Origin of the sequence: Thiohalobacter sp. (assembly GCF_027000115.1) — a bacterium.
In the GTDB taxonomy this organism is placed as follows: domain Bacteria; phylum Pseudomonadota; class Gammaproteobacteria; order Thiohalobacterales; family Thiohalobacteraceae; genus JALTON01.
This window is the reverse complement of the sequence record NZ_JALTON010000053.1, coordinates 1-54,859: the sequence shown is the minus strand read 5'-3', so window position 1 is coordinate 54,859 and position 54,859 is coordinate 1. Positions and strand designations below refer to the sequence as shown.

57 protein-coding genes (1 of these 57 cut by a window edge) are annotated in these 54,859 nt (G+C 66.5%); 41 read left to right on the top strand and 16 right to left on the bottom strand.

The features are described from left to right. Positions 1-934, bottom strand: the 5' end (the start) of a protein-coding gene (locus MVF76_RS10215; protein ID WP_297528765.1) for a molybdopterin oxidoreductase family protein. 1,985 nt of this gene lie to the left of the window's left edge; the window shows 934 of its 2,919 coding nt (coding positions 1-934); it begins with the start codon at positions 932-934; its stop codon lies beyond the left edge, outside the window. A 305-nt stretch (positions 935-1,239) separates the two neighbouring features. On the opposite strand from MVF76_RS10215, the gene MVF76_RS10210 reads away from it, so the two are divergent. Continuing rightward, on the top strand, positions 1,240-1,854 hold the full coding sequence (locus MVF76_RS10210) for a class I SAM-dependent methyltransferase (protein WP_297528763.1): 615 nt from the start codon (positions 1,240-1,242) through the stop codon (positions 1,852-1,854). 156 nt (positions 1,855-2,010) lie between these two features. Here MVF76_RS10210 and MVF76_RS10205 read toward each other — a convergent pair whose 3' ends face one another. Further along, positions 2,011-3,132: a 5-(carboxyamino)imidazole ribonucleotide synthase gene (locus MVF76_RS10205; protein ID WP_297528883.1), complete on the bottom strand. Its 1,122-nt coding sequence runs from the start codon at positions 3,130-3,132 to the stop codon at positions 2,011-2,013. Then, positions 3,132-3,626, bottom strand: coding sequence for a 5-(carboxyamino)imidazole ribonucleotide mutase (gene purE, locus MVF76_RS10200; protein WP_297528761.1), 495 nt, complete (start codon positions 3,624-3,626; stop codon positions 3,132-3,134). The genes MVF76_RS10205 and purE overlap by 1 nt, the downstream gene beginning before the upstream one ends. Before the next feature lie 373 nt (positions 3,627-3,999). Between purE and MVF76_RS10195 the strand changes: the two genes are divergently transcribed. From MVF76_RS10195 to MVF76_RS10045, 31 genes are all read left to right on the top strand, one after another. Further along, on the top strand, positions 4,000-4,890 hold the full coding sequence (locus MVF76_RS10195) for a phosphoribosylaminoimidazolesuccinocarboxamide synthase (protein ID WP_297528759.1): 891 nt from the start codon (positions 4,000-4,002) through the stop codon (positions 4,888-4,890). A 111-nt stretch (positions 4,891-5,001) separates the two neighbouring features. Next, positions 5,002-5,415 carry a hypothetical protein gene (locus MVF76_RS10190; protein ID WP_297528757.1) on the top strand — a complete coding sequence of 138 codons (414 nt, stop codon included), beginning with the start codon at positions 5,002-5,004 and terminating at the stop codon, positions 5,413-5,415. Between the two features lie 55 nt (positions 5,416-5,470). Next, positions 5,471-6,736, top strand: a complete 1,266-nt coding sequence (locus MVF76_RS10185) for a TolC family protein (protein WP_297528755.1) — start codon at positions 5,471-5,473, stop codon at positions 6,734-6,736. Then, positions 6,733-8,439, top strand: a complete 1,707-nt coding sequence (locus MVF76_RS10180; protein WP_297528753.1) for an efflux RND transporter periplasmic adaptor subunit — start codon at positions 6,733-6,735, stop codon at positions 8,437-8,439. Before MVF76_RS10185 ends, MVF76_RS10180 begins: the two co-directional genes overlap by 4 nt. Positions 8,440-8,450: 11 nt before the next feature. Continuing rightward, positions 8,451-11,609 carry an efflux RND transporter permease subunit gene (locus MVF76_RS10175; RefSeq protein WP_297528751.1) on the top strand — a complete coding sequence of 1,053 codons (3,159 nt, stop codon included), beginning with the start codon at positions 8,451-8,453 and terminating at the stop codon, positions 11,607-11,609. Beyond that, positions 11,606-12,073, top strand: a complete 468-nt coding sequence (locus MVF76_RS10170; RefSeq protein ID WP_297528749.1) for a c-type cytochrome — start codon at positions 11,606-11,608, stop codon at positions 12,071-12,073. The genes MVF76_RS10175 and MVF76_RS10170 overlap by 4 nt, the downstream gene beginning before the upstream one ends. A gap of 41 nt (positions 12,074-12,114) precedes the next feature. Then, a complete protein-coding gene (locus MVF76_RS10165; protein WP_297528747.1) occupies positions 12,115-12,414 on the top strand; it encodes an HvfA family oxazolone/thioamide-modified RiPP metallophore in 300 nt (99 codons plus the stop codon). Between the two features lie 172 nt (positions 12,415-12,586). Continuing rightward, a complete protein-coding gene (locus tag MVF76_RS10160) occupies positions 12,587-12,982 on the top strand; it encodes a hypothetical protein (protein ID WP_297528745.1) in 396 nt (131 codons plus the stop codon). Positions 12,983-13,138: 156 nt separating this feature from the next. Next, complete coding sequence (locus MVF76_RS10155) at positions 13,139-14,386, top strand: porin (RefSeq protein ID WP_297528743.1); 1,248 nt, start codon at positions 13,139-13,141, stop codon at positions 14,384-14,386. 11 nt (positions 14,387-14,397) lie between these two features. Continuing rightward, positions 14,398-14,685, top strand: a complete 288-nt coding sequence (locus tag MVF76_RS10150) for a c-type cytochrome (protein ID WP_297528741.1) — start codon at positions 14,398-14,400, stop codon at positions 14,683-14,685. A 24-nt stretch (positions 14,686-14,709) separates the two neighbouring features. Next, on the top strand, positions 14,710-14,949 hold the full coding sequence (locus MVF76_RS10145; RefSeq protein ID WP_297528739.1) for a glutaredoxin family protein: 240 nt from the start codon (positions 14,710-14,712) through the stop codon (positions 14,947-14,949). A 29-nt stretch (positions 14,950-14,978) separates the two neighbouring features. Beyond that, positions 14,979-15,404 (top strand): hypothetical protein, encoded by a 426-nt coding sequence (locus tag MVF76_RS10140; RefSeq protein WP_297528737.1) that lies wholly within the window; start codon positions 14,979-14,981, stop codon positions 15,402-15,404. A 179-nt stretch (positions 15,405-15,583) separates the two neighbouring features. After that, positions 15,584-16,246, top strand: coding sequence for a DsbA family oxidoreductase (locus tag MVF76_RS10135; protein ID WP_297528735.1), 663 nt, complete (start codon positions 15,584-15,586; stop codon positions 16,244-16,246). Between the two features lie 26 nt (positions 16,247-16,272). After that, a complete protein-coding gene (locus MVF76_RS10130) occupies positions 16,273-16,599 on the top strand; it encodes a P-II family nitrogen regulator (protein WP_297528734.1) in 327 nt (108 codons plus the stop codon). A 36-nt stretch (positions 16,600-16,635) separates the two neighbouring features. Further along, the gene (locus MVF76_RS10125; protein WP_297528732.1) at positions 16,636-19,260 is read left to right on the top strand and encodes a heavy metal translocating P-type ATPase; all 2,625 of its coding nucleotides are present in this window, start codon (positions 16,636-16,638) and stop codon (positions 19,258-19,260) included. A 37-nt stretch (positions 19,261-19,297) separates the two neighbouring features. Next, complete coding sequence (locus tag MVF76_RS10120; protein WP_297528730.1) at positions 19,298-19,747, top strand: MerR family transcriptional regulator; 450 nt, start codon at positions 19,298-19,300, stop codon at positions 19,745-19,747. Positions 19,748-19,823: 76 nt separating this feature from the next. Next, a complete protein-coding gene (locus tag MVF76_RS10115; RefSeq protein ID WP_297528728.1) occupies positions 19,824-21,131 on the top strand; it encodes an SAM-dependent methyltransferase in 1,308 nt (435 codons plus the stop codon). A 22-nt stretch (positions 21,132-21,153) separates the two neighbouring features. Continuing rightward, positions 21,154-21,426, top strand: coding sequence for a YHS domain-containing protein (locus MVF76_RS10110; protein WP_297528726.1), 273 nt, complete (start codon positions 21,154-21,156; stop codon positions 21,424-21,426). After that, positions 21,423-21,686 (top strand): DUF5676 family membrane protein, encoded by a 264-nt coding sequence (locus tag MVF76_RS10105; RefSeq protein ID WP_297528724.1) that lies wholly within the window; start codon positions 21,423-21,425, stop codon positions 21,684-21,686. The genes MVF76_RS10110 and MVF76_RS10105 overlap by 4 nt, the downstream gene beginning before the upstream one ends. A 37-nt stretch (positions 21,687-21,723) precedes the next feature. Further along, a complete protein-coding gene (gene petA, locus MVF76_RS10100; protein WP_297528723.1) occupies positions 21,724-22,314 on the top strand; it encodes a ubiquinol-cytochrome c reductase iron-sulfur subunit in 591 nt (196 codons plus the stop codon). After that, positions 22,307-24,025, top strand: a complete 1,719-nt coding sequence (glgP, locus tag MVF76_RS10095; protein WP_297528721.1) for an alpha-glucan family phosphorylase — start codon at positions 22,307-22,309, stop codon at positions 24,023-24,025. The genes petA and glgP overlap by 8 nt, the downstream gene beginning before the upstream one ends. 15 nt (positions 24,026-24,040) lie before the next feature. Continuing rightward, positions 24,041-24,643, top strand: coding sequence for a hypothetical protein (locus MVF76_RS10090; protein WP_297528719.1), 603 nt, complete (start codon positions 24,041-24,043; stop codon positions 24,641-24,643). Between the two features lie 35 nt (positions 24,644-24,678). After that, a complete protein-coding gene (locus MVF76_RS10085; RefSeq protein WP_297528717.1) occupies positions 24,679-25,437 on the top strand; it encodes a YHS domain-containing protein in 759 nt (252 codons plus the stop codon). Between the two features lie 71 nt (positions 25,438-25,508). After that, positions 25,509-26,639: an ABC transporter permease gene (locus tag MVF76_RS10080; RefSeq protein ID WP_297528714.1), complete on the top strand. Its 1,131-nt coding sequence runs from the start codon at positions 25,509-25,511 to the stop codon at positions 26,637-26,639. A gap of 1 nt (position 26,640) precedes the next feature. Beyond that, on the top strand, positions 26,641-27,750 hold the full coding sequence (locus MVF76_RS10075; protein ID WP_297528713.1) for an ABC transporter permease: 1,110 nt from the start codon (positions 26,641-26,643) through the stop codon (positions 27,748-27,750). Next, positions 27,747-28,619, top strand: coding sequence for an ATP-binding cassette domain-containing protein (locus MVF76_RS10070; protein WP_297528711.1), 873 nt, complete (start codon positions 27,747-27,749; stop codon positions 28,617-28,619). The genes MVF76_RS10075 and MVF76_RS10070 overlap by 4 nt, the downstream gene beginning before the upstream one ends. Further along, the gene (locus tag MVF76_RS10065; RefSeq protein ID WP_297528709.1) at positions 28,612-29,751 is read left to right on the top strand and encodes an NAD(P)-binding protein; all 1,140 of its coding nucleotides are present in this window, start codon (positions 28,612-28,614) and stop codon (positions 29,749-29,751) included. The genes MVF76_RS10070 and MVF76_RS10065 overlap by 8 nt, the downstream gene beginning before the upstream one ends. Positions 29,752-29,896: 145 nt before the next feature. Then, the gene (locus MVF76_RS10060) at positions 29,897-30,103 is read left to right on the top strand and encodes a hypothetical protein (protein WP_297528707.1); all 207 of its coding nucleotides are present in this window, start codon (positions 29,897-29,899) and stop codon (positions 30,101-30,103) included. 48 nt (positions 30,104-30,151) lie between these two features. Further along, positions 30,152-31,966 (top strand): copper resistance system multicopper oxidase, encoded by a 1,815-nt coding sequence (locus MVF76_RS10055; protein ID WP_297528705.1) that lies wholly within the window; start codon positions 30,152-30,154, stop codon positions 31,964-31,966. A gap of 27 nt (positions 31,967-31,993) precedes the next feature. Then, a complete protein-coding gene (locus MVF76_RS10050; protein ID WP_297528703.1) occupies positions 31,994-32,815 on the top strand; it encodes a copper resistance protein B in 822 nt (273 codons plus the stop codon). A 28-nt stretch (positions 32,816-32,843) separates the two neighbouring features. After that, entirely contained in the window at positions 32,844-33,341 is a 498-nt protein-coding gene (locus MVF76_RS10045; RefSeq protein ID WP_297528702.1) for a YHS domain-containing protein, read from the top strand. Between the two features lie 21 nt (positions 33,342-33,362). Here MVF76_RS10045 and MVF76_RS10040 read toward each other — a convergent pair whose 3' ends face one another. Next, a complete protein-coding gene (locus MVF76_RS10040; protein ID WP_297528700.1) occupies positions 33,363-34,934 on the bottom strand; it encodes a GGDEF domain-containing protein in 1,572 nt (523 codons plus the stop codon). Positions 34,935-34,943: 9 nt separating this feature from the next. Beyond that, positions 34,944-35,780, bottom strand: coding sequence for a substrate-binding domain-containing protein (locus MVF76_RS10035; protein ID WP_297528698.1), 837 nt, complete (start codon positions 35,778-35,780; stop codon positions 34,944-34,946). 417 nt (positions 35,781-36,197) lie between these two features. Here MVF76_RS10035 and MVF76_RS10030 point away from each other — a divergent pair, with 417 nt between their 5' ends. Then, entirely contained in the window at positions 36,198-36,416 is a 219-nt protein-coding gene (locus MVF76_RS10030) for a YgaP family membrane protein (protein WP_297528696.1), read from the top strand. Between the two features lie 8 nt (positions 36,417-36,424). Continuing rightward, positions 36,425-38,362 (top strand): putative bifunctional diguanylate cyclase/phosphodiesterase, encoded by a 1,938-nt coding sequence (locus MVF76_RS10025; protein ID WP_297528694.1) that lies wholly within the window; start codon positions 36,425-36,427, stop codon positions 38,360-38,362. A gap of 52 nt (positions 38,363-38,414) precedes the next feature. Here MVF76_RS10025 and MVF76_RS10020 read toward each other — a convergent pair whose 3' ends face one another. Genes MVF76_RS10020 through MVF76_RS10010 form a run of 3 tightly spaced genes read right to left on the bottom strand, consistent with a single transcriptional unit; the run spans position 38,415 to position 40,137 of the window. Then, entirely contained in the window at positions 38,415-38,954 is a 540-nt protein-coding gene (locus MVF76_RS10020) for a peroxiredoxin family protein (protein WP_297528692.1), read from the bottom strand. Continuing rightward, positions 38,951-39,547 (bottom strand): hypothetical protein, encoded by a 597-nt coding sequence (locus MVF76_RS10015; RefSeq protein ID WP_297528690.1) that lies wholly within the window; start codon positions 39,545-39,547, stop codon positions 38,951-38,953. The genes MVF76_RS10020 and MVF76_RS10015 overlap by 4 nt, the downstream gene beginning before the upstream one ends. Further along, positions 39,547-40,137: a TetR/AcrR family transcriptional regulator gene (locus MVF76_RS10010; RefSeq protein WP_297528688.1), complete on the bottom strand. Its 591-nt coding sequence runs from the start codon at positions 40,135-40,137 to the stop codon at positions 39,547-39,549. Before MVF76_RS10010 ends, MVF76_RS10015 begins: the two co-directional genes overlap by 1 nt. A 241-nt stretch (positions 40,138-40,378) precedes the next feature. Here MVF76_RS10010 and MVF76_RS10005 point away from each other — a divergent pair, with 241 nt between their 5' ends. From MVF76_RS10005 to MVF76_RS09995, 3 genes are all read left to right on the top strand, one after another. Continuing rightward, complete coding sequence (locus MVF76_RS10005) at positions 40,379-41,674, top strand: SAM-dependent methyltransferase (RefSeq protein ID WP_297528686.1); 1,296 nt, start codon at positions 40,379-40,381, stop codon at positions 41,672-41,674. Between the two features lie 148 nt (positions 41,675-41,822). Next, positions 41,823-42,212 (top strand): DUF302 domain-containing protein, encoded by a 390-nt coding sequence (locus MVF76_RS10000; RefSeq protein WP_297528684.1) that lies wholly within the window; start codon positions 41,823-41,825, stop codon positions 42,210-42,212. Between the two features lie 91 nt (positions 42,213-42,303). Next, the gene (locus MVF76_RS09995; protein ID WP_297528682.1) at positions 42,304-42,639 is read left to right on the top strand and encodes a hypothetical protein; all 336 of its coding nucleotides are present in this window, start codon (positions 42,304-42,306) and stop codon (positions 42,637-42,639) included. A gap of 485 nt (positions 42,640-43,124) precedes the next feature. Here the strand turns inward: MVF76_RS09995 and MVF76_RS09990 are convergent, their stop codons facing one another. From MVF76_RS09990 to MVF76_RS09980, 3 genes are read right to left on the bottom strand one after another with little or no spacing between them, the layout of a single operon-like run. Continuing rightward, positions 43,125-43,814 (bottom strand): Crp/Fnr family transcriptional regulator, encoded by a 690-nt coding sequence (locus MVF76_RS09990; RefSeq protein WP_297528681.1) that lies wholly within the window; start codon positions 43,812-43,814, stop codon positions 43,125-43,127. Positions 43,815-43,823: 9 nt separating this feature from the next. Further along, entirely contained in the window at positions 43,824-44,543 is a 720-nt protein-coding gene (locus tag MVF76_RS09985; RefSeq protein WP_297528679.1) for a type 1 glutamine amidotransferase, read from the bottom strand. Positions 44,544-44,576: 33 nt separating this feature from the next. Then, a complete protein-coding gene (locus MVF76_RS09980; RefSeq protein ID WP_297528677.1) occupies positions 44,577-45,269 on the bottom strand; it encodes an MOSC domain-containing protein in 693 nt (230 codons plus the stop codon). A gap of 67 nt (positions 45,270-45,336) precedes the next feature. On the opposite strand from MVF76_RS09980, the gene MVF76_RS09975 reads away from it, so the two are divergent. After that, on the top strand, positions 45,337-47,565 hold the full coding sequence (locus MVF76_RS09975) for a heavy metal translocating P-type ATPase (protein WP_297528675.1): 2,229 nt from the start codon (positions 45,337-45,339) through the stop codon (positions 47,563-47,565). Between the two features lie 89 nt (positions 47,566-47,654). On the opposite strand, the gene MVF76_RS09970 is transcribed toward MVF76_RS09975, so the two are convergent. Together MVF76_RS09970 and MVF76_RS09965 are read right to left on the bottom strand one after the other, a co-directional pair. Next, complete coding sequence (locus MVF76_RS09970; RefSeq protein ID WP_297528673.1) at positions 47,655-48,524, bottom strand: HDOD domain-containing protein; 870 nt, start codon at positions 48,522-48,524, stop codon at positions 47,655-47,657. Beyond that, positions 48,499-48,843: a hypothetical protein gene (locus tag MVF76_RS09965; protein ID WP_297528671.1), complete on the bottom strand. Its 345-nt coding sequence runs from the start codon at positions 48,841-48,843 to the stop codon at positions 48,499-48,501. Before MVF76_RS09965 ends, MVF76_RS09970 begins: the two co-directional genes overlap by 26 nt. 233 nt (positions 48,844-49,076) lie before the next feature. Here MVF76_RS09965 and MVF76_RS09960 point away from each other — a divergent pair, with 233 nt between their 5' ends. Beyond that, positions 49,077-49,379 (top strand): c-type cytochrome, encoded by a 303-nt coding sequence (locus tag MVF76_RS09960; RefSeq protein ID WP_297528669.1) that lies wholly within the window; start codon positions 49,077-49,079, stop codon positions 49,377-49,379. 103 nt (positions 49,380-49,482) lie between these two features. Then, positions 49,483-50,934 carry an ArnT family glycosyltransferase gene (locus MVF76_RS09955; RefSeq protein ID WP_297528667.1) on the top strand — a complete coding sequence of 484 codons (1,452 nt, stop codon included), beginning with the start codon at positions 49,483-49,485 and terminating at the stop codon, positions 50,932-50,934. Here the strand turns inward: MVF76_RS09955 and MVF76_RS09950 are convergent. After that, a complete protein-coding gene (locus MVF76_RS09950) occupies positions 50,919-51,971 on the bottom strand; it encodes a COX15/CtaA family protein (RefSeq protein ID WP_297528665.1) in 1,053 nt (350 codons plus the stop codon). The two genes, MVF76_RS09955 and MVF76_RS09950, sit on opposite strands and share 16 nt — an antisense overlap. Positions 51,972-52,017: 46 nt before the next feature. Between MVF76_RS09950 and MVF76_RS09945 the strand changes: the two genes are divergently transcribed. Further along, positions 52,018-52,467 carry a DsrE family protein gene (locus MVF76_RS09945; protein ID WP_297528663.1) on the top strand — a complete coding sequence of 150 codons (450 nt, stop codon included), beginning with the start codon at positions 52,018-52,020 and terminating at the stop codon, positions 52,465-52,467. Positions 52,468-52,566: 99 nt separating this feature from the next. Here the strand turns inward: MVF76_RS09945 and MVF76_RS09940 are convergent, their stop codons facing one another. Both MVF76_RS09940 and MVF76_RS09935 read right to left on the bottom strand, forming a co-directional pair. Further along, positions 52,567-53,607 carry an NADP(H)-dependent aldo-keto reductase gene (locus MVF76_RS09940; RefSeq protein WP_297528882.1) on the bottom strand — a complete coding sequence of 347 codons (1,041 nt, stop codon included), beginning with the start codon at positions 53,605-53,607 and terminating at the stop codon, positions 52,567-52,569. Positions 53,608-53,628: 21 nt separating this feature from the next. Further along, complete coding sequence (locus MVF76_RS09935) at positions 53,629-54,789, bottom strand: FIST signal transduction protein (protein WP_297528661.1); 1,161 nt, start codon at positions 54,787-54,789, stop codon at positions 53,629-53,631. Positions 54,790-54,859: the final 70 nt, after the last annotated feature.

The following is a 54,859-nucleotide window of genomic DNA, read 5'->3' as shown; positions in this document are numbered from 1 at the left end:
TGGAGATGGGGCGATTCAGTTCCCGATCCCACCACAGCTTGTTCTGCGGGTCGAAGCAGCCTTCCTCCGGCGGTACCTCGAAGCGCACGAACATGCCGTATTCGGTGCTGTTCTCGTCCATGTTCACCAGCTCTGCGGCGTTGGTGTACTGCACCAGGAAGTCGCGGTCATAGAGACCCTGGTTGATGATCTCGTGGATCAGCGCCAGGAACAGCGCGCCGTCGGTGCCGGGCTTGATCGGGATCCATTCGTCGGCGATGGCCGAATAGCCGGTGCGCACGGGATTTATCGAAATGAACTTGCCGCCGCGGCGCTTGAACTTCGACAGCTCGATCTTCATCGGGTTGGAGTGATGGTCCTCGGCGGTGCCGATCATCACGAACAGCTTGGATCGTTCCAGATCGGGGCCGCCGAATTCCCAGAAAGAGCCGCCGATGGTGTAGATCATGCCGGCGGCCATGTTGACCGAGCAGAAGCCGCCGTGCGCGGCATAGTTGGGGGTACCGTAGTTCTTGGCGAACAGGCCGGTGAGCGCCTGCATCTGGTCGCGGCCGGTGAACAGCGCGAACTTCTTCGGGTCGGTGGCGCGGATCTTCTTCAGTCGCTCCTCCATGATGGCGAAGGCCTCGTCCCAGGAGATCTCCTCGAATTCGCCGTCGCCGCGGTCGGCGCCTTCCTTGCGCCTGAGCGGCTTGGTCAGCCGCGCCGGCGAATACTGTTTCATGATGCCGGATGCGCCCTTGGCGCAGATCACGCCCTTGTTCAGCGGATGCTCGGGGTTGCCCTGGATGTAGCGGACCTCGCCGTCACGCAGGGTGACGCGGATGCCGCAGCGGCAGGCACACATGTAGCAGGTCGTGTTCTTGACCTCGATGCGGGCCGATTCGTCCGCGGCCTTGGACAGCGGGTCGTGCAGGGGTCTGGATTCGCGCATGAAGGTTCCCGGTTGTGTTGCCAGTGGAGGAGGACGCAGCAATCTATAAAAATAGACTGCCGGGAGCCAATTAGCATTCTTGAAACGCAGATAAAATATTATAATATTCTAATATTTAATCCGATGATTCCTGTTGGAAAACAACCTGTTGATATGGTCTGCCGGACAGCAGCCACAAACCACAGTGTCCTGGAGGCATTCTGGCACCAACGCCGGACAAGGTGCACCATTGGAACCGGGCAACGGGGGAGGACATTCATGTCGGTCGAGACGGAAATGGTGGCGGGGGCTGCGGAGTCGGCAGGGTGAGTGACGGGGGCGGCTGCGGCGGGCTGTCCGAGCCGGCCATCGCGCGGCTGCGCGAGGACCGGGTGTTCAGCGAAACCCTGCGCGGGCAGCGGCTGGAATTCCATGCCACCTGGGGCCTGTTCTCGCCCCGTGAAATTGATGCCGGAACCCGCCTGCTGCTCGACCACCTGGAGGTCGACCCCTCGGACCGCTGCCTGGATCTCGGCTGCGGCTATGGCGCGCTGGGCCTGACCCTGGCGCGGCTGGCGCCGCGTGGCGAGGTGCTGATGGTGGACAAGGATTTCGTCGCCGTCGACTATGCCAACGCCAATGCCGAACGCAACGGTATCCGCAATGCCCGCGCAATGCTGAGCAACGGCTTCGACCAGGTGCCCGAGGCGCCGCTCGATCTGGTGGTTTCCAATGTGCCGGCCAAGGTGGGCCGGGAGCTGTTGACCCTGATGCTGCATGACGCCTGCCGGCGCATGGTGCCCGGCGGTCGCATCTGGCTGGTCTCCATCACCGGCCTGCGGCGGCTGTTCGAGCGCGAGCTGAAGAACATCTTCGGCAACTACGACAAGGTCAAGCAGGGCCGCCAGTACACGGTGGCCATGGCGCGCAAGGAGGGATGAAGGCCGTGCCCGTCAACCGGACCGGCGGGGCAGGACGCCGACTACAGGGAGCATGGCGTTGCAAGGCGCACGCCCCAAATCCCCCGCTGCCCTCTGCGCCTCGCTATTCTCCGCGTTTGGTGCCGCGCTGTCGTAAAGGACAGCGCGGGACGTATTTCACAACTCGGCGCGAATCCGTTCCGCGATTCCGATGGCCTGGTCGAGGTCGGGTGCAAGCACGTTGAAGTGCCCCATCTTGCGGCCCGGCCGGGCGTGGCGCTTGCCGTACAGGTGCAGCTTGGCCTGCGGCTGGCGGAACAGCCGTTCCCAGCGCGGCGCGCGATCTGCCCAGAGGTCGCCGAGCAGATTCACCATCACCACCGGTGACAGCAGCAGGCTGTCGCCCGGCGGCAGCCCGCACAGGCAGCGTACCTGCTGTTCGAACTGGGAGGTGAGACTCGCATCCAGCGTGTAGTGACCGCTGTTGTGCGGGCGCGGGGCGATCTCGTTGATCAGCAGCGCACCCTGCGCAGTGATGAAGAATTCCACCGCCATCACGCCGCAGTAGCCGAGGCCGTCGGCCAGGCGGGCGGCCATGTCCACGGCCTCGTCCGCCGTCTCCTGGCGAATGCGCGCCGGGACCAGGGTGGTGTCCAGGATGCCGCCGACATGGTGGTTCTCGCCCACCGGGTAGACGGCCGTCTCGCCATCCAGGCCCCGGGCCAGGATCACCGACACCTCGGCGGCCAGCTCGACCCGTTCCTCGAGCACGCAGGGCGGGTTGCCGAACTGCCCGAAGGCCGCCAGCGCCTCGTCCAGGGTATTGACCTCCATCTGGCCCTTGCCGTCGTAGCCCAGTCGCGCGGTCTTGAGCAGCATGGGCGGTTCGAGTTCGGAGAAGCCCTGCTCGATGTCGCCGGCCTCGTACACGGCCACGAAGGGTGCGGTGGCCAGGTCGTGGTCGCGGACGAAACTCTTTTCGGCGATCCGGTCCTGGGCGATGCGCACCGCCTCGGCACCGGGGCGTACCGGACAGTGCCGGGCGAGGAAATCCAGGCTCTCGGCGGGCACGTTCTCGAACTCTGTGGTGACGGCCGCGCATTCGTCGCCCAGCATCTGCAGCGCGGCGTGATCGCGGTAGTCGGCGGCGATGTGCTGGTCTGCCAGCATGCCGGCCGGGCTGTGGGGGTCCGGGTCGAGCACGGCGACACGATAGCCCATGGCGTGGGCGGCCAGGGTGAACATGCGGCCGAGCTGGCCGCCGCCGAGCACACCCAGGGTCGCGTCGGGCAGGATCATCATGCCGGCGGCAGGGTCATGTCATGGACCATCTGTTCGAGTTCGGCACGGTAGGCCGCCAGCCGCTCGGCCAGCGCTGCATCCTCGACCGCCAGCAGGCTGGCCGCGAACAGGCCGGCATTGGCCGCTCCGGCCTCGCCGATGGCGAAGGTCGCGACCGGGATACCCTTCGGCATCTGTACGATGGACAGCAGCGAGTCGGTGCCCTTGAGGTAGCGCGAGGGCACCGGCACGCCCAGCACCGGCAGCGTGGTCTTGGCGGCCAGCATGCCGGGCAGATGGGCGGCGCCGCCGGCGCCGGCGATGATGCAGGCCAGGCCGCGTTCGCGGGCGCTGGCCGCGTACTCGAACAGCAGATCGGGGGTGCGGTGGGCGGAGACCACGCGGGCCTCGTGCGGGATGTCGAAGCGTTCCAGCATCTGCACGGCCTGTTCCATCACCGGCCAGTCGCTGTTGCTGCCCATCACCACGCCGACCCTGGGCGTCTTGTTCATCGTTTCAACCCGTTGTTCCGAAAACGGAAACGCTGAATGATACCATGGCGCGGTGTCCGGGGTAATCGGCCCCTCCTCCGCAGGGCCGGAATCCGGGGCAACGCCAGGAGGCAGCGGGCGTAGGATGGGCAAAGCCGCGCAGCGGCGTGCCCATCATGCATGCAGAGCGGCCCGATGATGGGCACGGCCTTGCAGGCCTTTGCCCATCCTACGGTTCTGAGCAGAATATATTTCAAGGTTCTGCGGCCTCTGCGCCTCGGTGCGCTCCGCGTTCGGACACCGTGGCCCGGGAAGTTCCGCCGATGCCCGCTTCCGCCCCGGTGGAAGATGCGGGTTAGAATACGCATCCCCTTCCGCCCGGTGAGTGAGAGCCATGCTGGATGTCCTGTACGAAACCCGGATCGACAGCCTGCCGCTGCTGGCGCGCGGCAAGGTTCGGGATATATATAAGGTAGGCGAGGACCACCTGCTGATGGTCACCACCGACCGGCTGTCGGCCTTCGACGTGGTGCTGCCGGACCCGATACCGGGCAAGGGCGCGGTGCTCACGGCCATCTCCCGCTTCTGGTTCGAGCGGCTGCGGGACAGAGTGCCCAATCATCTCGCCGCGCTGACGCTGGAGGAAGTCCTTCCCGACCCGGAGGCGCGCGCCCAGGTCGAGGGCCGCGCCATGATCGTGCGCCGTCTCAAGGCATTGCCGGTGGAGGCCATCGTGCGCGGTTACCTGATCGGTTCGGGCTGGAAGGACTATCAGGCCACAGGCTCGGTGTGCGGCATCCGGCTGCCCCCCGGCCTGCGGCAGGCCGATCGCCTGCCGGAACCCCTGTTCACGCCCTCGACCAAGGCCGCGGTCGGCGACCACGATATCAACATCGACTACGCCGAGACCGAGCGCCTGCTCGGGTCGGAGCTGGCCGCCCAGGTGCGGGAGGTCAGCCTTGCCATCTACGCCGATGCCGCCGAGTATGCCCGCGAGCGCGGCATCATCATTGCCGACACCAAGTTCGAGTTCGGCCTCGACGAGGACGGCCGCCTGGTGCTGATCGACGAGGTGCTCACGCCCGACTCCTCCCGCTTCTGGCCTGCCGACCAGTACCGGCCCGGCATCAGTCCGCCCAGCTTCGACAAGCAGTTCGTGCGCGACTACCTGGAGACGCTGGACTGGGACAAGACGCCGCCGGGGCCGCGGCTGCCGCCCGAGATCATCCGGCGCACCGCCGAGAAGTATCGCGAGGCGCAGCGGCGCCTGACCGGGCAGGGCTGAGCAGTGCCTTGCCCTCTGGTGCATATGCGGGCTGGCCCTCGGGATTCTAATGCGGACAGGATGGGCGTACACTGGAGGGAACTTTCCGTTCCTGGACGGGACAAAACTGCTATGCATCGTCTTCGGCAACATCGGCACTGGCTCGCGCGCAGTCTGTTCGGCGTGCTGCTGCTCGGCTGGCTGTCAGCCGTCGCCGGCGTATGCCAGGCCATGTCGGTATCGGAAACCGATGCGCGTGGCGGTCATGTGATGGAACACCGCCATGATGCCCCCGCGATGCAGCATGGCTGTTGCGAGGAATCTGCCGACCCCTGTCTGCACGCCGGCTGCGTGCTCAAGCCGGCCGCGTCGACGGCCGAGCCGCAGCTGCTGGCGGCGGCCAACCTTCTGACGATCGTGCCACGGCAGTTCGAACCTGCCGTCACCGCGCCGCACCCGGTCGTGCGAGGCGCCCCGGTCTGTGCCGACCGGTCTCCGCCCTCCCGTCCTCCCCTGCATTTGCAATACTGCGTCTTCCTGGATTAGACCGGACTCCTGATCGGCCCCGTACCTTCTGCGGTTTGCTCGAAAGGAGAAAGGCATGTCCATTCCACGGGGGCTGCGCGCCCCGACCCTGATCGTCTGCATGGCACTGGCCGCTTCGCTGCGTGCGGAGGTGCCGGTGCTCGAACTGGCCGAGGCCGAGCGCCTGGCGCTGGAACATGACGTCAGCGCCGCCGGCCTCGAGGCCCGCGCGCGCGCCTTGCGCGAGGCGGCGGTAGCCGCCGGCCAGTTGCCCGATCCTCGGGTGAAACTGGGCCTCATGAATCTGCCCACCGACAGTTTCAGTCGCAGCCAGGAGGCCATGACCCAGTTGCAGGTTGGTGTGCAGCAGGCCTTCCCGCCGGGCCGCACCCTGGCGTTGCGCGAGGCCCGTACCCGGGTTCTGTCCGAGGCCAGCGCCGCGCGCGCTGCGGACCAGCGCCTGCGCGTGCAACGTGACCTGCGACTGGCCTGGCTGGATGTCTGGTACCAGGTGGCCGCGGGCCGGATCGTGGACGAAAGCCGGGAACTCTTCCGACAACTGTTGGAGGTCACCCGTGCCCACTATGCTGCCGGGCGACGCAACCAGCAGGACGTGTTGCGCGCCAGTGTCGAGCTGGGCCTGCTCGATGATCGCCGCACCCGCATTCGCACCGCGGAGGAAACGGCGCGCGCGGCGCTGGCCCGGTTGATCGGTCCGCAGGCCGCGCGCGACCTGCCGGCCATGTTGCCGGTGTTCTCGCCGCCGCCACCGCTCGCGGAGCTGCGCGCGCGGCTCGACGAGCATCCGCTGCTGATCGCTGCCGGGCGCCGGGTCGAGGCCGGGGAACTGGATACCGACATCGCCCGCCAGAAGTACAAGCCGGGCTGGATGGTCGATGTCACCTATGGCGACCGCGTCGGCAACAATCCCAACGGCTCGGATCGCGCCGATTTCCTCTCTGCCATGGTGTCGCTGGACGTGCCGCTGTTCACCGGCAAGCGCCAGGACCGTGTGCTGGCCGCGCGCCGCGAGGCGCTGGCAGCGGAGCGCCTGTCGCGCGAGGATCTGCTGCGCGATCTGACCCGTCGTCTGGAGGCGGTCTGGGCGGAATGGCAGCGCCTGGACGAACGCGTGCAACTGTATGACCGGAAGGTGGTGCCCGAGGCGATCCAGAATGCCGAGGCCTCGTTGACTGCCTACCAGAACGATGTCACCGATTTCACCGGGCTGATGCGTGCCCGGCTCACCGAACTCGACAGCCGCCTGATGGCCCTCAAGCTGCGTGTGGACCGCGCCCGTGCCGCCGTCCGGCTGCTCTATCTCAAGGGGGAAAGATCATGAAGGTCAGCAACTGGATGGGCGCCGCGGTCCTGTTGGCGGCCGGAGTCGGCATCGGCATGTATCTGCAGCCGGCGGGCGGCCCCGACGGTGGCGGCGAGTCCGCTGAAGGCAACGCCGCGGCCGAAGGCGAGCGCGAGATCCTCTACTGGGTCGCGCCCATGGACCCCAACTACCGCCGCGACAAGCCCGGCAAGTCGCCCATGGGCATGGATCTGGTGCCCGTGTACGCGGACGAGGCGGGCGCGGGCGATGTCGTCAAGATCGACCCCGCAGTGGTACAGAACCTCGGCGTGCGCACCACAAAGGTGGAACGCGGGCGGCTGTGGCGGATGATCAAGACCGTCGGTTACGTCGACTACGACGAACGACGGATCAGTCATGTGCATCTGCGGACCGACGGCTGGATCGATCGCCTGTATGTCAAGTCCGACGGCGAGCGGGTGAAAAAGGGACAGGTGCTGTTCGAGGTCTATTCCCGCGACCTGGTCAACGCCCAGGAGGAATACCTCCAGGCCCACCGCGCCAACAGCGAATACCTGGTCCGCGCCTCGCGCGAGCGCCTGATCGCGCTGGGCATGGCGCCCGACCAGATCCGCGAGATCGCGCGAACAGGGCGCGCCGCGCAACTGGTGCGGGTGCGTGCCAGCCAGGATGGCATCGTTGCCAATCTGCGCGTGCGCGAGGGCATGTATGTGACGCCGAAGACGGAGGTGATGACGCTCGCGGACCTCTCCAGCGTCTGGTTGCTGGTCGACGTGTTCGAGCGCCAGGCCAATTGGGTGGCGGCCGGCCAGCCGGCCGAGGTAAGCCTGCCCTATCTGCCGGGAAGGGTCTGGGAGGGCGAGGTCGAGTTTGTCTACCCCACCGTCGACCCCAAGAGTCGTACCCTGCGCGCACGCCTGCGCTTCGACAACCCCGACGAGGCGCTCAAGCCGCAGATGTACGCCAATGCGCGCGTCTATGCCGGTCCGAAGGACGATGTGCTGATGATCCCGCGCGAGGCACTGATCCGCACCGGCGACATGGAGCGGGTTATCATCGCGCTCGGCGAAGGCAAGTTTACCGCCCGCGAGGTACGGGCCGGCATGGAGTCGGGCGACTGGGTGGAGATCCTCGCCGGCCTCGATGAAGGCGAGACGGTGGTGACCTCCGGCCAGTTCCTGATCGATTCCGAGGCCAGCATCAAGGGCAGCATCCAGCGCTTGCAAGGTGGGGACGCGCGGGCGGCACAGGACGGCCCGGTCACCGGACAGGGCCGGGTCGAGGCAGTGGACGCCGCCAGTGGCAAGCTGAACCTGACTCACGAGCCCATCGAGGCGCTGGGCTGGCCGGCGATGACCATGGACTTCCTGGTGGCCGAGGGCGTGGACATCACCGGGCTCGAAGCCGGCGAGGAAATCCACTTCACCCTCGAGCAACAGGACTCGGGCTGGGTCATCACCCAGATCCATCGCATGGGCGAGCCGCAACCGGTTACCGGTATGGGCGCCGTCGAGGCCGTGATGGCCGAGGCGCGCAAGCTCACCCTGGCGCACGAGCCCATCGAGGCGCTGGGCTGGCCGGCGATGACCATGGACTTCGCGCTGACGGACACGGCGAGCCTGGAGGGCCTGCAAGCGGGTCAGCGCGTCTATTTCACGCTGGTACCGGGCGATGACGGGGTTTATCGCATCGACAGCATCCAGGTGCTTGGCGGCGAGTAGCGGGGGCGGACATGATCGCAAACATCATTCGCTGGTCGATCGGCAACCGCTTCCTGGTGCTGCTGCTGACCCTGATTCTCACCGGCTGGGGTATCTATGCCGTCAAGGTGACGCCGCTGGATGCCATCCCGGACCTGTCCGACGTGCAGGTGATCATCAAGGCCTCCTATCCCGGCCAGGCGCCGCAGGTGGTCGAGGATCAGGTGACCTACCCGCTGACCACCACCATGCTGTCGGTGCCCAAGGCAACAGTGGTACGTGGCTATTCCTTCTTCGGGGACTCGTATGTGTACATCCTGTTCGAGGATGGCACCGACCTGTACTGGGCGCGGTCCCGGGTGCTGGAATACCTCAGCCAGGTGCAGAGCCGGCTGCCGGCCGCCGCCACGCCGGCACTGGGACCGGATGCCACCGGTGTCGGCTGGGTGTTCGAGTACGCGCTGGTGGACCGCACCGGAACGCACGATCTCGCCCAGCTCCGCAGCCTGCAGGACTGGTTCATGAAGTACGAACTGCAAACCGTGCCCGGCGTGGCCGAGGTCGCCACCGTCGGTGGTATGGTCAAACAGTACCAGGTGGTCGTCGATCCCGACCGCCTGCGTGCCTATGGCCTGCCGCTGGCCAAGGTGAAGCGGGCTATCCAGCGCGCCAACCAGGAGGTCGGCGGCTCGGTGATCGAAATGGCCGAGGCCGAGTACATGGTGCGTGCCACGGGTTACATCCAGGGCATCGAAGACCTGAAGAAGATACCGCTTGGGCTGAACCGGCACGGTACGCCGGTACGCCTGGAGGACGTCGCCGAAATCCGCCTGGGTCCGCAACTGCGGCGCGGCATTGCCGAACTCGATGGCGAGGGCGAAGTGGTGGGCGGCGTGGTGATCATGCGCTGGGGAGAAAACGCACTGGCCACCATCCACGGGGTCAAGGAACGGCTGGCCGAACTCCAGCGCAGTCTGCCGGAGGGCGTGGAGATTGTCGCTACCTACGACCGCTCCAGCCTGATCGAACGCGCCGTCAAGACCCTGCAGGGCAAGCTGATCGAGGAATTCCTGGTCGTGGCTCTGGTCTGTGCCGTGTTCCTGTTCCACATGCGCTCGGCCCTGGTGGCCATCATCAGTCTACCGATCGGCATCCTGGTGGCCTTCATCGTCATGCACGCCCAGGGCATCAATGCCAATATCATGTCCCTGGGTGGCATCGCCATCGCCATCGGCGCCATGGTCGATGCGGCCATTGTCATGATCGAGAATGTGCACAAGCACTTCGAGCACGAACGGGTCACCGACGAGAACCGTTGGGAGATTATCGCCAGGGCCTCGGCCGAGGTGGGTCCGGCGCTGTTCTTCTCCCTGCTCATCATCACCCTGAGCTTCCTGCCGGTGTTCACACTGGAAGCCCAGGAAGGCCGCCTGTTCGCGCCGTTGGCCTTCACCAAGACCTACGCCATGGCGGCGGCGGCCGGCCTGTCCATTACCCTGGTACCGGTGCTCATGGGTTACTTCATCCGCGGACGCATCGTCTCCGAAGACAAGAACCCCGTGAACCGTCTACTGATCGCCGGCTACCGCCCGCTGATCGATTGGGTGCTGCGCATGCCCTGGATCGTGATTCTGGCAGCGGTGCTGGCAACAGCCTCCATGGTCTGGCCGCTGGCCGGCTGGTATCCGCTCAAGGACAAGATCGGATCCGAGTTCATGCCGCCACTGGACGAGGGCGACCTGCTCTACATGCCCACCACCTTCCCGGCACTGTCCATAGGCAAGGCCCAACAGATCCTGCAGCAGACCAACAAGCTCATCATGTCAGTGCCCGAGGTGGAACGCGCGTTCGGCAAGATCGGCCGCGCCGAGACGGCCACCGACCCGGCGCCGCTGACCATGATCGAGACCACCATCCTGCTCAAGCCGCACGAGGAATGGCGCGAGGGCATGACCATCGAGAAGATCAAGGAAGAACTCAACCGGGTAGTCAAGGTGCCCAGCCTGGCCAATACCTGGACGCCGCCGATCAAGACCCGCATTGATATGCTGGCCACCGGCATCAAGACGCCCGTGGGCATCAAGATCGCCGGTCCCGACCTGGCCGTGATCCAGGAGATTGGCGAAAAGATCGAGAATGTGGTCAAGGCAATTCCGGGTACGGTGAGCGCCTTTTCCGAGCGCGTCGCCGGCGGCCGCTATGCCATGGTCGAGATTGATCGCGAGGCGGCCTCGCGCTACGGGCTCAACATTGCTGACATACAGGAGGTGGTAAGCACCGCGGTGGGCGGCATGAAGGTGACCGAGTCGATCGAAGGCCTGGAACGTTATCCGGTCAACCTGCGCTATCCGCGTGATGTGCGTGATTCGGTGGAAAAGCTCAAGGCGCTGCCTGTCGTTACGCCCGGCGGCCAGCATATCGCCCTCGAGGACGTGGCCAGGATCTATGTCACCGAGGGTCCGGGGCTGATCAAGAGTGAGAATGCGCGTCCCAACGGCTGGATCTACGTGGACATCGCCGGCCGGGATCTTGGTTCCTATGTGGAGGAGGCCAAGGCAGCGGTGGCCGCCATGGTCGATCTGCCGCCGGGCTATTCCATCGGCTGGTCCGGGCAGTACGAGTACATGGAACGCGCCAAGGAGCGACTCTCGCTGGTGGTGCCGGTCACCATCGCCATCATAGTGCTGCTGCTGTACCTGAATTTCCGGCGCATGGCGGAGGTGTTGATCATCATGGCTACCCTGCCGATGGCGCTGGTCGGCGGTATCTGGCTGATGTACTGGTTGCACTACGAGATGTCGGTGGCCGTGGGTGTGGGTTTCATCGCGCTGGCCGGCGTGGCGGTCGAGATCGGTGTGGTGATGCTGGTCTATCTCAACCAGGCCTACCGCCGTCACCACGAGAGGGCGCTGGAGGAGCGGCGTGTCGTGGACATGAACGAGCTGCGCCAGGCGGTGATCGAGGGTGCCCTGCTGCGTATCCGTCCGATCATGATGACGGTGGCGGCGATCATCGCCGGTCTGTTGCCCATCATGCTCGGCGGCGGCACCGGGTCGGAGGTGATGCGCCGCATCGCCGCGCCCATGGTCGGCGGCATGGTCAGCGCCACCATCCTGACGCTGCTGGTGATCCCGGCGGCCTTCCTGATCTGGCGCGGCTGGACCATCCGCCGCGGAGGTGGTGCGGCATGACAGCGAGACGCTTGCTGTCCCTTCTGGTGTTTCCGCTGCTGCTCGCGGGCTGCGAGCGGCCGGAGGAGGCCGGGGCCGTGGAGCCGCTGACGGCGAGCCAGGCGCCGCCCCGGGTCTATGACACCGCGGTGCTGGAGCGCGGACGCAACCTCTATGCACAGCACTGCGCGGCCTGCCACGGCGCCGATGCCGAGGGCGACCCGCAATGGCGCGAGCGGCGTCCGGACGGGCGCTTTCGGCCACCGCCGCTGAACGGCAGCGGTCACGCCTGGCACCATCCCTGGCGCCAATTGCACCAGATCGTCAAACACGGCCGCGATCCCCGCCAGAGCGACATGCCCGGCTGGGGCGACCGGCTGAGCGATGCCGACATCGACGCCATCCTGAGCTGGCTGCAATCGCTGTGGCCCGAGCCGGCCTACCAGGGCTGGTACCGGATCGACCAGAAGTCCCGCCGCCGCTGAGGCAGCGGGTTCCCCTTCACCCAAACTGACAAGAGTACACCATGAAATCCTCGATTTCCAACGAAACCCTCGTGCTCACCCTCGCGGGCCTGCTGGCCACCGGCGGCGCCCAGGCGGACACGCTGTTTTCCGCCGAACCAGTCGGACCGGCGATCCAGGTTGCGAGCGCCGACGGCGAGCGGGGCGACAGTTGCCATCACAACAAGGCCGGCAAGGCCGATGCGGATACCGCAGAGGCTGAAAAGGCCGAAAAGCCGGAAGCCATGAAGAGCATGCCGGAGGGCAAGTGCGGCACCGAACACATGAAGGCCAACGAGGGCAAATGCGGCGGGCATCACTGAGATCTTTCGCCGCGGGCCACGGAATATGCTCAGCGAGCGCTCTTGCATTATACTGCTTGTTTTGTGTGGGAATTGTTCGGCTTTTTCTTGACCGGGATCAAGACGGGCCTCGATCAGGGTGTTCATACTGCACCCATCGAGGTTGCGTCAGTCCAGGGAAAGTCCATCAGCCATGAACCCCCGCCGCCCATCGGCCATGACTCGTTTCCGGCACCTGCTGGTCACCTGGCTGGTCTGTGCGCTGGGCGTGCTGCCACTGGCTGGCTATGCCCAGCCCAGCCGGACCCAGACCGACGGGATGGCGAGCGTCGGCATGTCCGACTGCGACCATGTTGCTGAGGCGCGGGCGGAGGCCAGGCTGTCTTCTGACGCGAGCTGTTGCTGCTGTAACGTATTTTTCCATCAGAGCGACTGCGCCGGTGGCTGCACGTCCGCACATTTGAACACGGCCATGCCACCGCTGCCGCCGGCCACTTTTGCGCTGCCCCTGGTGCAGTGGGAAATCATTTTTGCGCGTCATCCTGACGGTTTTATCACTGCGCCGCCCTTCCATCCTCCAAAAGCTTGACCTCCGACGACCGCTCGCGGTCGCAAACAACCCCTGTACGGATCGGGTGCCCGTCACCCCGCGTCATGGATCGATGATTCCGGGCAGTGCCGGCCTTCCAGCCCTCGTGATCGGAATGCCCGACTGCCACGTCACCGGAAATCGGAGGAAACCGCAATGAAACACCTATTTCAGCATCACGCACGAACCCTGATTGCCGCGGCGGTCTCAGCGCTGCTGCCATTGTCCGCATCGGCCGCGACCGATGTCGAGGCGCTCAGGCAGCAGGTCGAGGCCTTGCAGCGGCAGCTACAGGCCATCCAGACCCAGCTCGAGGCCCAGCAGAAGGAGACCGCCGCCGTGAAGTCCGAGGTCAAGGACGTCACCAAGGTCCATTCCGAGTGGAAAAATGCCGCCTCGGTGGTGCACCTGGCCGGTTACGGTTCCGTCGGCTACACTGACAACGAGAATGCCCGGGGGCGTTTCGACCAGGTGCAGTTCTCGCCCATCTTTCATTACCAGTACAAGGACCTGATGATCCTCGAGTCGGAACTCGAGTTCTCCAACACCGCCGACGGCGAGACCGAGGTCGCGCTGGAATATCTCACCCTGGACCTGGTGCTCAACGACTATGCGATCCTGGTGGCAGGCAAGTTCCTGAGTCCCCTGGGCCAGTTCCGGCAGAACTTCCACCCGAGCTGGATCAACGAGCTGCCCTCCGCCCCGCCCGGATTCGGCCATGACGGCGCTGCCCCCGCATCGGACACCGGCCTGCAGGTACGCGGTGGCTTCCCGCTGGGAGACATGAGGGCCAACTATGCCCTCTATGTTGCCAACGGCCCCGAACTCGAGGCCGTGACCGAGGACGGCGAAGTGGAACTCGAAGGCATCATGGCCGAGGGGCGGACCCGTGATGCCGACGGCCAGAAGGTCTGGGGCGGGCGTTTCGGCCTGCTGCCCTCGAAGGATCTCGAACTGGGTCTTTCGCTGGCTTCCGGCAGGATTGCGGTCACCCGACTCGATGGGACCGATACCGCGACCCAACAGGCGGCGCGCGACTACCGTGTGCTGGGTGCCGACCTGAACTGGCACTGGGGCGCGCTCAACGTGCGCAGCGAGTACATCCGCAGCCATGTGGGTGCCGACAACTCGGGCGGGGCCACCGCAACGGGTTCGGCGACCTGGTCTTCATGGTATGCGCAGGCGGCCTACAAGCTTACCCCCAGCAAGTTCGAGGCGGTGCTCCGCTATACGGACTTCGACTCGCCTCACGCCTCCGAAGACCAGAAGCAATGGGCGGTCGGCCTGAACTACCTCTTTGCGCCCCAGGTGGTTGCCAAGATCGCCTACGAGTTCAACGACGGGCAGTCGGGCGCGCCGTCCGACGATGACAGCCTGATGGTGCAGATGGCCTACGGATTCTGAGGAGACACGAGATGAAAACCGAGATTCGAAACCTTGTCTTGGGCCTGGGCAGCCTGTTGATGGTGTCGGTATCGGCGCTGCCGGCGCTGGCCGCGGAGAACGTGAAGGACATGGAGGGCGATTTCGCGCGGGGTGCGCAGGTCTGGGTCAACAACTGTACACGTTGTCACAACGCCCGTGACCCCCGGGAATTCCGCGATGACCTGTGGCGGCCCATCGTCTTCCACATGCGCATCCGTGGTGGCCTGACAGGGCAGGACACCCGGGACGTATTGAAATTCCTGCAGGAGAGCAACTGAAGCCGAGAAAAAGGAGAGCCACGAATGAATGTGCAAGTCGTGTGTACCCGAAGTTGCAGCCACCGCCCCAATCTGGAGCGCGAGCTGCAGGATCTGGGCGTGCCCTACGAAGTCGTCTTCATCGAGGAGGCGCCGGAACTCGCCGAGCGTCTGGGCATCCGGCACTCCCCGAACATCGTGGTGGATGGCCGCCTGATGTATTCCGGTCAGCCCACCGAGTCCGAGTTGCGCCGGCTCGTTGCCGAGTCCGGCGCCGGGTCCTGAAACAAGGTGTCAGATCAAGGAGTGTGACGATGAAGCTGAAGCAGCTCGCATGGATTTCCCTGTTTGTCACGGCGCAGGCCTGGGCGGCCGGCATGGGTGGTGGCATGTCGGGCCGGATGATGTCCGGTCAGGATGCCGGCCGCACTGGCCACATGGCTGAAGGCATGGGCATGGAAGACCGGATGTCGCGCATGCAACAGCTCATGGACGAGGCCCGGACCACCCGCGACCCTGACCGCCACCGCCAGCTCATGCGCGAGCACATGGATCAGATGATGGAGGGCATGCGCATGATGGGAAATACAGACCGCGGCATGATGGGCGGCGACAAGGCATCCGGTGATGACATGATGGGTCGCATGGATGCAATGCAGAGGCGCATGGACATGATGCAGCACATGATGGAGCAGATGATGCAGCACCAGCGCGAGCAGATGCGCATGATGGAAGAGTAAGGTGCACGCCCGGCCCGCGCATCCTGCGGGCCGGGCACAAATGCGGAGACAAGTCATGCATGACGGAACGGCGGGATGGGGTTTCTGGGGCTGGAGCCATGGCGGCGGCTGGCTGCTGTTGATCCTGCTGATCGTGGTGGTCGTTCTGCTGCTGCGCAGAAACGGGGGCTGAGTCGGGGATGAAGCAGGTCGTCATCGACTACTTCACCGATGTGCTCTGCATCTGGGCCTATGGGGCCAGGCCCAGAATCGAGCAGTTGCGGGAAACCTTCGGTCCGCAGGTGAGGATACGGTTCCGCTATCTCCAGGTGTTTGCCGCTGCGCAGGGCCGCGTGCGCGCGCATGGGTATGGGGACGACGAGGGCTTCGAGAACTTCAGGGCGCATGTGCGCGGGATTGCGGCCGGCTGGCAGCACGTGGTGCTGAATCCCGCAGTCTGGGATAGCGTGCGGCCGGTCATCTCCGCCAATGCCCACCTTTATCTCAAGACCGCCCAGATCGTGACGTCTCCCGAGCAGGCGGAGCGGCTGGACTGGGCCGTGCGGGAGGCCTTCTTTGCCGAGGCCAGGGATGTGTCGGACTGTCGGGTGCTGGATGCCATTGCGCGCGAGCAGGGCCTTGCCGTGGAGCCTTTGCGGGAAGCGATGGAGTCCGGCGAGGCCCAGGCGGCACTGTTCCGGGATCTGTCCGATCGGGAACTACACGCGGTGCAGGGCAGTCCAACGATGGTGCTGAACGACGGGCGCCAGCGGCTGTACGGCAACCTCGGGTACAGCGTCATCGAAGCGAATGTTCGGGAGTTGCTTCGCAATCCCGCGGCCGGCGAGGCGAGCTGGTGCTGAATATAACGGTCGAACAGGAGACCCTCATGAATTATGCCAAGGTGACTGCAATCGTTCGTTCGGAGAAGCTGGAACGCATCGAGGAGCGGGTGACCGCGGAAGGTGCCCGCGGCATGTCCGTCACCGAAGTGCGCGGATGTGGAGAGCTGAAGGATTTTTTCAACAAGGACTGGCTGGTGAACCATGCGCGCGTGGAGATCTTTACCCGTGCCGATCGCGCCGAGCGCCTTGCGCAGGCAATCATGGAAGAGGCCGCGACAGGCGAGGCCGGCGATGGCATCGTCGCCATCCTCCCGGTCCAGCAGGTTTACCGGATACGGACCCGAGCGCCACTGGTGGAGCCCGGTTCCTGAGTCGAAATATCCAGGGACAAGAACAAGGAGCTGAACATGGCGAAAGACCCAGTTTGTGGTATGCAGGTCGCGGATGACTCACCCTGGCGGGCGGAACATGCCGGGCGCAATTACCTGTTCTGTTCCGAGTCCTGCCTGGAGAAATTCAACAGCAATCCCGGGATCTATGCCGGACCGCCATGGCAGGACCCGGTCTGCGGCATGGAGGTCGGAGAGGAGTCGCCCTGGAAGCTGGATCATTCGGGTGTGACCTTCCACTTCTGCAGCGAGAGCTGCCAGCACAAGTTTTCCGAGGATCCCGAACGCTACCTGCCGAAGTCCGGCGGTGCGGGGCATGCCACAGGCCGACCCTCGGTGGGTGCGTCGTCGACGGATGGCGAAACGGACAGCGAACGGGCGCCTTGCGAAGGCGATGTCTGCGGCATCGACGTGGAAACCATCTACACCTGTCCCATGCACCCGGAGGTGCGGCAGAAGGGGCCGGGCACCTGTCCCAAGTGTGGTATGGCGCTGGAGCCGGAAACGGCGCCGCAGCCCGCGGTCAAGACCGAATACGTCTGTCCCATGCACCCCGAGGTGGTGCAGGACCATCCGGGGAACTGTCCCAAGTGCGGGATGGCGCTGGAACCTCGCACCGTCACGGCGGAGGTCGAGGAGAATCCCGAGCTGATCGACATGACCCGGCGCTTCTGGGTGGGTGCGGTCCTCGCCCTGCCCGTGTTCGTGCTGGCCATGGTGGCGGACCTGGCGCCGCAGTGGTTGCCGTCCGGTCTTTCCATGAAAACGGTCCAGTGGATCGAGTTCGCGCTCGCCACGCCTGTGGTGCTCTGGGGTGGCTGGCCCTTCTTCGTCCGTGGCTGGCAGTCCGTGGTGACCTGGAACCTGAACATGTTCACCCTGATCGGCCTCGGCGTGGCGGTCGCCTGGACCTACAGCGTGGTGGCCCTGATCGCGCCGCAACTGTTCCCGCCCAGCATGCGACATGATGACGGGACCGTCTCGGTGTACTTCGAAGCGGCCGCCGTGATCACGGCCCTAGTGCTGCTGGGGCAGGTGCTGGAGTTGAGGGCACGATCGCGAACCAGCGCCGCTATCCAGATGCTGCTGGGGCTGGCGCCCAGTACCGCCCGTATCGTCCGCGAGGATGGCCGCGAAGAGGACATGCCACTGGACAAGGTCCAGGTCGGCGACCGCCTCCGGGTGCGTCCCGGAGAAAAGATTCCGGTGGACGGCACCGTGCTCGAGGGCAGCAGCACCGTCGACGAGTCGATGGTCACCGGTGAGCCCCTGCCGGTGAAGAAGCAGCCGGGCGATACCGTCATCGGCGCCACCATCAACGGCAATGGCAGCCTGCTCATGCGTGCCGAGAAGGTGGGTGCCGATACCCTGCTGTCGCAGATCGTGCGCATGGTGAGCGAGGCACAGCGCTCGCGCGCGCCCATCCAGAAGCTGGCCGATCAGGTCTCGGCCTGGTTCGTGCCGGCCGTGGTGCTGATCGCAATCGTGGCCTTCGTGGCCTGGTTCAGCATCGGGCCCGAGCCCAGACTCGCCCACGCCATCGTCAATTCCGTCGCCGTACTCATTATTGCCTGTCCCTGCGCTCTGGGCCTGGCGACGCCTATGTCCATCATGGTCGGTACCGGCAAGGGCGCGACCATGGGCGTGCTGTTCAAGGATGCCACCGCGCTCGAGATCATGCGCAAGGTCGATGTGCTGGTGGTGGACAAGACCGGGACCCTGACCGAAGGGCATCCGGAACTGGTCAGCGTGACGCCCGCCGAGGGTTTCGAGGAACAGGCGCTGGTGCGCCTGGCAGCCAGCCTGGAGCGAGGCAGCGAGCATCCATTGGCGGCGGCGATCGTTCGCGGGGCCGAGGCGCGTGCGCTGGAACTCTCGTCGCCGAATGAATTCGAGGCCATCACGGGCAAGGGTGTCAACGGAACCGTCGGGGACAGGCGGGTGGCACTGGGCAATGCGCGGCTGATGGCCGATCTGGGTATCGACTTCGGTGATCTGCCGGCGGTTGCAGAACGGTTGCGGGGCGAGGGTCAAACGGTGATGTTTGTCGCCATCGACGACCGTGCCGCCGGCCTGCTGGGCGTCGCCGACCCCATCAAGCCCACCACGCCCGAGGCCATCGCCGATCTCCACCGGGAAGGGCTGGAGATCGTCATGCTCACGGGGGACAGCCGGACCACCGCCGAGGCCGTCGCACGGAAGCTGAACATCGATCGCGTCGAGGCCGAGGTGCTGCCCGAACAGAAGGTGGAAGTGGTCAAGAAACTGCAGGCCGAGGGCCGCATGGTGGCCATGGCCGGCGACGGCATCAACGACGCCCCGGCGCTGGCCCAGGCCCATGTCGGCATCGCCATGGGCACGGGCACCGATATTGCCATGGAGAGCGCCGGCGTGACCCTGGTCAAGGGGGACCTGCGCGGCATCGTGCGGGCGCGCCGGCTCAGTCGCGCGGTCATGCGCAATATACGCCAGAATCTGTTCTTCGCCTTCATCTACAACTCGCTGGGCGTGCCTGTCGCCGCCGGCGTGCTGTATCCCGCATTCGGTTTGCTGCTGTCACCGATCATCGCCGCCGCTGCCATGAGCTTCAGTTCGGTGTCGGTGATCGCCAATGCCCTGCGGCTGCGGCGCGTGCGACTGTAGCCCGCATGTTGCATCAGTGACCGCTGGTGATGGCGGAATGGCTTCGGGGAACGGAAATCAGGGGCTGACCGTCGCACAGCTGGCGCGTGCCGCGGAGACCACCGTGCACGCGGTGCGTCACTACACCCGTCGTGGTCTGTTGCAGCCGGCTCGCGATCCTGCCAACGGCTATCGTCGCTACCGACCGCGTGATGCCAAGCGGATTCGTTTCCTTCGTCGGGTCCAGCGGCTGGGGTTCAGCCTGAAGGAGATCGCGGAGATCCTGCAGGACGCCGACTCAGGGCGCTCGCCCTGCCCGCGGGTTCGCCGCATTCTCGAGCGGCGGGTGGCGCAGAATCGACAGGTGCTGAATGAGCTGGTCGCGCTGCAGACGCGCATGGAACGTGCACTGGAACGCTGGCAGCACCTGCCGGACGGCGTTCCGGACGGTGATCAGGTGTGCCATCTGATCGAGTCGGAAGACGAACAGGCCATTGCCCCCTCGTGATGTTCGATGTCTTGACCTGGGTGCTGGGCGTAGGTTCCAGACTGTGGGCGTGAGGCGTGAGGCGTGAGGAGGGGATATGAGCGGGATTGCGGAAGAGCCGGCATTCGGGCGGGCGCACAAGCAGAAGGATTTGCGCCTGGGCAAGTATATTGTGACGCAGCTGCTGGCAGGCAGCCGAGCACCGGTTTCAGTGGCGCTTTGGGATGGACAGCAGGTCGCCGGACCGGCCAATGCGCGTTGCCGGATCCTGCTGCGCGATCCCGGAGTGTTGCGCGATCTGATCCTCGTGCGCGACCTGCTGCAGCTCGCCGAGGCCTATCTGGCCGAGCGGGTGGAGGTGGAAGGTGATCTGGAATCCCTGTTCACTCTGGCCGGTCACTTCGAAACGCTGTCATTGCCGTTGGCCAACCGGCTGCGCCTGGCGGGCCGGGCCTGGCGCCTGCCGCGCAGCGGTACCGCTGCTGGGGCTGGCCGGGGCGCCGGGCCGGAACCCAATTCCTCTTCCGCCATCGCCCGCCATTACGATGTCGGCAACGACTTCTATGGCCTATGGCTGGATGCCGAGCGGGTGTACTCCTGCGCCTATTTTCGTGACCCGGACCAGTCCCTGGAGGAGGCCCAGCGCGACAAGCTGGAGTATATCTGCCGCAAGCTGCGGCTGCGACGAGGGCAGCACCTGCTCGACATCGGCTGCGGCTGGGGTGCGCTCGCCTGCTGGGCGGCGCGGCGCCATGGCGCAAAGGTGCATGGGATTACCCTCAGTGAAGAGCAGTATCACTGGGCCCGGGAGCGTGTGCGGACCGAAGGCCTGGAGGGGCAGGTCCGGATCGAATTGCGCGACTATCGTGAACTCGAGGGCAGTGCGGTATATGACCGCATTGTCAGTGTCGGCATGTTCGAACACATCGGAGTGGCCAATTTCCCGCGCTACTTCGAAACGGTGCATCGGCTGCTGCGCCCGGGCGGCCTGTTTCTCAATCACGGGATCACCAGCGAGCATGGCTGGCGGGACACGCCGCTGACCCGGTTCATGAATCGCTACATCTTTCCCGATGGCGAGCTGGCACGGTTCGGGCAGGTTGTCCAGGCCATGGAACAGGCTGGTTTCGAGATCGCCGATGTCGAGAGCCTGCGGCGCCATTACGCCCTGACCCTGCGCCACTGGGTATCCCGCCTCGAGGCCAGCCAGAAGGCAGCCGCGGCCTGCGCCGATCGGCGGACCTGGCGGCTGTGGCGGCTGTACATGGCGGGTTGTGCCCATTATTTCTACGAGGGCAGCATCAACGTCTATCAGATTCTGGGTGGACGGGTGCACGATACCCTGGAGTTGCCGCTGCGACGGGATGACCTGTACCGGGCGTCTCCCGTAGCGGCGGCGGGTTGAACAGCGGAACGGAGGAAGCCTCATGGGAAGTCTGTTGCTGTTCCTTCTTGTCGCGCTCTGCATCTGGATGATGCTGGACATGCATGGCGGTCACGCGGCTGCGGGCAGCACCCTTGGTGCGGGCACCGATCCGGTCTGCGGGATGACGGTCGAAGCCGGACAGGGTTATGCGCGCATGTACTCCGGGCGTCTCTACCGCTTCTGTTCGCGCCGTTGCCTGGAGCGCTTCGACGACGACCCGCAACGTTATATCGGAGGCCCGCAGGGCGATTCGCAACCGGGAGGTGCGCCATGAGTACACGGGTTTCACTGGCAGCGGTGGGTCATGCCACCAGCCTGTTCCTGGCCATTACCTTCGTCTTGTGCGTGGCCTGGGATCTGGCCTTTCCCGACATGGCCATGTACCAGTCCTGGCGTGCGCTGTTGCCGGGTTTCCAGTGGTTGTCGTGGAAAAGTTTTGTCATGGGGCTGATCGAGGCCTATGCCTACGGCTGGTACTTTGCCCTGATCTGGGTGCCGATCCACAACCGGGTAGCGGCACGCGGTCAAGAATGAGGGACTGTCAGCGTTGTCAACATGGAGGAAGGGTGTCATGACGCGAGACAAGGATCGGAGGCGGTTCCTGGTGGCCACCACCATGGTGGTGGGCGGGGCCGGCACGGTGGCGGCGCTGTGGCCGTTCCTGGCTTCCATGTGGCCAAGCGAGAAGGCACGTGTCGCCGGCGCGCCGGTGACGGTGGACATCAGTCGCATCGAGCCCGGGCAGCAGATCACCGTCGAGTGGCGGGGCCGGCCAGTGTGGGTATTGCGCCGCACCCCGGAGATGCTGGCGGCAATGGAAACGCCCGCGCACCGGGCCCGGCTCCGTGATCCCGATTCCGAACTCGCGACCCAGCAGCCACCCTACGCCCGCAATGCCACCCGCTCCATCCATCCCGAGCACCTGGTGGTCATCGGCATCTGCACACACCTGGGTTGCGTGCCGACCTTCCGCCCGGACCTGGCGCCGGAAGATCTGGGGCCCGAGTGGGACGGTGGCTATTTCTGTCCGTGCCATGGCTCGCGCTACGACCTCGCGGGCCGGGTCTACAAGCGGATGCCGGCGCCGAGCAATCTTGTGGTCCCACCTTATCGTTACGTTGCCGACAGCATCGTCGAAATAGGTGTAGACCCCGATGTCTGAGCCTGTTGCCGATCTCCTCGAGCCCTTTGTGCACGGGCCACGGGTAGCCTACTTCAGCATGGAGATCGCACTTCGGGCGGAGATTCCGACCTATGCCGGCGGCCTGGGCGTGCTGGCTGGCGACACTCTGCGCTCCGCGGCCGACCTGGAGCTGCCACTGGTTGGGGTGACCCTGGTGAGCCGACAGGGCTATTTTCGCCAGTCGCTCGACGGCGAGGGCCGTCAGCAGGAGGCGCCGGACCCTTGGGATCCGGCGCAGTGGGCGCGGCCGCTGGATGCACGGGTGGCGCTGGAGATCGGCGGGCGCAAGGTCTGGATCGGGGGCTGGCTGCATGTGCTGGAAGGCCACATGAACGGTCGCCAGCCGGTGATCCTGCTCGACACCGATCTTGCGGAAAACACGCCCGAGGACCGCTGCCTGACCGACTTTCTCTATGGCGGCGATGCGGCCTATCGCCTGCAGCAGGAGATGGTGCTGGGCATCGGTGGCGTGCGCCTGCTGCAGGCGCTGGGGTTCGAGATCCGCCACTACCATCTCAACGAGGGCCATTCGGCCTTCATCGCGCTGGAACTGCTGCGCCGGTTCCGCTATCCGCCGGAGGATCTGCGCCCGGGCGAACTGCCCTACGATCTGCCCCGTGCCCGCGAGCGAATGAGCTTCACCACCCATACGCCGGTCGAGGCCGGGCATGACCGTTTCGACTACGGCCTGGTGCAGCAGGCCTTGGGCGAGCCGGTCGAACCGGCATTGTTGCGCCGGCTGGCCGGCAGCGACCAGCTGAACATGACCCGGCTGGCGCTCAACATGAGCGAGTACGTCAATGGCGTGGCCCGGCGGCATGCCGAGGTGTCCCGCAGCATGTTCCCCGGCTACGAGGTCCACGCCATCACCAATGGCGTGCATCCCTTCACCTGGACCAGCGCGCCATTCCGCCGGCTCTACGATGCGCACATCCCCGGATGGTGCCACGAGCCGGAACTGCTGGCGCGGGTCGATTGCTGCATCGGAGACGATGCCATTCTCGCTGCGCATGCCGAGGCGAAGACGGCCCTGCTCGATCACATCCAGGCCGTGACCGGCCGCACCCTGGATCCGGGCAGGCCCCTGCTGGGCTTTGCCCGGCGCATGACGGCCTACAAGCGTCCCGACCTGCTGTTCTCGGATCTCGGCCGCCTGCGCGCCATTGCCGGGCGTCATCCCTTCCAGATCGTGCTCGCCGGCAAGGCGCATCCGCGCGACGAGGGTGGCAAGCAGCTGATCGCCCGGATCCACACCTGGGCGCGCGAGCTGGGCGAGGCACTGCCGGTGGTCTACCTGCCGGACTACGACATGGCGATGGCACAGGCACTGGTCGCCGGCGTCGACCTGTGGGTCAACACGCCGCTGCGGCCGATGGAGGCCTCCGGGACCAGTGGCATGAAGGCGGCATTCAATGGCGTGCCCAGCCTCAGCGTGCTGGACGGCTGGTGGATAGAGGGTTGCATCGAGGGCGTGACCGGCTGGGCGGTGGGTGACAGTGTGCCGGCGGCGAGCGACGGCGATGCCGAGGCCCTCTACGTCAAGCTGGATGAGGTCGTGTTGCCGCTGTATCACGGTGACCGGTCCGGCTGGGTGGCCGTGATGAAGGGTGCCATCGCCAAGAACGCCAGCTATTTCAACAGCCACCGCATGATGCGGCGCTATGCCACCGAGGCCTACGGGATCCGCTGAGCCGGAGTCATGCCCATGGATCATGCCGTTGCCCTGGTACAGGCCTATCTGCAACTGAATGGTTACTTCACCGTGGCCGAGTATCCGGTGATCGAGGCTGCCGGCCGCCGCAGCTACGAGACGGCGACCGATCTGGACATGCTGGCCTTTCGCTTTCCCGGCGCCGGCCGGCTGGTGCCGGGGCGAGAGGACCAGCCGCTGTTCGCGCCAGATCCTGCGCTCGGCATCGACGGCTCGGAGGCGGACATGCTCATCGGTGAGGTCAAGGAAGGGCACGCCGAACTGAACCGCAATGCGCGCAACCCCGATGTGCTGCGTACCGTACTGGCGCGCTTCGGCTGCTGTGATCTGCGCCATGCGGACCACACCGTGGGCGAGCTGCTGCATGCCGGGCAGGCGGTCACCCACAGCGGCCACCGGGTGCGGCTGATGGCCTTCGGTACCAGCCTGCCCAGTCCACCGCCCCGGCATTACGCAGTGCTGACGCTGGGGCACATGATCGGGTTCATCGAGCAGTATCTGGACAGCTACTGGCCCATGCTGCGCCATGCCCAGTTCAAGCACCCTGCGCTGGGGCTGCTGATGGTGCTGGAAAAGGCGCGGCGTGCGGGGCGGTAACCGCGAGCGGCGTGGCGGCCGCAGCGCCGGCAATCATGAAGGAGGGCATGAACATGGTGCGTGATCCGGTGTGTCTGATGAAGTTTGACCTGCGCGAGGCAGAGGCCATGGCCGTAGTCGACGGGCGGGCCTGGTACTTCTGCAGCGAGGGGTGCCGCGAACACTTTCTCGAGGATACCGAACGCTACCGGGGCAATGCCGAGGGCCAGCGCCTGGCGGTCGGGGTCATGGGCTCGGCCGCGGCCGATCCGGATCCCGCGCTTCAGCGCCAGGCCGAGCGGCTGGGCGAGGCCATCGGCGATGCCGGGCTGATCCTGGTGACCGGAGCCTGTCCCGGGCTTCCCCACGCCTGCGCGCAGGGGGTCCGCAGTCGGGAGGGCCTTTCGGTCGGCATCTCGCCGGCGCTCAGTCTGGACGAGCATCTGTACAAGTATCACTCGCCCGCCGATGCCTTCGACGTCATGGTCTATACCGGCAGTGGCCTGATGGGCCGGGAGGTCACCAACATACGCTCCAGCGACATGGTCATCATCGTTGGCGGACGGTCGGGTACGCTGGGCGAGTTCGCCATCGCCTATGACGAGGGCAAGCTGATCGGCGTCCTCTCCGGCAGTGGCGGCATCACCGATACGCTGCCGGAGGTCATCCGCCAATTCGACAAGGACACTGGGGCCGAGGTCCTGTACGACGCCGATCCCGGGCAGCTGGTCGCACGGCTGATCGATGCCTACAGCCGGCGCCACTTCCGGCGGCCCTCCTGTTTCTGCGGCGATGGCCAGGCCACGGAGGGCTAGCAGATGACGCAGCGGTCGCCACGGCCTGTGGCCTCACGCAGGGCTGCCGATTGCCGGCAGGGGGCGGGGCGGTGACGGGCTGGCTGCTTCGGCAGCTGCGCCTGGAACGCGGCAACACCCTGTTCGCCTGCATCGCCATCGGCACGGCGGTGGCCGTGGTGCTGGTGCTGCAGGGTTTCGAGTCCGGCCTGTACCAGCAGTTGCGACAGGTGGTCATGATGCGCGGCGGGGATCTCATCGTCACCCAGCGCGGCGTGACCAGCTTTCTTGCCAGCCGTTCGACGCTGCGCCAGCTCAGCCGCGGCGAGGTCGAGGCCGTGCCCGGGGTCGCGGCCACCTGGCCGCTCACCCTGGTGCCGCTGATCTACGAACGCCACGGACGCAAGACCCCGATCATGCTGCTGGTGCACGATGGCCGCGGCGGTCCGGGGCCGCTGGTGCAGGGCCGGGGCATAGCGGGGCCGCGGGAGGTGGTGGTCGATGTCTCGCTGCTGGACCTGCAGCACCTGGCGGTGGGCGACACCCTGGAACTGTCCGGATTCGGTTTTCGCATCGTCGGTGCCACGCGCGGGGCCGCTGCCATGTTCACCCCGCTGGTGTTCGTTCGCTACGACGATCTGATCGACTTCTACTTCGAGTCGGACCTGATGGGGGATCTGGCCAGCCTGCCCCTGCTGGGTTACCTGATCGTCGATGCCGCCCCCGGCGTGCCTGCGCAGCGTCTGGCGCAGGCGATCGAGGCCGCGGTGCCGGATGTCAGCGCCTGGCTGCCCGATAGGCTGGCGGAACGCGACGTGACCTTGGGCCGCACCCTGTTCGGGCCGGTCATGACCGTGTTGGTGGCTATCGGCTATCTGATCTGCCTGCTGGTGGTGGCGCTGATCGTGTTCTCGTCGGTGGCGGGGCGCCAGCGGAGCCTCGGACTGATGATGGCGCTCGGCTTCCCGGCCCGCAGTCTGCTGCGGATTCCGCTGCTGGAGGCGCTGCTCCTGACCCTGGCCGCGCTGCCCGTCGGTCTGCTCGCGGCGCTGGCGATCGCGGGGCTGGTGGAGTGGAGCGAGCCGCTGTACCGGGTGGAGGTGACCGGCGCCCGGCTGCTGGCGCAGGTCACGACAGCGACCCTGCTGATTGCGCTGTTCGCGGCACTGGTGCCATTGCGCCTGCTGACGGGCCTGGACCCGATGCGGGTGTTCCGGAGGTGAGATGCTGAACTGGGGCCTCAGAGACCTGTTGCACCAGCCCGGCCGGCCGCTTTCCGGCGCGGTCGCGGTGGCTGCCGCCTTCCTGCTGGTGCTGTTCTTCGATGCCGTGTTCGAGGGCGAGTCCCGGAGCATCGTGGCCTATCCGAGCCATGCCGGCGCCGACGTCTGGGTGATGCAGAAGGGCGTGTCCAACATGCACATGGCCAGCTCCCTGCTGTGGGACTGGAAACTGGACCGCGTGGCGCGGGTGCCCGGCGTGGCGGCGGTCGAGCCCATCCTGTACCTGAACACGGTGGTGTCGGCCGGGGGCCGGGAGTGGTTCACCTATGTGGTGGGCGTCGACCGGGATGCGCGCCGTGCCGGCCCCTGGGCGATGGCCAGCGGCAGGCGCCTGCCCGGTCCCGGCGAGGTGGTGGTGCCCGAGGTGCTGGCACGGATCGCCGGCCTCGGGCCGGGGGATCAGGTAACCCTGCTGGGCCGCGCCCTGCGCATCGTCGGCCTGTCTCGCGGTACCTTCTCCATGGCCAACTCGGTCACCTTCGTCGCCCGCGCGGACCTGGCGGAGCTCATGAACGTCCGTGATGCGGTCAGCTACCTGCTGGTCAGCGCCCGGCCCGGCGTCTCGCCAGCCGAGCTGGCGCAGCGCATCGAGTCGGAGGTCGACAAGGTCAGCGCCCTGCCGGCCGCGATCTTCGTGGCGCGGGATCGGGAAATGGCCATGCAGATGGGCACCGAGGTGATCCGCATCATGACCCTGATCGGCGCCCTGCTGGCCGTGCTGGTGGTGGCGTTCACGGCCTGGCGACAGGTGGTACGGCGCAGCCGGGAGCTGGCCGTGGCGCGGGCGCTGGGGTTCGGCGCCGCGGCCCTGTACGGCGCGGTCATCCTGCAGACCTCGCTGATCACTCTGGCGGGTGTGCTGCTGGCGGCGGCGGGCGGCTGGTGGCTGCTGCCCTGGGTGCCGCAGATCATGCCGCAGATCTCGCTGCTGGTAGATGGTTCCATGCTGCTGTGGCTGGCGGGCGTCGGACTGCCGGTGGCCGTGCTGTCGTCGCTGTGGCCGGCGCGGGCGGTGATGCGGGTCGATCCGCTGGAGGCGTTTCAACGATGACTGCCGCGAACGAACCGGGGCCCATCCTGCAGGCCGAGGGCATCAGCAAGTCCTTCGGCAGCGGGCCGGCCGAGGTGCGAGCGGTGGACGAGGTCAGCCTGCAAGTGGCTCGCGGCGAGCTGGTGCTGATCATGGGGCCGTCGGGTTCCGGCAAGACCACGCTGCTGTCCATGCTGGGGGCATTGCTGACCCCGGACCGGGGGCGGGTCGAGATCGATGGCATCGACGTCACCGCCCTGCCGCCGGGGCGCCGCCCGGCGCTGCGGGCACAACGCATCGGCTTCGTGTTTCAGGCCTTCAATCTGCTGGAGGCGCTGACGGTGGAGGACAATATCCTGTTTCCCGCGCAGCTGGCGCCCGGGGGCGTGGCGGCGGCGCGGCCACGGGCCCGGGAACTGCTGGAACGCTTCGAGCTGCTGGAGCGGCGCCACGCCCTGCCGGCAACCCTCTCCGGTGGCGAGCAGCAGCGGGTGGCCATTGCCCGCGCCCTGGTCAATCGCCCGCCGCTGATCCTTGCCGACGAGCCGACCGGCAATCTGGATTCGCAGAAGGGACAGGAGGTGGTCATGCTGCTGCACGACATTGCCCGCGACGAGGGACGGGCGGTAGTCATGGTCACCCACGATCCGCGGGTCGAGGACGTGGCGGACCGGATCCTCTGGCTCGAGGACGGGGCCCTCCGCGATCGCCGGAGCGAACCGCACCACTGGGTCCGTGACCCCGTGTGCGGCATGCGGGTGGACGAATGGACCGCCAGCGAACGCCTCGAAATCGGGGGCCGTTCGGTGGTGTTCTGCTCGAAACGGTGCCGGGAGCGTTTCGCGGCCGATCCCCGGCGTTACCTGGGACAGGTGAACGCGGATGGCTGAGGCGGGCGGGCAGGTGGTGGAGATCGTTGGCGCGGGTCCGGCCGGGCTGGCGGCGGCGCTGGCGGTGCGTGCCGCGGGGCGTGAGGCCGTGGTCCACGAGCGCCGGGCCGATGTCGGGCTGCGCTTTCATGGCGATTTCCAGGGCCTGGAGAACTGGACAACCCCCGGAGACGTGCTCGACGAGCTGGCCGCTGCCGGGATTGTGCCCGAGTTCGGGCAGGTTCCCTTTCACGAGGTCACGCTGTTCGATCCGGATGGCGTGCCGCGGCTGTTTCGCTCCGAGGCGCCGCTGTTCCATCTGCTGCGCCGCGGCCCCGGTCCCGGCACCCTGGATGCGGCGCTCAAGGCCCAGGCGCTCGCGGCGGGCGCCGAACTGCGCTTCGGTGACACGGTGTCGCGTCTGCCGCAGGGCGGCATCGTGACCGAGGGGCCGCACCGGGCCGATGCCATCGCCGCAGGCTGGCTGTTCGAGACCGACATGGCGGACGCCGCCTATGCCGCCATCTCCGATCGCCTGGCGCCAAAGGGCTACGCCTACCTGCTGATCCAGGGCGGGCAGGGTACCCTGGCCAGCTGTCTGTTCGACGATTTCCATCGCGAGCGCGAGTACGTGGCGCGGGTCGAGGCATTCTTCCGCGCCCGCGTGGGCCTGGTGATGCGCAACCCGCGCCGCTTCGGCGGCAGCGGCAACTTCTTCCTGCCGCGCACCGCCCGCAAGGGCAATATCCTCTACGCCGGCGAGGCGGCCGGCTTCCAGGACCCGCTGTTCGGGTTCGGTCTCCGCAGCGCGCTGCTCAGTGGCGCGGCCGCCGGGCGGGCGCTGGCCGCCGGCCGGCCCGCGGACTACGAGACCTTCTGGCGCGAGCGCCTGCGCCCCCGGCAGGAAACCGCGGCCACCAACCGCTGGCTCTACGAGCGCCTGGGTGATCGCGGCTATCGTGCCGTCATCCATCGTTTTCCGGCGGATGGCGATCCGCGCGACTATCTGCGCCGGGCCTACGCGCCCCGGCTGCTCAAGCGGCTGTGGTATCGCGCCTGGGTCGGTCGGCGCCAGCAGCCGCTGCTGCAGCCACACCCGGGATGTGACTGTACCTGGTGCCGCTGTCGTCATCTGGCGGAGGGCCGCTCCTGAACGGCGTTGCCGGCTATCCCGCCACCGGGCAGGTCCGCTGCCACGGTACCGCCGGCCACGAGGCGCCCTGTGCGGGCAGTGGGCAGAAGCCGGGGCGCCATTGCCGTGTATGGGTGGTTGTCGACGACGAGGAGGGACTGCGACCATGAACCGAAGCCGGATAGAGCAGGAAGCGGAATGCCTGGGCATTGAATTCACGGCGGAGCAGCCCGATGTGCTCCTGGTCCGGCGCATCCAGGGCGCGTCCGGCCAGCCCATGTGTTGCGGCACCGATGAACGCGAGGGCTGTCGCAAGCGGGACTGCCGCTGGCGCACGACCTGTTACGGTCTGGTCGCCTTCTGGCTGCGCTGAGCGCAGCGATCCATTCCAGGGCCGAAGCATCACAAGGAGAACGGGACCATGAAGCGATACCAAGCGTCTGACGATCTGCCGGACCGCTCGCGCCGGCGATTCATCGAGGGACTGGCGGCCGGCGGCCTGCTGCTGTCGCTGCCCGGCCGGGCCTGGCCGGGCGCCACCCCCGGGGCCGCGGTGACCGGCAATGTGCCGGTGCTGTCGGGCACCGAGTTCGATCTCGTCATTTCCGAGACCCTAGTCAACTTTACCGGCCGGCCGCGGATGGCGACCACCATTAACGGCTCGATACCGGGTCCGATCCTGCGCTGGCGTGAGGGCGACACCGTGACGCTGCGGGTGACCAATCGCCTTCCGGTCAGCACCTCCATCCACTGGCACGGCATCATCCTGCCCTACCAGATGGACGGCGTTCCCGGCGTCAGCTTTCCCGGCATCGCGCCCGGCGAGACCTTTGTCTACCGTTTCAGGGTGCAGCAGTCCGGTACCTACTGGTATCACTCGCATACCGGCTTCCAGGAGCAGACCGGGATGTACGGTACCATCATCATCGATCCTGCCGACGGCCCCCGCATCCGTGCCGACCGGGATTACGTGGTGCAGTTGTCCGACTGGACGGACGAGGACCCGATGGACGTCTTCGCAAGGCTCAAGAAGCAGAGCGACTACTACAACTTCAACCAGCCCACGCTCGGGGATTTCCTCCGCGATGTCTCGGAACGCGGCTGGTCCGAGGCGCTGGCCCGCCGCCGCATGTGGAACCGGATGCGGATGAGTCCGACCGATCTCGCGGATATCTCGGCCTATACCTACACCTACCTGATGAACGGCACCCCGCCGGCCGGTAACTGGACGGCCCTGTTCAAGTCCGGGGAACGCGTGCGCCTGCGCTTCATCAGCAGTGGCACCCAGAGCTTTTTCGACGTGCGCATACCCGGGCTGAAAATGACACTGGTGCACGTGGATGGTCAGGATGTGGAGCCAGTCACCATCGACGAGTTCCGTTGCGGCCCTGGCGAAACCTATGACGTCATCGTGGAACCGGAAGACAGGGCCTATACCCTCTACGCCCAGTCCATGGATCGTACCGGCTACGCCCGCGGTACACTGGCCCCGCGTCCGGGGATGAGCGCCCCGGTACCCGAGCCCGACCCCCCGCAGTGGCTCGGCATGGTGGACATGATGGGGGCGATGGCCCAGGGCGGCATGGGTCACGGCGCCATGTCCGGCATGGATCATGGGGCGCAAGGTGGCATGGGCGGCGGTGGCACCCATGCCATGCACGGCGGCATGAGTGGCATGCATGACATGGCCGGCATGGGTGGCATGTCCGGCATGCCGCGCGCACGCCATGCCCGCACCGAGTACGGACCCAGTGTCGACATGCGGGTGGACTATCCTCGGACCAACCTGGACGATCCGGGCGTGGGGCTGCGTGACAACGGCCGGCGGGTGCTGACCTACGCCGACATTCACACCCTCGGCGGCCCGCTGGATGCCCGTGATGCCGAGCGCGAGATCGAGCTGCACCTGACCGGCAACATGGAACGCTATACCTGGTCCCTCGACGGCCTGGAATTCGGCCGTTCGACGCCGGTCCACTTCCGCTACAACGAGCGCCTCAGGGTGGTGCTGGTCAACGACACCATGATGACCCATCCCATGCATCTGCATGGTATGTGGAGCGAGCTGGAACAGCCCGGTGGCGGCTTCCTTGCGCGCCGGCACACCATCAGCGTACAGCCCGCGCAGCGGGTCAGCTTTCTGGTGACCGCCGATGCACTGGGGCGATGGGCATGGCACTGCCATCTCCTCTATCACATGGATGCCGGGATGTTCCGCGAAGTCGTGGTGTCCTGAATGCGCATACTGACGAGAGGAATTCCCATGAACAGAAGATTCGTTGCAATCCCGCTGTTCGTCGCGCTGGCACATGGCCCGCTGGCGACGGCTGGTAGCATGGCGGACATGCAGGGTGGCCGCATGCAGGGGGGAAGTCCGCCCGCCGATGCCCGTGACCCGCATGCCTATGCCGAGGGGCAGGGCTTCGGCCCGCTCCCGCGGCTGCGGCTGGCAGACGAGAAGGCCTTCGCTTCCCTGCGGGTCGAGCAGCTGGAGTGGGTGCGCACCCGCGACAACGGCTCGGCCGCGTTCGATCTCCAGAGCTGGTTCGGCCGTGACTACGACCGCGCCGTGCTCAAGTCCGAGGGCGAGCATGACGGTGGCCGGCTGCAGGATGCCCGTACCGAACTGCTCTGGGGACATGCCTTCGCGGCCTTCTGGGATACCCAGCTGGGCTGGCGTCACGACAGCGGGACCGGGCCGGGGCGTGACTGGCTGGCGTTCGGGGTCCAGGGGCTTGCGCCCTACTGGTTCGAGGTCGATGTCACCGGCTACCTCGGCGAATCCGGGCGCAGCGCCGCGCGCGTCGACCTGTCCTACGAGCTGTTGCTGAGCCAGCGCCTGGTGCTGACGCCGCGGCTGGAGGCGAACCTGTACGGCAGGGACGATCCAGCCCGCGGCCTGGGCAGCGGTCTGGCCGATCTCACGGCGGGCCTGCGCCTGCGCTACGAGATTCGACGCGAGTTCGCGTTCTATGTGGGTGTGGAATGGACCGGTCTTTACGGGGATACTGCGGATCTCGCCCGCGCCGAAGGCGAGGATACGCGCACCACCGCGCTGGTGGCCGGCCTGCGCTTCTGGTTCTGAGTCCCGCTGCGCGGCAGGAGGTGGCGACATGAAGGCGCAACAGGATCGGCTGCGGTGCCCGGTCTGCGGCATGCGGGTCGCGCCGGACGCCCTCGCCGTGGAACATCAGGGCATGCACTTCGCTTTCTGCTCGCAGCAGTGCCGGGACCGCTTCCTCGCCCGGCCCGGGCTGTATGTCGGCCGACCGGGCCACCCGGCGCCCCGGCAGCGGGGCGAGGTGGAACGCCGGCGCCGCCGGATTCATCTGGACACGGCGCTTGACGAGGCGCAGGCCCGTTCGGTGATTGACCATCTCGCCAGCCTGATGGGTGTGGAGTCGGTGGTGATCAGGGACAGCGAGCTGGAGATCACCTACGACCTGTTGCAGGTGTCGCTGGCCCAGATCGAGCAGGCGCTGGCCGATGCCGGTGCCCGGCTGGGCGGTGACTGGGCCGAGCGCCTGCGTCGCGGCTTCGTTCACTTCGTCGAGGACATCGAGCTGGATGCGCTGGCGGAGACGCCGGGGTCGGGTGGCGGCTGTCATTGAGCCAGGATATTGTCGGGAGCGTCAGCTGGCCACCGTATCCCCGGTATCGCAGAGCTCCGAGGCCTCGACACGGTTGCGGCCGGCGGCCTTGGCGCGATAGAGACACTGGTCGGCGATGGAGATCAGGCGCGACAGGGTGGGCTGATAGCTGGTGCTGGGCCGGGTACAGACCACGCCGCAGCTCACCGTCATTGAAATATTCGTGTCCTGGAAGGGCACGGGCGTGGCTGCTGTTGTACGGCGGACTTTTTCAGCCAGCCTAAGTGCCGCATCGCGTGCGTGGCCGACGGTGAGAATGAGAAACTCCTCGCCGCCCATGCGAAAGATGAAATCGTTGGAACGAATGTTTTCCCGCAGGATGTCCGCAAATGCTATCAGGCACGCATCTCCGGCCGGGTGACCCAGGCGGTCGTTGATCTGCTTGAAGCGGTCGAGATCGCAGAGAATCGCCGAGAGCTGCTGCCCTTCGCGCTCGGCCTGGGCCAGCAGCCTGGGGAAGATCTCGTTGAGGTAGCGCCGGTTGTAGGTGCCGGTGAGTTCGTCGGTGATGGCATTGCGCTTGAGCTGTTCGTGCGCAGCCCGAACCTCTGCTTCCTTGCGCCGCAAGGACTCGGTGAGTTCCACGAACTGGTTGACGAGCTTGTCGATCTCGGTGCCGCCCGTGGATTTCTGCATTCTCGGCAGGTGCCCCTCCGCGATCTCGCGGGTCAGTTCAGTGAGCCTCTGGATGGGACGGCTGAAGTTGTTCACGGCGACCAGCCCGGTGAAGAGCATGACCAGTATGGTCACCGCAATCAGGCTGAGCATGGCCCGGTTGTAGCGGCCGAGCGTCTTGACCAGGCTGGTTTCCGAGTCCGCCAGCCACAGTTGCGCGCCGCTGTCTCCGGGAAGCGGTAATCGAACCCGCGCCAGTCGATAGCTCTGGTCGCCGAGTTCGATGGTGTTGTCCGAAGGATTGAAAGCCAGGCCTTCGAGGGCGGGGCTTGTACTCGCCAGAACGATACCGCCGTTGACCACCAGAAGTTCGTTGCTGCGATCCCGTGGCTGGGACTCCAGCCAGCCGCGCCCCAGGCAGCGGGCGGTGGCCGCGTGGGCGATCAGGTCGTCACGATAGAGTACCGGCAATACCGCTGCCATGCAGGGAAGGCCCGCGTTCTCGTAACCGACCACCTTTGGCTGGCGTGTGGTATCGGTCCAGTCTACGGCCGCCAGCAGTGGGTCTCCCTCGCGGCCGACGATGCGCCGCCCATCCAGGTCGGCAATGGCGATCTCGTCCACCTGGAGCTTGCTGAACTGTTCCTGGATGAGCTGCGCGATGGGATCCGCCGTGGTGCCGATGCGGATGGTCGCGAACAGGTAGTCCTGGATGCGCAGATCCGCCCGGATGGTATGCGCATAATGTGTCAGATCGATGCGCAGCTTCTCCAGGTTACGCTCGTGGAAACGAACGGTGCGCTCACGGTGCAGTGCGGCATCCTCCCAGATGACCGTGCGTGCGCTGTAGTAGGAAGCGATGAGGCTGGCGACCATCAGCAGCCCGATGGCGGCCACGAACAGGATCATTCTTTCCCGATAGCCGAGCGACCGATGCATGCGGTGGGCTCAGAGTTTCATGAGCTGGTAGCGAGCGACGATGCGCTGGATGGCATCGCCGTTGCGGACGCGGTCGATCAGTGTGAGCACGTCGGGGGATGGATCAGGCCCGGTGACTGCGGAGAGATCGCGGTAGAAGGGATAGTGACCGCTGCGCAGGTTGTCGGCAGTGGCTTCCCGGCCATCGATGCGCAGGGCATGGATGGTGGAATCTGGCTGGAAGTCCCAGGTGGCGCCTATGTGGCCGATGGCGCCGGGAAAGGCGGCGATGCGCTGTTCCATCTCCGCTGCGCTGGAGACATTGAGTCGTTGCGGGCGGAAGGCCCTGGCGTCGGGCAGAATGGTCTTCCAGTGGCCCGGGCGTTTCTTGCAATGCAGTCGCGTGACCACCACGATGGGTTCGTCCCGTCCGCCCACGTCTTTCCAGTTCGCGATCTCGCCCCTGAAAATGGCACGCACCTGCTCGGCCGACAACTCGCGCACCGGGTTGGCGTCGTTGACCATGATGAGTATGGGTTCGCGGGCGATGGGAAAAACCCGAAGCTTCTTGCGCTTGACCTCCTCATCGGCCAGGGGGCAGCAAACGAAGCCGAAATGGTCGCCATTGCGCGCCGCGATCTTTATGCCGGCGTTGCAGCCCATGCCGAGCGCCGAGTAGCGGCCATGCAGTTCCACCAGGCGGCCGGTCGCGCGTTCCAGATCGGGACGCAGGGCGTCGAATACCACCCAGGCGAAATGGGCGCCGGCGCCGACGATCGGTTCTTCCTCGAAGGTGTCGGCCGTGGCGCCGCGGGCGGCCAGCAGCAGCGGCAGGCACAGGGCAAGAACAGCGAATAATCGGTACATCCTCGGGGCTCCTGAAGAACACGCATGATGTTGAAGGGGATAGCGGCGCGGGGCAAACGTCCTTGAATTTCGGGGGTATGCCCGGCAATCGGTGCCACGGGCGCGGCGGTAACGGCAGTCCGACCCGCAACGCGCAGCGGTCGATAGCGGCCGCCTGGACATGCTCTAAGAGACATTATCCGCGATAATTCAACAGGTTGAAGCCTCCGGTTCGGGGCCGGGCCATATGCGGGACAGCGGTTCGCCGGGTCCGACGGGTCTCAAGTCCGGCCGCCGGCTGCCGATTCCTCTTATGCCATCCGCGGGCCTGATAAAAGCCTGTTCGCGGCGACACGGGCCTCGGCGGGAGTGACCCTGCTCGCTGACGAGTCACCAGGCCACGCGACGCGGACGCAGTACCAAAGCCGGGAGCCAGCCATGAAGTTGCAACCCAATATCGGTCGTGTCGATCAGCTTGTGCGCATCGGGATCAGCGCGGGTCTGCTCTATATCAGTCTGATTGATGAATATTTCATTTCCGATGCCTTCAGTTCCGCGGTGATCGCCACGCTGGGCATCATCAATCTGGCGGTGGCAATCATTCGTTACTGTCCCTTTTACGCACTGGCCGGCATCAATACTGCCCAGCTCAGTTGAGGGCCGCGATGCGCCTGTCCACCCAGATGCTGGTGGCCATCGTGGGCATCACTGTCCTGTCACAGCTCATCTTCGGGGGGATTGCCTACTGGCTGACCGTGGAGGCCGAGGAGGGTGTGCGGCAGGAAATGCTGCAGCGTCGGGCGGAGGTATTGGCCAGGGAGATATCGCTCGCGGTCGTATCCGACTCGCTCAGTGACACGCTGGTGGAGCGTTACCGTCAGCAGTATGTGCCGGACGCGGACCTGTTGCTACTGTACGATCACCGTGGCCTGCAGGCAGCGAGCGGCGCGCTGGGGGAGAGCGCGCGGACCACGCCTGGATTGCAGGCCGCCTTGCGCAACGCCGCCTTCTCCGGGCGGGAGACCGGCCGTCTGGACCAGGGAGAGGCCGCTTTCCACTGGGTATCCCGGCCGCTGTTCGAGCTGCCCTACCGTCTCTTGCTGGTCCAGCGCAAGGAGGCGCACGAGCTGGGCCTGTGGAATCTGGTGGGCATGCGCTTCCTGGCCACCGGCCTGGTGGTGATCTGGCTCGCGGTATGGGTGGCCCTGGTGCTGGCTTCCTTCATTTCCAGGAAGCTGCGTGCCACCACCGAGGCCATGACCCACCAGGCGACCCACGATGCCCTGACCGGCCTGCCCAACCGGGCCTGGCTGCACGACCACCTGGACAGGGTACAGTCCGACAGCGACCTGCTGGCACCGGACATGGTCCTGTTGCTGATGGACGTCGATGGATTCAAGGAAATCAACGATGTCCTCGGTTACCAGTGCGGTGATGCCGTGCTCACCGAGCTGGCCCGGCGGATACGAACGGTGCTTGGTGCCAACGGCAGTCTGGCGCGCGTGGGCAGCGACGAGTTTGCCGTACTGCTACCTGTCGCCACCGCGGACGAGGCCCGTGCCTGTGCAGGCCGCATCCTCGACGAGACCCGGCGCCCGGTCGAGGCGGCCGGAATCGAACTGGAGGCGCAATTGTCGGTGGGGGGTGCGCTCTGGTCGGAAGTGGGCGGCGATGGCGGGACCCTGATCCAGGCTGCCGAGATCGCATTGAGGAATGCGCAGGAGCAGGGGACCGGGCCGAGATTCTACGAAACGCCGGACATGGAGCTCAGTCGGCGCCGGCTGCGCCTGGCTTCCGACCTCCGCGGGGTCATTCAGCGTGGTGAACTCTGCCTGCAGTTCCAGCCCAAGGTCGAGCTTTCTCGCGGGCGGGTGTGCGGACACGAGGCACTGGTGCGCTGGCGGCATCCCGAACTGGGCATGGTGCCACCCGATGAGTTCATCGAAGTCGCCGAACAGACCGGGCACATAGGCGCTCTGACCGAGTGGGTGGTCGAACAGGCACTGGCGTTCGTCGCGCGGCGGCCGGAGGGTGACGTGGCCGTCAACATCTCTCCCAAAAACCTGCATGACCGCGATTTCTGTACCGCTCTGGCACGGATCCTGGCCCGCGCGGGCGTGGCCGGCGCGCGGTTCACGGTGGAGGTTACCGAAAGCGCCATGCTCTCCGAGCCCGAGCGCGTATGCGCGCATCTGCAGCGGCTGCGTGACCAGGGCATCCGGGTGTCCATCGACGACTTCGGCACCGGCTTCTCATCGCTGGCCTATCTCAAGATGCTGCCGGCGGATGAACTCAAGATCGACCGGGACTTCGTGTCCGACATGCTGCATGACCGCGGCGACCAGGCCATCGTGCGCTCGGTGATCGACCTTGCTCACCGCCTGGGCCTGAAGGTAGTCGCGGAAGGCGTGGAAGACGGCGATACCCTGGCTGCCCTGCAGGCGCTGGGCTGCGAAACGGTGCAGGGCTATTACCTGACCCGCCCCATGGATGCCGAGCAGGCACTTGAATGGCGGCCGGATGCGCGGCTGCTCACGGTGCTGCGTCCGCACACGCCGGGCGGCAGGGGCCTGCCCCGCGATGTGTTGCCGCTGCGCCCCTGAGTCCGGCTGCAAATCCGGCATCATCCGCAGCCCTTGATGCAACAGGCGGTGGTCATTGTTCGGCCGCCGGCCTGCGCAGGGCGCGGACGGGATCGAGCAGCCGGTCGTCATCCCATTCCCGGCCGCCCACGGCGCGGTAGGCGATGCGCCCCTCGGGGTCGATGACGAAGGTAGTGGGCAGGGCCAGCATGGGCCAGGCCTCGCTGACGCTGCCGTCATGGTCGAACAGCACCGGGAAGTCCATGGGGTAGTCGCCCATGAACTGGAACACCGTATCCTCGGTCTCGCCCACATTGACCGCCAGCATCATGATCCCTTCGTTGCGTATTTTGTGCCAGGCGCGCTGCATCGAGGGCATCTCCCGCCGGCAGGGCGGACACCAGGTGGCCCAGAAGTTGAGGATCACCACCTTTCCACGATAGTCCGACAGCCGGTGCACCCGGCCATCCATGTCGGGCAGGGCGAAGTCGGGCGCGTCGGGCCGGGGCTCGGCAGCCTTGAGCGTCGGCTCGAACGCCGGTGGCTGGGCCGCCATCAGGGCTGCCGCAGTCAGCAGTGCGGGCAGCAGCCACAGCCAGGCGAGTCGTTTCATGTTGCCTCCATCGATTCGTCGGGGGCGCAGCGCACGCCGCGCAGCACCCCGCGGTGCTGCACGCCGTCGCGAGTCCAGCGGAAATGCAGGTCCAGGGTGGTGCCCGGCGGCACCGGGACGCTGGTCATGCCCATGTTCCAGTCGTTGGGCGCAAAGCGCTGCACGGTGGGAAAGAAGGACCAGCGGAAGGCGACCCGCGCCGGCATGGATTCGCCGCGTTCCGTCCAGCGCGCCAGCCAGTCCTCCTTCAGCCGCAGCGGCCCGCTTTCGCCTTTGGCGGTGTACCGCCAGTCGTGCAGGTCCAGCTCGACCCGCCCGCTTTCTCCGGTGTTGCCGATGATGGTCTGGAACACGCAGGTGGCGGCCAGCTCGTCCACTGCCGCGCGGCTGAAGCCGCGGGCGAGAAAGAAGGCGCGGGTCTGGTCCGGCAGGCGCTGGATCAGGGTGACTGACAGGCCCTGGTGTTCCCACCGCCAGCCGTCCAGTCCGGTGCGTTCATCGATGAAGTGTTCGCCCGCAGGGCGCGTCAGCGCGGCGCAGCCCGCGAGCGCGATGACGGCGAGGGGGAGCGCAAGGCGCCAGCCGGGCCGCATCACGGCGCCGCGACCCCGCGCCAGGCGCAGGTCCAGAGGGCGTCCAGATGTTCCGGCAGCGGCGTGTCCAGCGCCCCGTCCAGGCGCATGGCGATCAGGCGCAGGGCGCCGCCGAAGACCGACGTGGCCGCGACATTGACATCGATGTCACGTATCTCCCCGCGCTCGATGCCGCGCCGGACCAGCTCCCGCATGCGCACGAAGGGTTGCGACGAGCACATCGGTGGCTCTTCCGGAAGGAACTCCTGGTGCCGGGCCTCGAGAATGAACTGCATGGCGCGCGGACGCTGCTCGGCGAAGGCCAGCAGGTGTGCCATGACGGCGCGGCACTGTTCGGCGCTGGACACCGGCCGTGCGGCGATATCGTCGACGGCTGCCTCGAGTTCGCCCATCAGTCCCTGGTAGAGGGCACGGGCGACGCCGGTCTTGCTGCCGAAGTGATGGTAGATGGAGCCCACGCTCACTCCGGCCCGTTCGCTGAGGTCCTGGATGGTGGTGTTGAAGTAGCCGCGCGCCATGAACAGTTCCAGCGCCGCTTCCAGGGTGCGGTCCCGGGTGTCCTGAATCCGGTCGTGGGCGAGAGCAGTCATCGCAAGGACCAGAATAGCAGTTCTAGAACAACGGTTCTAGAACTGCTGTTCGGATGCTCCTGGAGATCACTCTGTGGACATCATCTAGCGGAAATTGCGTGATTTTATTAATTTGGTTGAAGTAGGCCTCAATAATATGTGTTTGACCAAAAATGGTCACAATCCGGATTCGATTCCTCGATTACACTTGAATCAGGGTGCAGATCATGCGGTCAACTCATGGAATCGGAGGGAGGTGCTCATGAGCATGGATCGGACCCTGCCGGAGAGCCGGCAGACCCGCGCTGCGGGGGATGCCTTTCTGGCCGAGCGCTCGGTCGAACTGTTGCGGCGATTGCTGGCCGGTTATCGAGGGCCGGTGGGCGTGCGGCTGTGGGACGGTCGCTGGCCGGTGGGCGCGCCCGGTGCGCCCGCGACCCTGGTGGTGCGGCACCCCGGGGCCCTGCGCGAGCTGCTGCTGCACGGCGACCTGGTCCGTTTCGGAGAGGCCTATCTCGGCGGTGCACTCGACGTCGAGGGCGACATGGAAACCCTGTTCGACCTGGTCGAGTATCTGCGGCGCCAGGACTGGTCGCTGCGTCGCCGCCTGGGACTGGCCTGGCAGGCCTGGCGCTTGCCGCGCCACGACGGGACGGCCGAAGGCTGCGGCCCCTGCCGGGTCCATGAAAACAGCGCTACGGCCATTCGCCACCACTACGACGTCGGCAATGATTTCTACGGCCTGTGGCTGGATGCCGAGCGGGTCTATTCCTGCGCCTACTTCCGCGACGAGGCCCAGAGTCTGGACGAGGCCCAGCGCGACAAGCTCGATTACATCTGTCGCAAGCTGCGATTGGCCCCGGGCCAGCGCCTGCTCGATATCGGCTGTGGCTGGGGCGCGCTGGCCATCCGGGCCGCACGGCACTATGGCGCGCAGGTGCACGGCATCACCCTCAGCCAGGCCCAGTGCGACTTCGCCCGCGAGCGCGTGGCTCGTGAGGGCCTGCAGGACCGGGTGACCATTGAGCTGCGCGACTACCGCGATCTGCCGCCCGAGCCGAGCTACGACCGCGTGGTCAGCGTCGGCATGTTCGAGCACATCGGCGTGCGCAACTTCCCGCGGTACTTCGGACTGGTCCGCAAGCTGATGCGGCCGGGCGGGTTGTTTCTCAATCACGGCATCACCAACGACACCGGCTGGATCGACACCCCCATTACGCGGTTCGTCAATGCCTATGTATTTCCGGACGGCGAGCTGGCCCAGGTATCGACGGTGCAGACCGAGATGGAGCGTGCCGGTTTCGAGATTCTGGATGTGGAGTCGCTGCGCCGGCACTATGCCCTGACCCTGCGCGCCTGGATACGCAACCTCGAGGCTCGCTGGGACGAGGCGGTGGCCTGCACCAGCGAGGCGACAGCACGCCTGTGGCGGCTGTACATGGCGGGTTCGGCCTACTTCTTCAGCGAGGGCAGTACCAACGTCTACCAGATCCTCGCCGGCCGCCTCTACGACACGCCATCGGTGCCCCTGCGGCGCGACGATCTCTACCGCCCGTAACCGCCTGCCTGCGCCCTCCAGCCGGGCCGCAGTCCGGGCCATTCTCCTTTCCGTGGATTCGGTGGATTCCGTGGCGCTCTTGCGCTTCACTGGATGGTAGAATGCCGCCATTCGAAACATTCCCGACCTTGCAGACAGGAGGCAAGCCATGTATGGATTCGATGTGAAGGTAAAGGACGGCTTCGACGCCGCGATACAGCGGGTGACCGAGGCGCTGCAGAAGGAGGGCTTCGGCGTGCTGACCGAAATCGATGTCTCGGCGACGCTCAAGAAAAAGCTCGACATCGACAAGCGTCCCTACAGGATCCTCGGTGCCTGCAATCCAAAACTCGCTCACCAGGCGCTGGAGACCGACCCCGACATCGGTTTGCTGTTGCCCTGCAACGTGGTAGTGCGCGAGGAGGACGATGGCAGCGTCACCGTGGCCTTCATGGATCCGGCCGCGGTGCTGAAACTGGTTGAAAAGGAAGGCATTGAGACCCTGGCCGGCCAGGTGCGCGAAAAACTGATGCGGGTGCGCGACGCACTCGCCGCCTGAAGGGGCTTCATCTCGCGGCGGGGCGGGGTTGTGAAATCCCGCCCCGTTTTGTTTAGACTCGGGGCATGCGACCGCCGACCGGTGCCTGCCGATGAACCTGCCCCGCGTAGCCCTGTTCCCGCTGATGGATGCCGCCGAACCGTTGCGTCATCGCGCGCCGGCCGCGGACGAGGAGGGGCGGCCACTGTCGGATTTCATGATGCTCATTCCGGGGCTGCGCGACCGGCCAAGGCCCATGATCCAGGAGGTCATGAGCCGCATCCATTCGGTGCTGGCCTGTTTCTCCGACGAGGTGGTGTTCGCGGAACTGAACATCCGCCTCAACCTGCTCTGGGTTTCCGTCCGCCCGGTCACTGGCCTGCGCAACGCGATCGCCTGCGCCGTGCAGGATCGCGTCCCCGAGGCCAAGCTGGTTACGCATATCTAGCCTGCTTTCGTATCCCCAACAGCGAACCGCGCCACGAATCCCCGTAGGATGGGCAAAGCGAAGCGTGCCCATCACCATCAACAAAGACTCCACCCGCACCGCGGCACGAATGGTTTCGGTGGCGTCCCATTCAGCCCGACTCCGCGAGCCGGCTAAGGCTCAGCATTTGTCAATGATGGGCACGCTTCGCTTTGCCCATCCTACGGGCGACTGCGGCCTAGTGAGCGATTTGCCGGAACGCGGAGGGCGCGGAGACGCGGAGCTCGCAGAGAGAAACATGCACAGACAGGAAACACTCCGTGTGCTCTGCGCCTCCGCGCCCTCCGCGTCCTGGTCAGGCGGTCCGGCCGTCTGGCTGTGATGGGCGCGCTGCGCCCTGGTCATCCTGCGGGTCCATGCATTCCCGACCAGCCAGACGGTGCGCACGGCGCACCCTGCGGGTCATGCCCTTTCCGTGGATTCGGTGACTTCCGTGGCGCTCTGAATCATTCCCCATCCACCAGCGCCTGCAGCCGCTCCAGGTCCAGCAGCGTGATCTGGCTGCCCTTCACCTCGATCAGCCCATCCCGCGCGAGCCGGGTGAGAATGCGTGACAGGGTCTCGGGCTTGATCGACAGCCGCGAGGCAATCACCTGTTTCGGCGTCTCCAGGCTCAGTTGTTGCGGGCCGCAGCCGCGCTCGGGCAGCTCGCGCAGCAGGTAGGCCGCGAGCCGGTAGGTCGCGTTGTGCAGGGTGAGACTGTCGATCTCGCTCAGTTGCCAGTGCATGCGCTGGCTCATCACCCCGAGCATGTGCAGGCAGGTGTCGACCGAGCCGCGGAGGATGTTGAGAAAGGTCTGGCTGGAGAAGCCGATGAGCCGGCTGTCCACCAGCGCCTCGGCGTTCACCGGATAGCAGTGGGCGGACATGAACATCACCGCCTCGGCAAAGCTGCGGCCGGGCTTGATCACCTCCACCACCTTCTCGTCGCCTTCCTCGGACAGGCGATACAGTTTCACCTGGCCCTCGGTCAGCAGGTAGAAGCGTTCCGCCGGCTGGCCCTGCTCGAACAGCAGCCGGCCCTCGGCCAGGTTCACCTCCACGGCTGTGGTGAGCACGGTGCGCAGCTGGTCCTCGTCCAGGGCCGAGAACAGATAGGTCCGCTTGAGTGCGGGGATGTGGTCTTCACTGAGCATGGCGGTGGTTCACTCGCCGGGGGAGGCGGAAGTCTGCAGCTGCCCGGCCAGTCCCTCCATGACCTGGGTCATCAGGGCATTGATTTCACCGAAAGGCGCGTCCTCCGCGAGCAATTGCGCCGGCCCTTGCACCCACTCGCTGCCGTCCAGTTCATTGGCGCAGTGTTCGACCAGGGCGTGGGCAGAGGCGGGCGTGGTTTCCAGATGGAACTGGAAGCCCAGCAGCCGGTCGCCGTGCACGAAGCCCTGGCAGGCACAGGCCGCGGTCGAACCCACGGGAAGCGCGCCCTCGGGCAGGGAAAAGGTCTCGCCATGCCAGTGGAAGGCGGGGAAGCGTTCCGGCAGCCGCTCGGCCAGCCAGTGGCCGGCCAGCGCCGGGTCGCGCGTGACCGGAAACCAGCCGATCTCGCGCGCCGGGTTGCGCGTGATCCGGGCACCCAGGACTTCGGCCAGCAGTTGGGCGCCGAGACAGATGCCCAGCACCCCGCCGCCGGCCTCGACGACGCGGCGGATGAAGTCCTTCTCCACCCGCAGCCAGGGATAATCCGCCTCGTCGTGCACCCCCATGGGGCCGCCGAGCACGATCAGCAGCTCGACCGCATCCGGGCGCGGCAGGCCATCACCGGCATACAGCCGGGTGCCACCGATCTGGTGACCGCCGCGGTCGATCCACTCGGCGAGACTGCCGAGGCCCTCGAAGGGCACATGTTGCAGAAAGTGAATGCGCATGACAGCCTCCAGTGTCCTGGTTTTGTTTGCGTGTTATCGTTTTCCGAAGGCAGGCCAGGACAGCCGTTGGCGGCCGCTGCCCGGGCGTCCGCGGGCGAGCCGCTGGCGCGCCTTGTCGCGCCAGTTGTCGGCCAGCGCCGGCAGCTCGCCCAGTGCCTGCAGGGCCTCGGGGTCGTGGGGCTCGCCATGTACGAGCTGCATGACCCTCGCAATCGTCCATTCGGGCTGCGGCGAGGCGACGCGCTCCAGGCTGTCGCCGGCAGCGAGACTGCCCGGCGCCAGCACCCGGCAGAACCAGCCGCAGCGCGTGCTGTCCTGGACGGCGCGTGCCAGTCCGGCAATGCCGAAGCGACGGTCGAGTTTCCAGCAGGGCGTGCGTGGCTGGCTGACCTCGAGCAGCAGCTCGCCGGCGCGGAAACGGTCGCCGATGGCGACATCCTGTTCGGTGAGTCCGAGCGTGGACAGGTTTTCGCCGAAGCCGGGCGGTTCGAACCGGTGCGCGGGATGTTCGGCCTGCCAGCAGGCATAGTGCTCGCGTGCGTAGAGGAGCAGGGCGCGGTCGGCGCCCCCGTGATGTGCGGTGTCCGCCTGCTGGTCACCGGCGAGTCCGAGCGCCCCGACCGATACGCGGCCGTTGACGGCGGCCTTGCCGATGGCGCTGGGCGGGTCGAGACGGTGATCAACCTGTCCGGCATATAGCCCTTCGATGCGAACGGTTTCCGGCATGGGGTCTCCGGGGTCGATCGTGCGATCATAGCATCCTGGCGATCATTGAAGCAGAGGCAGGCGCCGCATGGCGAGCATTCGACTGTCGATCTCGGGAATGTCCTGCGCCGGCTGCGTGGCAGCGGTGGAGGATGCACTGCGCTCGGTCCCCGGTGTCACTGGGGCCCGCGTCAACTTCGCCGAGCACACGGCGCTGGTGGAGGGCGAGGTTTCGGCCGATGCCCTGGTGGCCGCGGTGCGCGCGGCCGGCTATGACGCCGCAGAGCTCAGAAGCCTGGCCGACGAACTCGACAAGGAGGCGGCTGAATTTGCGCACTACCGCGCCCTGCTGCGCAAGGCGGCGGTGGCGGGCGTGCTGGCACTGCCGCTGGTTCTGGGCGGCATGGTCTTCGATGCACTGCCGGATCTCGCCGCCGGCGAGGGGCGGGGTTTCTGGCTGCTGGTCGGGGTACTGACCCTGGGGGTGCTGGTCCATTCCGGCGGCCATTTCTTTCGCGGTGCCTGGGCGGCGGCGCGGCATCACAACGCCAACATGGACACCCTGATCGCGCTGGGCACGGGCACGGCCTGGCTGTACAGCATGGTGGTGGTGCTGGCGCCGCAGTGGGTGCCGGTGCTGGCGCGGCATGCCTATTTCGAGGCCGCGGTGGTGATCCTGGCGCTGATCAACCTCGGCGGCGCGCTGGAAATGCGTGCGCGCGGCAAGACCTCGGAGGCGATCAAGCGGCTGATCGGGCTGCAGCCGCGCACGGCGCGGGTGGTGCGCGACGGCCGCGAGCAGGACGTGCCCATCGAGGAGGTCGGCCTGGACGAGACCCTGCGGGTGCGGCCGGGCGAGAAGATCCCGGTCGACGGCGTGGTCATCGAGGGCCACTCCTCGGTCGACGAGTCCATGCTCACCGGCGAGCCGATCCCGGTCGAGAAGACGGCCGGCGACGAGGTCGTGGGCGGCACCCTCAATCGCAGCGGCACCCTGCTGATTCGCGCCCGGCGCATCGGCAAGGACATGGTGCTGGCGCGCATCATCGATAGGGTCCGCGAGGCGCAGAACTCCAAGCCGGCCATCGGCCGCCTGGCGGACCGGGTCAGCGCAGTGTTCGTGCCGACGGTGCTGATCATCGCCGTCTGCACCTTTCTGGTGTGGTTCAACTGGGGACCGGAGCCGCGGCTGGGTTATGCCACGGTGACCGCCATTACCGTGCTGGTGATCGCCTGTCCCTGTGCACTGGGTCTGGCCACGCCCATCTCCATCATGGTCGGCGTGGGCAAGGCCGCCGAGCACGGCATCCTGATCCGCAGCGGCGAGGCGCTGCAGCGCGCCGGGCAGATCGACACCCTGGTACTCGACAAGACCGGCACCCTCACCGAGGGTCGGCCACGGCTGCAGCGGGTGCAGGTGGCCGGCGGCCAGGACGAGGCGGCACTGCTGCAACGCGTGGCCTCGCTGGAGGCCGCGTCCGAGCATCCGCTGGCCGAGTCGGTGGTCGAGGCCGCGCGGGAACGCGGACTCGAACTGCTGCCGGTGTCCGGCTTCGAGGCCCGTGCCGGGCGTGGGCTGGTCGGCGAGGTGGCAGGGACAGCGCTCGCGGTGGGCAATGCCGGGCTGATGCGTGAACTGGGCGTCGACATCGATTCCCTGGCGGCGACGGCCGACTCCTGGGCCAGCGCCGGCGAGACCCCGGTGTTCGTCGCCGAGGCGGGCCAGGCGGTCGGCCTGCTGGCCATCGCCGACACCCCGCGTGCGGAGGCCGCGAAGGCGATCGCCGCGTTTCATCGCGCCGGGCTCAGGGTGGTCATGCTCACCGGCGACAACCGGCGGGTGGCCGAGGCCGTGGCCCGGCAGCTTGGCATCGATCGCGTCGAGGCCGAGGTGCTGCCCGGGGACAAGGCCGAGCGTGTCGCCGCGCTGCAGGCCGAGGGCGCAGTCGTCGGCATGGTGGGCGACGGCATCAACGACGCCCCGGCGCTGGCGCGCGCCGACGTCGGCTTCGCCATCGGCACCGGCACCGACGTTGCCATCGAGAGCGCCGACATCACCCTGATGGGGACCTCGCTGTTCGGCGTCCTCAAGGCCATCCGCATTTCGCGGGCGACGGTGCGCAACATCTGGCAGAACCTGTTCGGCGCCTTCTTCTACAACGCGCTGGGGATCCCCATCGCCGCCGGTGCCCTGTATCCCTTCACCGGCATGCTGCTCAACCCGATGATTGCCGGTGCGGCCATGGCCCTGTCCTCGGTCACCGTGGTCAGCAACGCCAACCGACTGCGCTGGCTGGACCCGAGCGAGGCGGCGTGACATGGAGCTGTGGGTGAATCTGGCCGGGCTGGTCCTGATCCTGCTGATCGTGTGGTGGTTCTGGCTGGCGAAGTGAATCGGCTCGCGGTTCAGGCGGCGGAGATGCTGCCGAGGATGGCGGCACGCGCATCTTCGTATTGCAGGTCGGCCTCGGCGACCACGCCCTCGACGATGTCGGGCGACAGGCCGACCAGTTCCCAGGCGCCCGCAGCCAGCGGCGGTACCCGGCCGGACTCGGCGGCGGCGCTGCGCACCGCACAACTGGTGACATCGGCCAGATGCACCAGGGCCGTCTCCAGCTGGTGGGCCGGCGCCTCCATGGGGAAATGATGGTAGCGGATGGCGGTGGCGAAGCTTTCCGGCAGATGCCAGGCTTGCATCAGCGCCGCGCCGACCTCGCCATGGTCGTAGCCCAGCAGCTCGCGTTCCACGTTGTGCAGCACCTCGCCCTGGTCGCGTGCCCGCCTCAACGCGGCAGCGGCCACTCCCGGCAGTTGCCGGTAAAGAACCAGCGAACCGATGTCGTGCAACAGGCCGGCGACGAAGTAGCGCTCGGGATTGGGCGCGCGATGGCGCATGGCCAGCACCCGGGCAACGCAGCCCACGTGCAGGCTGTGTTCCCAGAAGTCGTCCATGGTGACCAGTTGGCCGGGGATGCCGGAGAAGGCCTTGATGACGCTGGCGGCCAGGATCAGATCCAGCAGTTCCAGGGTGCCGACCACCGTGATGGCGCGGGACACGGTCTCTATGCGCGAGGGAAAGCCGTAGAAGGGGCTGTTGACGATCTTCAGCAGCCGCGCGGTCAGCGCGGGATCTTCACGGATGACGTTGCCGATGTCGGCGGCGGAGGAATCGGGATCGTTGATCAGATCGATCGCCCGCATCACCACTTCCGGCAGCGAGGCAAGCTCCAGGGTTCGGCCGATCAGTCGTTCAACGCTCGGTGTCGTTTCGCTCATGTATCCGGTTTCCCTGCAGCATCCTTGCCCGGGTCACGCGCATCAGCGCCTGAATGAAGGGGTGGGCGGTGTCGGTGTCACGGAACAGGACGTCCACGGCAGCCTCGACCCGCGCCGGATCGATCGCTGCATCCGGCGCGCCGGCTTCGCACGCTGCGGTACGAATCTCCAGGCCCTTGACAGCATGGGCGGCAAGCAGGCGGATGTGCCGCGCATCGATCCGGGTCCCCGCCCGCAACAGGATCTGTCCGCTTCCGCCTTCGACATCCGTCGCCACGACCATGCCCGGTTCCACGGCATCCAGCTCGAAGTAGGTCATGGCCGGTCATCAGGCTCCCTTGTTCTCCCCTGGTCTGGTATGTTGCTACTTGCCGGGGTTGTCCGCCCGATTCTACACAAATGTCGCGAAGCGCTGCCACTGGCCGCGGATGTGGGAAACTTGTGGCCGCGAACAGGATCAAAGGCGGCGACGGATGGATGAAATCGTCCAGCGTTCCGCGCCGGGCATTTACACGCTCATCCTGAATGCTGTCAACACCTTGAGGAGGATGCATGAACAATCTGGTCAAGTCCTGTGTCTTGGGGGTTTCACTGAGTCTGCCGCTGGCCGCCCAGGCTGCCGATATCGCCGCCGGCAAGGCCAAGGCCGCCAGTTGTGCCGGTTGTCACGGCGCCAATGGCATCAGCAACAATCCGATGTGGCCCAATCTGGCGGGCCAGAAGGCCGGTTACCTCGCCAAGCAGCTTCGCGCCTTTCGTGACGGCACACGTCAGGATCCGATGATGACGCCCATGGCCAAGCCATTGTCGGATGCCGACATCGAGAACCTGGCCGCCTACTATTCCAGCCTTTGAGACGCCGGCCCGGTGACGGGGGCCGCCACCCCCGTCGCCGGGTCCCCCTTGCCTGATCCGGCTCGCCGCGCTGCGGGTCGTTACTTTGCCCTCGGAGTCGTGCTTGGCTGCTCTCCGTCACCCCCTGCCGGCATTCCTGCTCATTCTGCTCGTGCTGCTGCTGGCCTTTGCCTTTCAGGGCAGTCGTGGCCTGTGGTCGCCCGACGAGGGCCGCTATGTCGGCGTGGCGCTGGAGATGATCGAACGCGGCGACTATCTGCATCCGCATCTCCACTTCGAACACCCGCATTACACCAAGCCACCGCTGACCTACTGGGCAATCGCCGCCAGCCTGGACCTGTTCGGGCACAGCGAATGGGCAGCACGCCTGCCGCACGCGCTGGCCTATGTTTTCACTGTCCTGCTGGTGTGGGCCATTGGCAGGACGCTGTTCGACGAATCGCGCGCCCGGCTGGCGGCGCTGTTTCATGCCACCGCGCTGCTGCCGGTCATCGCCGCGCAGGCCGTGACCACCGACACGCTGCTGACGCTGTGGGAGACGCTGGCCCTGTTCGGCTTCGTGCGTGCCTGGCGCTCGCCACGGCAGACGCGTTGGGTGCTGCTGATGTGGCTCGGCTTCGGGCTGGCCTTCCTGACCAAGGGGCCGCCCGGGCTGTTGCCGCTGCTGGCGGTGGCGGTGCTGCTGGTATGGCAGCGGGACTGGGCCCTGCTGCGGCGCCTGTTCCGCTGGCCCGGGTTGCTGCTGTTCCTGGTGGTGGGTGGCGGCTGGTATCTGTGGGTGCTGGCCGACACCCCGGGACTGCTGGACTATCTGCTTCGCTTCGAGGTGGTGGAACGCATCGCCGGCGCGGCGCATCATCGCCATGGGGAATGGTACGGCGGCCTGCTGGTGTACGGGCCGACCCTGCTGATCGGGACCCTGCCCTGGGGCCTGTTGCTGCTGGCGCGCCCATGGCGGCAGGGTAAGTCGGGTGGGAATGGGGGCAGGCTGCGCTTTCTCTGGCTCTGGTTCCTGTTGCCGCTCGCGGTGTTCATGCTGGCGCGTTCCCGGCTGCCCTTCTATCTGTTGCCCCTGTTCGTGCCGCTGGCCCTGTTGCTGGCGGCCGCGATTCCCGATAGTTGGTTGTCGCGACAGCGGGCATGGGTGCTGTCGAGTATCGTCCTGGCCGCGATCCTGGTCGGACTCAAGGGGTATGCCGGGCAGATGCGGCACGAGCAGGACGACCGGCAGCTGGCCGCCGAGCTGCAGGCGGTGGCCGGTGGCAACTATGCCGAGTACGTCTTCGTCGACGCATCTCCGCGTTACGGGCTGCACTTCTATCTGGGCGGCGAGGTCGAGCATGTGTGCCTGCCGGCAGCCTGTCCGCGGCAGGGGTTGACGGCAGACGAGGCGCTTTCGGAGGAGTTGCTGGCCGATGAGACCCGGCGCTTGTTCCTGGTACCCGCGGCAAGCAAACAGGGATTCCTCGCCCAGGTTGCCGCTGTGGGCAGAATGGGGGTGCAGGTGGGCGAACTGCGGGGACTGGTGCTGATGCGGCTTCAGCCGGCGGAGTGAGCCGGGGCCGGCCGCCGCAGCCGGTGCACCGCGTTGAGTGCCAGCGTCAGCAGCACCAGCGCGCCGGCCTGATGACTCGAGGCCAGCGCGATGGGTACGTGCAGCAGGAGGGTGCCGATGCCCAGCATGACCTGCACGATGGCCATGCCGCCCCACAGCAGCAGGGCGCGGCGGCTGGCGGCCGGCAGCGAGGCGTCGGTTGCGGCGCGCCAGGCGAAGAGCAGGGTGAGGGTCAGGGTGGTGATCGCCAGCAGTCGGTGATCGAACTGCACGGTGGCGATGTTCTCGAAGAAGTTGCGCCAGGCCGGCTCCAGCATCAGCCAGACCTCGGGCACCAGTCGGCCGTCCATCAGCGGGAAGGTGTTGTAGGCATGACCGGCCTTGAGCCCTGCCACCAGCCCGCCCGAGCCGATGGTGACGAAGGTGAGTGCCGTCAGTGTGGCCGCCGGCCGCCAACGCGGATGGGGTGCCACGCGGTCACCGCGCCACAGATCCAGCGCCACCCAGAGAATGAACCCGTAGATCAGGAAAGCCAGCAGCAGGTGGGCGGTCAGCCGGTACTGGGACACGTGCGGGTCATCGACCAGCCCGGACTTCACCATGTACCAGCCGAGCAGTCCCTGCAGGCCGCCGAGCACGAACATGGCTACCAGCTTCGGGACCAGCGGCCGCCGAATCCAGCCGCGCCAGAGGAAGAACAGGAAGGGCAGCAGGAAGGCGCTGCCGATGGTACGGCCAAGTACCCGATGGGCATACTCGAACCAGTAGATTTCCTTGAACCCGTCCAGGTCCATGCCGAAGTTTTTCTTCTTGTATTCCGGCGAGGCTTGGTACTTCTCGAATACCGTCTGCCATGCCTCCTGCGACAGCGGCGGCACGATGCCGAAGATGGGATCCCACTCGACCATGGACAGGCCGGAGCCGGTGAGGCGGGTCACGCCACCCAGCACCACCATGGCGAAGACGAGCGCGCAGCAGGCAAACAGCCACAGGGCGATGATGCGGTCGTGGCGACGCTGGCTTGCGGATTCATTCATGGCGGGGCATTGTAACGCAAAGTCGGGGTTTTTCCGGGAGGTCCGGATGTGTCGTCTGCTGTGGCTGTTCTGCATGCTGCTGCCGCTGCCGCTGTCGGCCGCTGACGAGGGCCTGCCGCCCGGCGCGCCGCAACCGGAGGCGGGCCGGGTCTACGACATCAGCCTGCACGACCCCGGCGAGCTGATGCTGCTGCTGCGTCGTCTCGAACAGCTGAGCGAGGGGCCGCAGGCCAGCGGCACGCAGCCCTCGGTGGCATTGGTGCTGCACGGCCCTGAGCTGGCCTATTTCGCCCGCGACCACTACGACCACTATCGCGAGCTGGTCGATCTGGCGGCGCGGCTGGATGCCTTTCATGTCATCGAGGTCAAGGCCTGCCGCACACGGATGAAGGCGCTGGGCCTGAAACCCGAGGACATGCCGGCGTTCATCGAACTGGTGCCCTACGGTCCCGACGAGGTCGAGCGCCTGCGCCGCGAGGGCTATCTGGTGATGTAGCCCGCATATTGCACCAGGGCGGAAGCGGGCGGCCGGACTCCGGGGGCAACGGACGTTCCGGGATGATTCGCTGAGGTGTCTTCAGCACCTTTCCTGTCCTCAGGGTGCCGGGTTGGGCTGGTCGACATGGATGGCCTCGATGCCTTCCAGTATCTCGGTATCCAGAGTCAGCCAAGTGCTGGCGATGTTGGCCTCGAGCTGTTCGAGGGTGGTTGCGCCGATGATGGTCGAGGTCAGGAAGGGGCGGCTGTTGACATAGGCCAGCGCCATCTGGGCCGGATCCAGCCCGTGTTTGCGGGCCAGCGCCACGTAACGGCGCGTGGCGCGCACCGCCTGCGGATTCGAGTAGCGCGTATAGTCCGGAAACAGGGTCAGCCGCGCGCCCGCCGGCCGGGCATGGTCCAGATACTTGCCCGACAGCACGCCGAAGCCCAGCGGCGAATAGGCCAGCAGGCCGCAGCGCTCCCGCCAGGAGACCTCGGCCATGCCCACCTCGTAGCTGCGATTGAGCAGGTTGTAGGGGTTCTGCACACTCACCGGCGGCGGCAGGCCCAGCCGTTCGGCGGTACTGATGAAGCGCATCGTGCCCCAGGGTGTCTCGTTGGACAGGCCCCAGGCACGGATGCGCCCGGCCTCGATCTCCGCGGCCAGGGCGGCCAGCGTTTCCTCGAAGGGGGTGAAGTCGTCCGTCTCCGGGGTGTAGCCGAGCCGGCCGAAGAAGTTGGTTCGCCGCTCCGGCCAGTGCAACTGGTAGAGATCGATGTACTCCGTCCGCAGCCGCCGCAGGCTGCCGTCCAGGGCGGCGCGGATGTGGGTGCGATCGAAACGGGTGCGACCGCCGCGGATCCAGGGAATCCAGTCCTCGCCGGGACCCGCGATCTTGCTGGCGAGCACCACCTGGTCGCGCCGGCCGCTGCGCTGCAGCCATTCGCCGACGATTTCCTCGGTACGGCCATAGGTCGCTTCCCGCGGCGGGATCGAATAGAGCTCGGCGGTATCGAGGAAATTGACGCCGCGCTCCAGCGCCAGATCCATCTGCGCGAAGGCCTGTTCGGGCGTGTTCTGTTCGCCGAAGGTCATGGTGCCGAGGCAGATCAGGCTGACCTCGATGTCGGTTCGGCCCAGCCTTCGCCGCGGCATCTCCTGCGTGCCGGTCACGGATCAGTCCCCCAGGAACAGGGTCAGGACCCCGGTGTAGCCATAGAGACGGTCGTGCGAGATCTCGCCGTTGGCGAAGAAGCCGGCCAGCGGGAAGTCGCCCAGTTGCTGGCGAATGAAGCGCAGTTCCTCGGAATCCTCGCCGAACAGGTTCTGCCCGCGACCCAGGCAGGAGAAATAGAGTCCACCCAGGATCGGGCGTGTGCCGACGCGGTCCCGCAGGTCGGTCAGCATCCGTTCCAGGTCCTCCCACGCCGAGCGGCCGTCACGGCGGCAGAACTGGATGGGCTGGCCGGGTTCCACCAGGTCGCCGATGGCGAGCAGCCTGTTGCCGGTATCCAGGCCCACCAGGTTGCGCACCAGGTAGTCGCCGCTGTCCGAACCGGCGAGCGGCAGCCCGGCGAAGATGTAGCCGGCGATGCGGTTCAGATCCCGGGCCAGGATCTCGCCGATGTCCTCGAACAGGACATCCAGCGCCGGTCGGCCATCGATGTGCGAGACGATGTTGCGCTCGCAGCCGGTGACGCGGTGCACCTTGCCGATCGGCGTGCAGCCCTGGGTCAGCCCGGTGACCATATGCACCTGCGCAGCATCGAAGACCACGCCCGAAAGCCCCCCCTGGACCACGGCATTGGCGATCTGGGGTTCGTCGCCGCGCGAGGAACTGAGGCCGCCGACCAGATGGCCGCCCGGCAGCCGGCGGGCCAGTGCCTCGATGAGTTCGGGTGTGGCGGCATTGCGCGGATCGCCATGGATCACGGCCACGTGCCTGTCCGAGCGCGCCAGCCAGGGCGCCAGTGTCTCCACGCCGGCCAGGGTAGGGTCGGCCACTGGCGGCAGTATCCGGTAGCCTGCCTCGGGGAAGCTGCCGATCATCACCGACATGGCCGCGGTTTCGTAATACTCGCGCCCGCTTGCGCAGATACCCATGCCCACGGTGCCCACCCAGTCACGGACGCCGGTTTCCTCGCGGAAGTGGTCGAGGATGTGGGGCAGCAAGCCGGCATGAGTATCGGTGGCGTACAGAAAGCCGAGGTTGGCCTCGGGGGGCACGTAGCCGATCTGCTGCAGGCACTGTTCTGCGGCCTTTTCCCATTCGGGGGCTTCGGCATGGCCGAGCAGGAAGCGGTCGGAGAGCTGCGGTGCCTCGGAACCTGATCTCATGGGGGCTTGCCAGTGCCGCGCGCAGGGGGTGGCGCAACCTTACAACAGTCGGGGCGGGGAGGGCCAGGGT

Bases quoted from the DNA above. Each gene is read 5' to 3' on its own strand.
- MVF76_RS10205 (WP_297528883.1), bottom strand. From the start codon at position 3,132: ATGATCCTGCCCGACGCGACCCTGGGTGTGCTCGGCGGCGGCCAGCTC.
- purE (WP_297528761.1), bottom strand. From the start codon at position 3,626: ATGAACAAGACGCCCAGGGTCGGCGTGGTGATGGGCAGCAACAGCGAC.
- MVF76_RS10195 (WP_297528759.1), top strand. From the start codon at position 4,000: ATGCTGGATGTCCTGTACGAAACCCGGATCGACAGCCTGCCGCTGCTG.
- MVF76_RS10190 (WP_297528757.1), top strand. From the start codon at position 5,002: ATGCATCGTCTTCGGCAACATCGGCACTGGCTCGCGCGCAGTCTGTTC.
- MVF76_RS10185 (WP_297528755.1), top strand. From the start codon at position 5,471: ATGTCCATTCCACGGGGGCTGCGCGCCCCGACCCTGATCGTCTGCATG.
- MVF76_RS10180 (WP_297528753.1), top strand. From the start codon at position 6,733: ATGAAGGTCAGCAACTGGATGGGCGCCGCGGTCCTGTTGGCGGCCGGA.
- MVF76_RS10175 (WP_297528751.1), top strand. From the start codon at position 8,451: ATGATCGCAAACATCATTCGCTGGTCGATCGGCAACCGCTTCCTGGTG.
- MVF76_RS10170 (WP_297528749.1), top strand. From the start codon at position 11,606: ATGACAGCGAGACGCTTGCTGTCCCTTCTGGTGTTTCCGCTGCTGCTC.
- MVF76_RS10165 (WP_297528747.1), top strand. From the start codon at position 12,115: ATGAAATCCTCGATTTCCAACGAAACCCTCGTGCTCACCCTCGCGGGC.
- MVF76_RS10160 (WP_297528745.1), top strand. From the start codon at position 12,587: ATGAACCCCCGCCGCCCATCGGCCATGACTCGTTTCCGGCACCTGCTG.
- MVF76_RS10155 (WP_297528743.1), top strand. From the start codon at position 13,139: ATGAAACACCTATTTCAGCATCACGCACGAACCCTGATTGCCGCGGCG.
- MVF76_RS10150 (WP_297528741.1), top strand. From the start codon at position 14,398: ATGAAAACCGAGATTCGAAACCTTGTCTTGGGCCTGGGCAGCCTGTTG.
- MVF76_RS10145 (WP_297528739.1), top strand. From the start codon at position 14,710: ATGAATGTGCAAGTCGTGTGTACCCGAAGTTGCAGCCACCGCCCCAAT.
- MVF76_RS10140 (WP_297528737.1), top strand. From the start codon at position 14,979: ATGAAGCTGAAGCAGCTCGCATGGATTTCCCTGTTTGTCACGGCGCAG.
- MVF76_RS10135 (WP_297528735.1), top strand. From the start codon at position 15,584: ATGAAGCAGGTCGTCATCGACTACTTCACCGATGTGCTCTGCATCTGG.
- MVF76_RS10130 (WP_297528734.1), top strand. From the start codon at position 16,273: ATGAATTATGCCAAGGTGACTGCAATCGTTCGTTCGGAGAAGCTGGAA.
- MVF76_RS10125 (WP_297528732.1), top strand. From the start codon at position 16,636: ATGGCGAAAGACCCAGTTTGTGGTATGCAGGTCGCGGATGACTCACCC.
- MVF76_RS10120 (WP_297528730.1), top strand. From the start codon at position 19,298: ATGGCTTCGGGGAACGGAAATCAGGGGCTGACCGTCGCACAGCTGGCG.
- MVF76_RS10115 (WP_297528728.1), top strand. From the start codon at position 19,824: ATGAGCGGGATTGCGGAAGAGCCGGCATTCGGGCGGGCGCACAAGCAG.
- MVF76_RS10110 (WP_297528726.1), top strand. From the start codon at position 21,154: ATGGGAAGTCTGTTGCTGTTCCTTCTTGTCGCGCTCTGCATCTGGATG.
- MVF76_RS10105 (WP_297528724.1), top strand. From the start codon at position 21,423: ATGAGTACACGGGTTTCACTGGCAGCGGTGGGTCATGCCACCAGCCTG.
- petA (WP_297528723.1), top strand. From the start codon at position 21,724: ATGACGCGAGACAAGGATCGGAGGCGGTTCCTGGTGGCCACCACCATG.
- glgP (WP_297528721.1), top strand. From the start codon at position 22,307: ATGTCTGAGCCTGTTGCCGATCTCCTCGAGCCCTTTGTGCACGGGCCA.
- MVF76_RS10090 (WP_297528719.1), top strand. From the start codon at position 24,041: ATGGATCATGCCGTTGCCCTGGTACAGGCCTATCTGCAACTGAATGGT.
- MVF76_RS10085 (WP_297528717.1), top strand. From the start codon at position 24,679: ATGAAGGAGGGCATGAACATGGTGCGTGATCCGGTGTGTCTGATGAAG.
- MVF76_RS10075 (WP_297528713.1), top strand. From the start codon at position 26,641: ATGCTGAACTGGGGCCTCAGAGACCTGTTGCACCAGCCCGGCCGGCCG.
- MVF76_RS10070 (WP_297528711.1), top strand. From the start codon at position 27,747: ATGACTGCCGCGAACGAACCGGGGCCCATCCTGCAGGCCGAGGGCATC.
- MVF76_RS10065 (WP_297528709.1), top strand. From the start codon at position 28,612: ATGGCTGAGGCGGGCGGGCAGGTGGTGGAGATCGTTGGCGCGGGTCCG.
- MVF76_RS10060 (WP_297528707.1), top strand. From the start codon at position 29,897: ATGAACCGAAGCCGGATAGAGCAGGAAGCGGAATGCCTGGGCATTGAA.
- MVF76_RS10055 (WP_297528705.1), top strand. From the start codon at position 30,152: ATGAAGCGATACCAAGCGTCTGACGATCTGCCGGACCGCTCGCGCCGG.
- MVF76_RS10050 (WP_297528703.1), top strand. From the start codon at position 31,994: ATGAACAGAAGATTCGTTGCAATCCCGCTGTTCGTCGCGCTGGCACAT.
- MVF76_RS10045 (WP_297528702.1), top strand. From the start codon at position 32,844: ATGAAGGCGCAACAGGATCGGCTGCGGTGCCCGGTCTGCGGCATGCGG.
- MVF76_RS10040 (WP_297528700.1), bottom strand. From the start codon at position 34,934: ATGCATCGGTCGCTCGGCTATCGGGAAAGAATGATCCTGTTCGTGGCC.
- MVF76_RS10035 (WP_297528698.1), bottom strand. From the start codon at position 35,780: ATGTACCGATTATTCGCTGTTCTTGCCCTGTGCCTGCCGCTGCTGCTG.
- MVF76_RS10030 (WP_297528696.1), top strand. From the start codon at position 36,198: ATGAAGTTGCAACCCAATATCGGTCGTGTCGATCAGCTTGTGCGCATC.
- MVF76_RS10025 (WP_297528694.1), top strand. From the start codon at position 36,425: ATGCGCCTGTCCACCCAGATGCTGGTGGCCATCGTGGGCATCACTGTC.
- MVF76_RS10020 (WP_297528692.1), bottom strand. From the start codon at position 38,954: ATGAAACGACTCGCCTGGCTGTGGCTGCTGCCCGCACTGCTGACTGCG.
- MVF76_RS10015 (WP_297528690.1), bottom strand. From the start codon at position 39,547: ATGCGGCCCGGCTGGCGCCTTGCGCTCCCCCTCGCCGTCATCGCGCTC.
- MVF76_RS10010 (WP_297528688.1), bottom strand. From the start codon at position 40,137: ATGACTGCTCTCGCCCACGACCGGATTCAGGACACCCGGGACCGCACC.
- MVF76_RS10005 (WP_297528686.1), top strand. From the start codon at position 40,379: ATGAGCATGGATCGGACCCTGCCGGAGAGCCGGCAGACCCGCGCTGCG.
- MVF76_RS10000 (WP_297528684.1), top strand. From the start codon at position 41,823: ATGTATGGATTCGATGTGAAGGTAAAGGACGGCTTCGACGCCGCGATA.
- MVF76_RS09995 (WP_297528682.1), top strand. From the start codon at position 42,304: ATGAACCTGCCCCGCGTAGCCCTGTTCCCGCTGATGGATGCCGCCGAA.
- MVF76_RS09990 (WP_297528681.1), bottom strand. From the start codon at position 43,814: ATGCTCAGTGAAGACCACATCCCCGCACTCAAGCGGACCTATCTGTTC.
- MVF76_RS09985 (WP_297528679.1), bottom strand. From the start codon at position 44,543: ATGCGCATTCACTTTCTGCAACATGTGCCCTTCGAGGGCCTCGGCAGT.
- MVF76_RS09980 (WP_297528677.1), bottom strand. From the start codon at position 45,269: ATGCCGGAAACCGTTCGCATCGAAGGGCTATATGCCGGACAGGTTGAT.
- MVF76_RS09975 (WP_297528675.1), top strand. From the start codon at position 45,337: ATGGCGAGCATTCGACTGTCGATCTCGGGAATGTCCTGCGCCGGCTGC.
- MVF76_RS09970 (WP_297528673.1), bottom strand. From the start codon at position 48,524: ATGAGCGAAACGACACCGAGCGTTGAACGACTGATCGGCCGAACCCTG.
- MVF76_RS09965 (WP_297528671.1), bottom strand. From the start codon at position 48,843: ATGACCTACTTCGAGCTGGATGCCGTGGAACCGGGCATGGTCGTGGCG.
- MVF76_RS09960 (WP_297528669.1), top strand. From the start codon at position 49,077: ATGAACAATCTGGTCAAGTCCTGTGTCTTGGGGGTTTCACTGAGTCTG.
- MVF76_RS09950 (WP_297528665.1), bottom strand. From the start codon at position 51,971: ATGAATGAATCCGCAAGCCAGCGTCGCCACGACCGCATCATCGCCCTG.
- MVF76_RS09945 (WP_297528663.1), top strand. From the start codon at position 52,018: ATGTGTCGTCTGCTGTGGCTGTTCTGCATGCTGCTGCCGCTGCCGCTG.
- MVF76_RS09940 (WP_297528882.1), bottom strand. From the start codon at position 53,607: ATGCCGCGGCGAAGGCTGGGCCGAACCGACATCGAGGTCAGCCTGATC.
- MVF76_RS09935 (WP_297528661.1), bottom strand. From the start codon at position 54,789: ATGAGATCAGGTTCCGAGGCACCGCAGCTCTCCGACCGCTTCCTGCTC.